The organism is Pseudomonas oryzae, from assembly GCF_900104805.1.
Lineage (GTDB): Bacteria > Pseudomonadota > Gammaproteobacteria > Pseudomonadales > Pseudomonadaceae > Geopseudomonas > Geopseudomonas oryzae.
The window spans coordinates 3,687,459-3,740,000 of record NZ_LT629751.1; the positions used below are offsets into that span (position 1 = coordinate 3,687,459).

Annotated in this window: 49 protein-coding genes and 2 rRNA genes (2 of these 51 running past the window's edge); 19 read left to right on the plus strand and 32 right to left on the minus strand. The window is 67.8% G+C overall.

Features of this window, described 5'->3' with window-relative positions; genetic code table 11:
• Nucleotides 1-331: the 3' portion of a LysE family translocator gene (locus BLT78_RS16730; protein ID WP_090350670.1), read on the plus strand. The gene continues 263 nt to the left of window position 1, outside the view; 331 of the gene's 594 nt are visible here — the last part of the coding sequence; its start codon lies beyond the left edge, outside the window; the stop codon is at nt 329-331.
• Here BLT78_RS16730 and BLT78_RS16735 read toward each other — a convergent pair.
• From BLT78_RS16735 to BLT78_RS16745, 3 genes are all read right to left on the minus strand, one after another.
• Nucleotides 321-1,136, minus strand: coding sequence for an AraC family transcriptional regulator (locus tag BLT78_RS16735; protein WP_090350673.1), 816 nt, complete (start codon nt 1,134-1,136; stop codon nt 321-323). The genes BLT78_RS16730 and BLT78_RS16735 overlap by 11 nt on opposite strands.
• Before the next feature lie 34 nt (nt 1,137-1,170).
• Complete coding sequence (locus tag BLT78_RS16740) at nt 1,171-1,551, minus strand: helicase (protein ID WP_090350678.1); 381 nt, start codon at nt 1,549-1,551, stop codon at nt 1,171-1,173.
• A 141-nt stretch (nt 1,552-1,692) separates the two neighbouring features.
• The gene (locus BLT78_RS16745; RefSeq protein WP_090350682.1) at nt 1,693-1,965 is read right to left on the minus strand and encodes an HU family DNA-binding protein; all 273 of its coding nucleotides are present in this window, start codon (nt 1,963-1,965) and stop codon (nt 1,693-1,695) included.
• 279 nt (nt 1,966-2,244) lie between these two features.
• Between BLT78_RS16745 and BLT78_RS16750 the strand changes: the two genes are divergently transcribed.
• Complete coding sequence (locus tag BLT78_RS16750; RefSeq protein ID WP_090350688.1) at nt 2,245-2,778, plus strand: chorismate--pyruvate lyase family protein; 534 nt, start codon at nt 2,245-2,247, stop codon at nt 2,776-2,778.
• Nucleotides 2,779-2,833: 55 nt separating this feature from the next.
• Nucleotides 2,834-3,724, plus strand: coding sequence for a 4-hydroxybenzoate octaprenyltransferase (ubiA, locus tag BLT78_RS16755; protein WP_090350692.1), 891 nt, complete (start codon nt 2,834-2,836; stop codon nt 3,722-3,724).
• Nucleotides 3,725-3,729: 5 nt separating this feature from the next.
• Here the strand turns inward: ubiA and BLT78_RS16760 are convergent, their stop codons facing one another.
• Nucleotides 3,730-4,149, minus strand: coding sequence for a COG4315 family predicted lipoprotein (locus tag BLT78_RS16760; RefSeq protein WP_090350696.1), 420 nt, complete (start codon nt 4,147-4,149; stop codon nt 3,730-3,732).
• Nucleotides 4,150-4,348: 199 nt separating this feature from the next.
• Here BLT78_RS16760 and phoB point away from each other — a divergent pair, with 199 nt between their 5' ends.
• From phoB to BLT78_RS16775, 3 genes are all read left to right on the plus strand, one after another.
• Nucleotides 4,349-5,038, plus strand: a complete 690-nt coding sequence (phoB, locus tag BLT78_RS16765) for a phosphate regulon transcriptional regulator PhoB (protein ID WP_090350703.1) — start codon at nt 4,349-4,351, stop codon at nt 5,036-5,038.
• Between the two features lie 71 nt (nt 5,039-5,109).
• The gene (gene phoR / locus BLT78_RS16770) at nt 5,110-6,408 is read left to right on the plus strand and encodes a phosphate regulon sensor histidine kinase PhoR (protein WP_090350707.1); all 1,299 of its coding nucleotides are present in this window, start codon (nt 5,110-5,112) and stop codon (nt 6,406-6,408) included.
• A 93-nt stretch (nt 6,409-6,501) separates the two neighbouring features.
• Nucleotides 6,502-7,836, plus strand: coding sequence for a hemolysin family protein (locus BLT78_RS16775; RefSeq protein ID WP_090350711.1), 1,335 nt, complete (start codon nt 6,502-6,504; stop codon nt 7,834-7,836).
• A 110-nt stretch (nt 7,837-7,946) separates the two neighbouring features.
• On the opposite strand, the gene BLT78_RS16780 is transcribed toward BLT78_RS16775, so the two are convergent.
• The 6 genes from BLT78_RS16780 to BLT78_RS16805 form a co-directional block, all read right to left on the minus strand.
• Nucleotides 7,947-8,882, minus strand: a complete 936-nt coding sequence (locus BLT78_RS16780; RefSeq protein ID WP_090352371.1) for a peptidoglycan DD-metalloendopeptidase family protein — start codon at nt 8,880-8,882, stop codon at nt 7,947-7,949.
• Nucleotides 8,883-9,031: 149 nt separating this feature from the next.
• Entirely contained in the window at nt 9,032-9,760 is a 729-nt protein-coding gene (gene phoU, locus BLT78_RS16785) for a phosphate signaling complex protein PhoU (RefSeq protein WP_090350716.1), read from the minus strand.
• Between the two features lie 82 nt (nt 9,761-9,842).
• Entirely contained in the window at nt 9,843-10,673 is an 831-nt protein-coding gene (gene pstB / locus BLT78_RS16790) for a phosphate ABC transporter ATP-binding protein PstB (protein WP_090350720.1), read from the minus strand.
• Nucleotides 10,674-10,749: 76 nt separating this feature from the next.
• Nucleotides 10,750-12,366, minus strand: a complete 1,617-nt coding sequence (gene pstA, locus BLT78_RS16795; RefSeq protein WP_408003115.1) for a phosphate ABC transporter permease PstA — start codon at nt 12,364-12,366, stop codon at nt 10,750-10,752.
• Nucleotides 12,367-12,448: 82 nt separating this feature from the next.
• Nucleotides 12,449-14,734, minus strand: a complete 2,286-nt coding sequence (locus BLT78_RS16800) for an ABC transporter permease subunit (protein ID WP_090350724.1) — start codon at nt 14,732-14,734, stop codon at nt 12,449-12,451.
• 140 nt (nt 14,735-14,874) lie between these two features.
• A complete protein-coding gene (locus tag BLT78_RS16805; RefSeq protein ID WP_090350728.1) occupies nt 14,875-15,840 on the minus strand; it encodes a PstS family phosphate ABC transporter substrate-binding protein in 966 nt (321 codons plus the stop codon).
• Between the two features lie 307 nt (nt 15,841-16,147).
• Between BLT78_RS16805 and BLT78_RS16810 the strand changes: the two genes are divergently transcribed.
• Complete coding sequence (locus BLT78_RS16810) at nt 16,148-16,549, plus strand: acyl-CoA thioesterase (protein WP_090350731.1); 402 nt, start codon at nt 16,148-16,150, stop codon at nt 16,547-16,549.
• Between the two features lie 72 nt (nt 16,550-16,621).
• Here the strand turns inward: BLT78_RS16810 and BLT78_RS16815 are convergent, their stop codons facing one another.
• Nucleotides 16,622-17,719, minus strand: a complete 1,098-nt coding sequence (locus tag BLT78_RS16815; protein WP_090350733.1) for a TRAP transporter substrate-binding protein — start codon at nt 17,717-17,719, stop codon at nt 16,622-16,624.
• 207 nt (nt 17,720-17,926) lie between these two features.
• On the opposite strand from BLT78_RS16815, the gene BLT78_RS16820 reads away from it, so the two are divergent.
• Both BLT78_RS16820 and BLT78_RS16825 read left to right on the plus strand, forming a co-directional pair.
• Nucleotides 17,927-18,469, plus strand: coding sequence for a TRAP transporter small permease subunit (locus BLT78_RS16820; RefSeq protein ID WP_090350735.1), 543 nt, complete (start codon nt 17,927-17,929; stop codon nt 18,467-18,469).
• Nucleotides 18,462-19,838, plus strand: coding sequence for a TRAP transporter large permease (locus BLT78_RS16825; protein ID WP_090350737.1), 1,377 nt, complete (start codon nt 18,462-18,464; stop codon nt 19,836-19,838). Before BLT78_RS16820 ends, BLT78_RS16825 begins: the two co-directional genes overlap by 8 nt.
• 156 nt (nt 19,839-19,994) lie before the next feature.
• On the opposite strand, the gene aguA is transcribed toward BLT78_RS16825, so the two are convergent.
• From aguA to BLT78_RS16850, 5 genes are all read right to left on the minus strand, one after another.
• Nucleotides 19,995-21,116 carry an agmatine deiminase gene (gene aguA / locus BLT78_RS16830; protein WP_090350739.1) on the minus strand — a complete coding sequence of 374 codons (1,122 nt, stop codon included), beginning with the start codon at nt 21,114-21,116 and terminating at the stop codon, nt 19,995-19,997.
• 83 nt (nt 21,117-21,199) lie between these two features.
• Nucleotides 21,200-22,081 carry an N-carbamoylputrescine amidase gene (gene aguB, locus BLT78_RS16835; RefSeq protein ID WP_090350741.1) on the minus strand — a complete coding sequence of 294 codons (882 nt, stop codon included), beginning with the start codon at nt 22,079-22,081 and terminating at the stop codon, nt 21,200-21,202.
• 225 nt (nt 22,082-22,306) lie between these two features.
• On the minus strand, nt 22,307-22,942 hold the full coding sequence (locus tag BLT78_RS16840; protein WP_090352374.1) for a TetR/AcrR family transcriptional regulator: 636 nt from the start codon (nt 22,940-22,942) through the stop codon (nt 22,307-22,309).
• A 55-nt stretch (nt 22,943-22,997) separates the two neighbouring features.
• Nucleotides 22,998-24,056, minus strand: coding sequence for an extracellular solute-binding protein (locus BLT78_RS16845; RefSeq protein ID WP_090350743.1), 1,059 nt, complete (start codon nt 24,054-24,056; stop codon nt 22,998-23,000).
• 181 nt (nt 24,057-24,237) lie between these two features.
• Entirely contained in the window at nt 24,238-25,614 is a 1,377-nt protein-coding gene (locus tag BLT78_RS16850; protein ID WP_090350744.1) for a glutamine synthetase family protein, read from the minus strand.
• A gap of 265 nt (nt 25,615-25,879) precedes the next feature.
• On the opposite strand from BLT78_RS16850, the gene BLT78_RS16855 reads away from it, so the two are divergent.
• The 8 genes from BLT78_RS16855 (at nt 25,880) to BLT78_RS16890 (ending at nt 34,927) form a co-directional block, all read left to right on the plus strand.
• The gene (locus BLT78_RS16855; RefSeq protein WP_090350745.1) at nt 25,880-26,632 is read left to right on the plus strand and encodes a gamma-glutamyl-gamma-aminobutyrate hydrolase family protein; all 753 of its coding nucleotides are present in this window, start codon (nt 25,880-25,882) and stop codon (nt 26,630-26,632) included.
• A gap of 47 nt (nt 26,633-26,679) precedes the next feature.
• Nucleotides 26,680-28,035 (plus strand): glutamine synthetase family protein, encoded by a 1,356-nt coding sequence (locus BLT78_RS16860; RefSeq protein ID WP_090350746.1) that lies wholly within the window; start codon nt 26,680-26,682, stop codon nt 28,033-28,035.
• 45 nt (nt 28,036-28,080) lie between these two features.
• A complete protein-coding gene (locus BLT78_RS16865) occupies nt 28,081-29,439 on the plus strand; it encodes an aspartate aminotransferase family protein (RefSeq protein ID WP_090350748.1) in 1,359 nt (452 codons plus the stop codon).
• A 120-nt stretch (nt 29,440-29,559) separates the two neighbouring features.
• Nucleotides 29,560-30,657, plus strand: coding sequence for a polyamine ABC transporter substrate-binding protein (locus tag BLT78_RS16870; RefSeq protein WP_090350750.1), 1,098 nt, complete (start codon nt 29,560-29,562; stop codon nt 30,655-30,657).
• 187 nt (nt 30,658-30,844) lie between these two features.
• Nucleotides 30,845-31,906 (plus strand): polyamine ABC transporter substrate-binding protein, encoded by a 1,062-nt coding sequence (locus BLT78_RS16875; RefSeq protein ID WP_090350752.1) that lies wholly within the window; start codon nt 30,845-30,847, stop codon nt 31,904-31,906.
• A 59-nt stretch (nt 31,907-31,965) separates the two neighbouring features.
• Nucleotides 31,966-33,117 (plus strand): polyamine ABC transporter ATP-binding protein, encoded by a 1,152-nt coding sequence (potA, locus tag BLT78_RS16880; protein WP_090350753.1) that lies wholly within the window; start codon nt 31,966-31,968, stop codon nt 33,115-33,117.
• Nucleotides 33,118-33,203: 86 nt separating this feature from the next.
• On the plus strand, nt 33,204-34,085 hold the full coding sequence (locus BLT78_RS16885; protein ID WP_172830832.1) for an ABC transporter permease subunit: 882 nt from the start codon (nt 33,204-33,206) through the stop codon (nt 34,083-34,085).
• Nucleotides 34,082-34,927: an ABC transporter permease subunit gene (locus tag BLT78_RS16890; RefSeq protein ID WP_090350757.1), complete on the plus strand. Its 846-nt coding sequence runs from the start codon at nt 34,082-34,084 to the stop codon at nt 34,925-34,927. Before BLT78_RS16885 ends, BLT78_RS16890 begins: the two co-directional genes overlap by 4 nt.
• 100 nt (nt 34,928-35,027) lie before the next feature.
• Here the strand turns inward: BLT78_RS16890 and BLT78_RS16895 are convergent, their stop codons facing one another.
• From BLT78_RS16895 to coxB, 9 genes are all read right to left on the minus strand, one after another.
• Complete coding sequence (locus BLT78_RS16895; RefSeq protein WP_090350759.1) at nt 35,028-35,660, minus strand: SCO family protein; 633 nt, start codon at nt 35,658-35,660, stop codon at nt 35,028-35,030.
• A complete protein-coding gene (gene cyoE, locus BLT78_RS16900; protein WP_090350762.1) occupies nt 35,657-36,562 on the minus strand; it encodes a heme o synthase in 906 nt (301 codons plus the stop codon). Before cyoE ends, BLT78_RS16895 begins: the two co-directional genes overlap by 4 nt.
• Before the next feature lie 20 nt (nt 36,563-36,582).
• Entirely contained in the window at nt 36,583-37,638 is a 1,056-nt protein-coding gene (locus BLT78_RS16905; RefSeq protein ID WP_090350765.1) for a COX15/CtaA family protein, read from the minus strand.
• Nucleotides 37,639-37,795: 157 nt separating this feature from the next.
• On the minus strand, nt 37,796-38,383 hold the full coding sequence (locus BLT78_RS16910) for a hypothetical protein (RefSeq protein WP_090350767.1): 588 nt from the start codon (nt 38,381-38,383) through the stop codon (nt 37,796-37,798).
• Entirely contained in the window at nt 38,361-39,119 is a 759-nt protein-coding gene (locus tag BLT78_RS16915) for an SURF1 family protein (RefSeq protein WP_090350769.1), read from the minus strand. The genes BLT78_RS16910 and BLT78_RS16915 overlap by 23 nt, the downstream gene beginning before the upstream one ends.
• A 10-nt stretch (nt 39,120-39,129) precedes the next feature.
• Complete coding sequence (locus tag BLT78_RS16920) at nt 39,130-40,017, minus strand: cytochrome c oxidase subunit 3 (protein ID WP_090350771.1); 888 nt, start codon at nt 40,015-40,017, stop codon at nt 39,130-39,132.
• A gap of 12 nt (nt 40,018-40,029) precedes the next feature.
• Nucleotides 40,030-40,575, minus strand: a complete 546-nt coding sequence (locus BLT78_RS16925; protein ID WP_090350774.1) for a cytochrome c oxidase assembly protein — start codon at nt 40,573-40,575, stop codon at nt 40,030-40,032.
• A 22-nt stretch (nt 40,576-40,597) separates the two neighbouring features.
• Nucleotides 40,598-42,205 carry a cytochrome c oxidase subunit I gene (gene ctaD, locus BLT78_RS16930; protein WP_090350776.1) on the minus strand — a complete coding sequence of 536 codons (1,608 nt, stop codon included), beginning with the start codon at nt 42,203-42,205 and terminating at the stop codon, nt 40,598-40,600.
• 12 nt (nt 42,206-42,217) lie between these two features.
• A complete protein-coding gene (coxB, locus tag BLT78_RS16935; protein ID WP_090350779.1) occupies nt 42,218-43,342 on the minus strand; it encodes a cytochrome c oxidase subunit II in 1,125 nt (374 codons plus the stop codon).
• A 306-nt stretch (nt 43,343-43,648) separates the two neighbouring features.
• On the opposite strand from coxB, the gene BLT78_RS16940 reads away from it, so the two are divergent.
• A complete protein-coding gene (locus tag BLT78_RS16940; protein ID WP_090350782.1) occupies nt 43,649-44,290 on the plus strand; it encodes a hypothetical protein in 642 nt (213 codons plus the stop codon).
• Between the two features lie 50 nt (nt 44,291-44,340).
• On the opposite strand, the gene BLT78_RS16945 is transcribed toward BLT78_RS16940, so the two are convergent.
• The 5 genes from BLT78_RS16945 to BLT78_RS16965 all read right to left on the minus strand — a co-directional run bounded on the left by BLT78_RS16945 (nt 44,341) and on the right by BLT78_RS16965 (nt 49,421).
• Nucleotides 44,341-45,042 carry a carbonic anhydrase gene (locus BLT78_RS16945; RefSeq protein WP_090350784.1) on the minus strand — a complete coding sequence of 234 codons (702 nt, stop codon included), beginning with the start codon at nt 45,040-45,042 and terminating at the stop codon, nt 44,341-44,343.
• A gap of 137 nt (nt 45,043-45,179) precedes the next feature.
• Nucleotides 45,180-46,376: an ABC transporter permease gene (locus tag BLT78_RS16950; protein WP_090350785.1), complete on the minus strand. Its 1,197-nt coding sequence runs from the start codon at nt 46,374-46,376 to the stop codon at nt 45,180-45,182.
• A complete protein-coding gene (locus BLT78_RS16955) occupies nt 46,376-47,587 on the minus strand; it encodes an ABC transporter permease (protein ID WP_090350787.1) in 1,212 nt (403 codons plus the stop codon). Before BLT78_RS16955 ends, BLT78_RS16950 begins: the two co-directional genes overlap by 1 nt.
• Entirely contained in the window at nt 47,587-48,273 is a 687-nt protein-coding gene (locus tag BLT78_RS16960) for an ABC transporter ATP-binding protein (protein ID WP_090350790.1), read from the minus strand. The genes BLT78_RS16955 and BLT78_RS16960 overlap by 1 nt, the downstream gene beginning before the upstream one ends.
• The gene (locus BLT78_RS16965; RefSeq protein WP_090350793.1) at nt 48,270-49,421 is read right to left on the minus strand and encodes an efflux RND transporter periplasmic adaptor subunit; all 1,152 of its coding nucleotides are present in this window, start codon (nt 49,419-49,421) and stop codon (nt 48,270-48,272) included. Before BLT78_RS16965 ends, BLT78_RS16960 begins: the two co-directional genes overlap by 4 nt.
• Nucleotides 49,422-49,527: 106 nt before the next feature.
• Here BLT78_RS16965 and BLT78_RS16970 point away from each other — a divergent pair, with 106 nt between their 5' ends.
• Nucleotides 49,528-50,430: a D-hexose-6-phosphate mutarotase gene (locus BLT78_RS16970; protein ID WP_231975646.1), complete on the plus strand. Its 903-nt coding sequence runs from the start codon at nt 49,528-49,530 to the stop codon at nt 50,428-50,430.
• Between the two features lie 197 nt (nt 50,431-50,627).
• On the opposite strand, the gene rrf is transcribed toward BLT78_RS16970, so the two are convergent.
• Together rrf and BLT78_RS16980 are read right to left on the minus strand one after the other, a co-directional pair.
• Nucleotides 50,628-50,743, minus strand: a 5S ribosomal RNA gene (rrf, locus tag BLT78_RS16975).
• A 126-nt stretch (nt 50,744-50,869) separates the two neighbouring features.
• Nucleotides 50,870-52,542: ribosomal RNA gene (locus BLT78_RS16980) — 23S ribosomal RNA — on the minus strand (it continues 1,219 nt past the right edge of the window).

A 52,542-nucleotide genomic window follows, 5' to 3' on the forward strand; every position in this document is an offset into this window, starting at 1 on the left:
GCAACTCGCACGCGCCGAGGGCGCGCTCGCCGCGCGCGAACAGGGCGACCCGCCGGGGTTCCTCGCGGGGGCGCTCATGCAATGGCTCAATCCCAAAGCCTGGCTGGCGTCCGCATCGGGCATCGGCGCCTACACCCGGGGTTCCGACCTGAACGAACTGGCCCTGTTTGCCGCGCTCTATGCGCCGATCTGCTGGGCATCGCTGTCATGCTGGGTGTATGCCGGCACCATCCTGCGCCGGCAAGTGGCCCACCCGGCGGTACTGCGCAACGTGAATCGCGGACTCGCCGCCTTGCTCGCCGGCAGTTGCGCCCTCCTGCTCATCGACTGATGCCTTGCCGGTACTGCCCGGGGGTGGTCGCCAGCAGGCGCTTGAACATGCGCTGGAAGTGCGGCTGATCGGCAAAGCCGCTCTCCAGCGCCGCCTCGGCAATCGGGCGGCCAAGCCGCAGCGCGTGCTGTCCGAGCTGGATGCGGCGGTTGATCACGTAGGCATGCGGCGTCATGCGGAAGTGTCGCTTGAAGCTGCGGATCAGATGGCCGGGACTGACCGCGGCCTGCCTGCACAGCAGGTCCAGCGACACCGCCTCGGCACAGTGCCGGTCCAGATAGTCGGCGAGCGCGCACAGCGATGCGGGGGCGGTCGGCACCTCTTCGCACACCGGAAGTCGCCGCAGCAGATCCGTCAGGAAGGCCACGAGATGAGCATTCTTGCCCGTGGCGGAATGCGCCGGATCGAGCAGGCATTGCGCAAGCGCGACGAAGGCATCGAAAACCTCGGGAAGGCGCAGCACGTCGGGCGCCAGATCCTGCCAGGCCTGGGTCGGCGCCAGGCCAAGGCGATGGCGCAGAGCGGAGAGCCACTGCGCATCGATGTACAGCATGAGATACGCCCACGGTCGCCCCTCGATCGGGTTGCAGGCATGCACCCGGTTCGGGTTGACGAAAACCAGCGCGCCAGTCGCGACACGGTATTGGCGCTGGCCGCAGACGAAGGTGCTCTCGCCCCGGGTGATCGCCCCCATTGACCACTCGGCATGGCTGTGCGGCGCGTAGCAAACGCTGCGGCCGTCCGCCACCCTGCGCAGCTCGACATGCGGCAGCGCGGGATCACGCCAGAAAATCGGAGCGCTCATCGGGGTGTCGAGGGCACGTTATGCCTGGCAAGGCTCATGCCGTCTGCTTCTGCCGCGCGCCGAGCTGACCGACCAGGCCCTGGAACCACAGCAGCAGCGCCGGGTTGCCCTGGATCTGGATGTCCTTGTTCTGGATCCCCTGCATGAACGCCAGTTGCCTGTTGCTCGCGGCAAGGACGCTGAAGCCGTAGGCGGCGTCGCGGAAGGCGATGCTGAAGTCCGGGTGCGCCACGCAGCCGGCGGCGCTGCGGATGCGCATGTCCTGCACGATGTAGTGGCGGGCGATGCGCCCGTCGCGGGTCTGCAGCTGGAACACCAGGTCGCGGTCGACCAGCTGTTCGCGGAACTCGGCATTGCTGCGACTGGCACCCGCCAGCAGGCGGCCGAGCAGCCAGAGGAGGAAACGGAATTTCACTGCGGCACCTCGCGAACCGGACCAGGGAGCCAGGATTCTAGCGCGTCGCCAGCCCGCCCACGACCGACGGGGCCACGCTTGCGGCAGACGGTTGCCGCGGCACCAGTACCCGGGGCCGCGGCCCCGGGTCGTCGACGGCACTCAGTTGATCGCTTCGCGCAGCGCCTTGCCCGGCTTGAACGATACGGTGTTGCTGGCGCGGATCTTGACCGGCTCGCCGGTCTGCGGGTTCTTGCCCATGCGCGCGCCGCGATGGCGTTGCAGGAAGGTGCCGAAACCGACCAGGGTGACGCTGTCCTGGCGATTCAGGGCATTGGTGATTTCCTCGAGAACCGCGTTCAGCACGCGGCTGGCCTGCTCTTTGCTGAGGTCGGCTTTCTCCGCCACTGCGGCAGCGAGTTCGGGTTTGCGCATAGTTGCCTCTGTCGAGATTGTTCTTGTTTTTGCCGCCGTTCCTGGCGAGCGCTCTGTCACCGCGCCGAACCTGCCTGCGAACGAGGTGGGAGCCCGCCGGCAGGCTCTGGCGCGCGGCTGACCGCAGAAGAATGGCACGCTGCCGCGGCGTTCGCCAGCCATCGGCACCGGCCAATGGTCGTAGATCGTTCGGCCGGACGAGCGGTGCGCCAGCCCTCGGTCGGCAGGCTGCCAGGGCCGTGCTAGACTCGCCGCTGGTTTTTGCCGCGACGCCCCGCCGTGCCCCAGACTACCTGCGCCCAGTGGCGCGCCCTCGACCAGCTGCACCCTGCCCCCAGCGCCCGCGAGTTCGCCTGGCTGAACGAGCAGGGCTCGCTGACCCGCCGCCTCACCGAACTCAGCGGCGGACGCTTCGCCGTCGAGCCGCTGGTCGAAGGCTGGCAGATCCTCCGCGCCGACGAGTGCGCCGCCCTCGGCGTCGCCACCGGCAGCGAGGGCTGGGTGCGCGAGGTCTATCTGCTCGGTGCCGGGCAACCCTGGGTGTTCGCCCGCAGCGTGGCCGCACGTGCGGCGCTCGAGGCGCAGCCGTTCGCCCTCGACCGCCTCGGCAGCACCTCGCTCGGTCACCTGCTGTTCCGCGACCCGGCGTTCAGCCGCCAGCCGATCGAGGCCTGCCGCTATCCGGCCGCGCTGCTGCCGGCGGCGGTGCGTGCGTCCGATCTGTGGGGGCGCCGCTCGCTGTTCTGTCGCGGCGCGCTGGGCGTGCTGGTCGCCGAGGTGTTCCTGCCGGCGCTGTGGCGGGCCGACGCCTGACCCCGCCGCGCCGTCAGGCCGTATAATCGGCGCTCCGCTCCCCCGGAGGCCCGCGATGTTCGCCCCCCTGCTCAAGCCTCTGGCGCGCCTGCACCCGCGCGCCCAGGACTTCATCGATCTGACCCGGCTGAACCGGCCGATCGGCATCTACCTGCTGCTGTGGCCGACGCTGACCGCGCTGTGGATCGCCGCCGAAGGCGTGCCGTCGCTGGCCAACCTGCTGATCTTCACCCTCGGCGTGATCCTCACCCGCTCGGCCGGCTGCGCGATCAACGACTTCGCCGACCGCAAGTTCGACGGCCACGTCGAGCGCACCCGCGAGCGCCCGCTGGCCAGCGGGCGGATCCGTGCGCGCGAGGCGCTGCTGACCTTCGCCGGCCTGATGGCGGTGGCCTTCGCCCTGGTGCTGCTGACCAACGCCGCCACCGTCTGGCTGTCGTTCGGCGCCGTGGCGCTGGCCGCGCTCTACCCGTTCATGAAGCGCTACACCTACTACCCGCAGGTGGTGCTCGGTGCGGCCTACTCGTGGGGCATCCTGATGACCTTCACCGCCAGTGGCGACAGCCTGCCGGCGGCGGCCTGGCTGCTCTATCTGGCCAACCTGCTGTGGACGGTGGCCTACGACACCTACTACGCGATGACCGACCGCGACGACGACCTGCGCATCGGCGTGAAGTCCACGGCCATCCTGTTCGGCGACGCCGACCGGCTGATCATCGCCATCCTCCAGGGCCTCAGCCTGCTCTGCCTGCTGCTGGCCGCGGCACGCTTCGAGCTGGGCGCCGCCTTCCACCTCGGCCTCGTGGTGGCGGCCGGCTGCTTCGCCTGGGAGTACTGGAGCACCCGCAGCGGCGAGCGCCAGGCCTGCTTCCGCGCCTTCCTGCACAACCACTGGGCCGGCCTGGCGATCCTCGCCGGCACCATCGCCGACTTCGCGCTGCGCTGAGCGCCCTAGCGGGGGATGTCCTCGCCCTCCGCGGCGCCGCCCTCGGCCAGCGGCCGGGCCACGTGCCAGACGCCCATGCGGCCGTCGCCGAGCGTGTCGCCGGGCTGCCGGTCCTGGACGAAGGTGTACAGCGGGCGGCCCTGGTAGGCCCACTGCCAGCTGCCGTCGGCGCGCTCGACCAGGGTCCAGTCGTCGCTCTCCACGCTGTCGCCACGGGCCGCCAGCGGCGGCCAGTTGCTCGCGCAGGCATCGTTGCACACCGACTGGCCCGTCGGATCCTTGGCGAAGGTGTACAGGGTCATGCCCCGGGCATCGACCAGCCGGCCGTCCTTGACCTGCGCCGGGTCGGCCGCCTGGGCATGGCCCAGCAGCGCCAGCAGGACGCCGCCGGTCAGGGCCAGCAGGGGCGAAGGGATTCTGAGCATCGCGGCTCTCCTCGGGTGGGATGGGGTGACCCGGCGACCGCGCAAGCGGGCGGACGACACACCGGGCAGCGGCTGCCGCGCGCATGCCGGCGGCCCCCTCCAGCATAGCCAAGCACCGCCGCCGGAGCGTCAGTGTCACATCGCTGCAATAATTCCGTTATGTAATGCCGGCATCGCCACGGAATACAGAGACAGTCCCATGGTTGGCAAATCCATCCTCATCGTTGACGACGAAGCGCCGATCCGCGAGATGATCGCCGTCGCCCTGGAAATGGCCGGCTACGAGTGCCTCGAAGCGGAGAACAGCCAGCAGGCCCACGCGCTGATCGTCGACCGCAAGCCCGACCTGATCCTCCTCGACTGGATGCTGCCCGGCACCTCCGGCATCGAGCTGGCGCGCCGCCTCAAGCGCGACGAGCTGACCGCCGGCACGCCGATCATCATGCTCACCGCCAAGGGCGAGGAGGACAACAAGATCCAGGGCCTGGAGGTCGGCGCCGACGACTACATCACCAAGCCGTTCTCGCCGCGCGAGCTGGTCGCCCGCCTCAAGGCGGTGCTGCGCCGCGCCGGCGCCAGCGACGGCGAGTCGCCGATCGAGGTCGGCCCGCTGGTCCTCGACCCGCTCAGCCACCGCGTCACCATCGACGGCAAGCCGGCCGAGATGGGGCCGACCGAGTACCGCCTGCTGCAGTTCTTCATGACCCACCAGGAGCGCGCCTACACGCGCAGCCAGCTGCTCGACCAGGTGTGGGGCGGCAACGTCTACGTCGAGGAGCGCACCGTCGACGTGCACATCCGTCGTCTGCGCAAGGCGCTCGGCGAGAGCTGCGAAAATCTGGTGCAGACCGTGCGCGGCACCGGCTATCGTTTCTCCACCAAGGCCTGACGCCCCTCCGCGGCGCCTGCCGGACCGCTTTCGCCGCCCCTCCGGGGCGGCCGCCTCACAAGGATCGCAAGGTGAATCAAGACTGGCGCGGCATCCTCATCCGCCGCCTGCTGCTGTTGGTCGGTGTCTGCCTGCTCGCCGGCCTGATCACCGGTCAGTATGCCTGGGCACTGCTGGCCGGCCTGTCCGCCTACCTGTACTGGAACCTGCGCCAGCTGCTGCGCCTGCACCACTGGCTGCGCACCGCCGACGCCGACGAGCTGCCGCCGGAAAGCTCCGGGGTGTGGGGCGAGGTGTTCGACCAGATCTACCACCTGCAGAAACGCAACCTGCGCGCCCGCGGCCGCCTGCAGGCGGTGATCGACCGCGTGCAGGAATCCACCGCCGCGCTGCGCGACGGGGTGATCATGCTCGACCGCCAGGGCAACCTGGAGTGGTGGAACCGCGCCGCCGGCCAGCTGCTCGGCCTCAAGCGCAAGCAGGACGGCGGCCAGCCGATCACCAATCTGGTCCGCCACCCGCGCTTCAAGGAGTACTTCGAGCGCGACCACCATCCCGAGCCGCTGGAGCTGCCCTCGCCGGTCAACGACCACATCCGCCTGCAGCTGCAGCTGACCCTCTACGGCAACGGCGAGCACCTGATGATCGTGCGCGACGTGACCCGCGTCCACCAGCTCGAGCAGATGCGCAAGGACTTCGTCGCCAACGTCTCCCACGAGCTGCGCACGCCGCTGACCGTGCTCACCGGCTACCTGGAGACCCTGCTGGACAACGTCGAGGAGATCCAGCCGCGCTGGCGCCGCGCCCTGCAGCAGATGCAGCAGCAGGGCGCGCGCATGCAGAACCTGCTCAACGACCTGCTGCTGCTGGCCCGCCTGGAGGCCACCGACTACCCGGCCGACAACAAGCCGGTGAGCGTCGACCTGCTGCTCGCCAGCATCCGCGCCGACGCCCAGGCGCTGTCCGGAGGTCGCCACGCGATCAGCCTGGAGGCCGACGCCAGGGTGCGCCTCAAGGGCAGCGAGGCGGAGCTGCGCAGCGCCTTCTCCAACCTGGTGTTCAACGCGGTCAAGTACAGCCCGGAGGGCGGCGAGATCCGCCTGCGCTGGTGGGGCGACGAAACCGGCGCGCACTTCAGCGTGCAGGACAGCGGCCTGGGCATCGAGGCCAAGCACATCCCGCGGCTCACCGAACGCTTCTACCGGGTCGACGCCAGCCGCTCGGCCAACACCGGCGGCACCGGCCTGGGCCTGGCCATCGTCAAGCACGTGCTGATCCGCCACCACGGCCAGCTGCAGATCGACAGCACGCCCGGCAAGGGCAGCACCTTCACCTGCCACTTCCCGCCGGCCCAGCAGGCGCGGCCCTGATCCGCCCCGGCCGGGGCGCTGCCCGCCGGCGCACTTGAAAGCCGGCGGATGACCTTCCATCCTATGGGTCTTTCCGTCAGCGACCGACCCTCCATGGACCCTTCCCCCGGTTACACCGCCGCCAGCTACTTCGCCGATTTCGGCCTCATCCTGTTCGCCCTGCTGCTCGTCCTGCTCAACGGCTTCTTCGTCGCCGCCGAGTTCGCCATGGTCAAGCTGCGCGCCACCCGCGTCGAGACCATCGCCGCCGCCGCCGGCTGGCGCGGGCGCATCCTGCGCACCGTGCACGGCCAGCTCGACGCCTACCTGTCGGCCTGCCAGCTGGGCATCACCCTCGCCTCGCTCGGCCTCGGCTGGGTCGGCGAGCCGGCCTTCGCCCACCTGCTCGAGCCGCTGCTCGGCTACTTCGGCATCGCCTCGCCGGCGCTGGTGCACGCCATCGCCTTCTTCACCGCGTTCTTCATCATCTCCTACCTGCACATCGTGGTCGGCGAGCTGGCGCCCAAGTCCTGGGCGATCCGCCGGCCCGAGCTGCTGTCGCTGTGGACCGCGGCGCCGCTGTACGCCTTCTACTGGCTGATGTACCCGGCGATCTGGCTGCTCAACGCCAGCGCCAACGCCATCCTGCGCATCGCCGGCCAGGGCGAGCCGGGGCCGCACCACGAGCATCACTACAGCCGCGAGGAGCTCAAGCTGATCCTCCACTCCAGCCGCGCCCGCGACCCCAGCGACCAGGACATGCGCGTGCTGGCCTCGGCGGTGGAGCTCGGCGAGCTGGAGGTGGTCGACTGGGCCAACTCGCGCGAGGACCTGGTGTGCCTGGAGGCCGACGCCAGCCTCGAGGAGATCCTCGCCGAGATCCGCCGCCACAAGTTCAGCCGCTACCCGGTGCTCGACGCCGAGCAGCAGTTCGTCGGCGTGCTGCACATCAAGGACCTGCTGCTGGCCCTGCCCGGCCCCGGACAGACCGCCGCCCTCGACCTGCACGCCCTCCTGCGGCCCATCGAGCGGGTGTCGCGGCACATGCCGCTGAGCCGCCTGCTCGAGCAGTTCCGCCAGGGCGGCGCGCACTTCGCCCTGGTCGAGGAGGCCGACGGCAAGGTGGTCGGCTTCCTGACCATGGAGGACGTGCTCGAGGTGCTGGTCGGCGACATCCAGGACGAGCACCGCAAGACCGAGCGCGGCCTGCTCGCCTACCAGCCGGGCAAGCTGCTGGTGCGCGGCGACACCCCGCTGTTCAAGATCGAGCGCCTGCTCGAGGTGGACCTCGACGACGTCGAGGCGGAGACCCTCGCCGGGCTGATCTACGACAGCCTCAAGCGCCTGCCCAGCGAGGACGAGACCCTGGAGACCCACGGCCTGCGCATCATCGTCAAGAAGATGAAGGGGCCGAAGATCGTCATGGCCAAGGTGCTCAGACTGAGCTGAGCGCACGGCCCGGTACGCCCAACGCCAAGGGCCACCCCGCGGGGTGGCCCTTGGCGTTGCTGAGCCCTGCAGCGCCGGCCCCGCCGGGGCGAACGAATGCGCCCCTGCGCTCAGTCCTCGCCGCCGACGGCGAAGCGCGGCAGGCTGTCGACCGGCTGGGCGAACTGGAAGGGAATCGACTCCACCGCCAGGCCGACGTTGCGCTGCACCACGAAGTGCAGGTGCGGGCCGGTGCTGCGCCCGGTGTTGCCGGAGCGCGCGATCGGCGTGCCGGCGCCGACCCGCTGGCCGACGGCGACCTGCACCGAGCCCTGCTGCAGGTGCAGGTAGACGCCCATGGTGCCGTCATCGTGGAGGATGCGCACGTGGTTGCCGCCGGGGTTGGGGGTGGCGCCGGGCTGGTCGTTGCGCGTGCTCACCACCACGCCGCCGCGCGCGGCGAGGATCGGCGTGCCGACCGGCATGGCGATGTCCACCGCATGACGGCCCTTGGGCGTGAAGTGGCTGAACAGGCCGTTGGCGCCCTGGCTCTGGCGGAACGGCCCGCCCTGCCAGGGAAGCGGGTAGCGATAGGGCTTGGGCAGCAGGCGCGGATCGCCGAGGGCGTGGCTGAGCCTGGGCGTGTAGCGCAGCGGCTGCGCCGGATCGCGCGGCGCCAGGGTCAGCAGGCGGATCTGGCTGCGCGGCGACAGGATCCAGCGCACCGGCTTGTCCGGCGCGCCGCTGGCGTTGGCGACATCGTCCAGGCGCAGCTCCAGCTCGACCGGAGCGAACAGTTCGTTGCGCACCCGCAGGGTGTCGCCGCCGGCGTGCTTGAGCACGTCCAGGCGGACCTGGCGGGCGAGATCGTCGGACAGCTGCGGCGGGCCGGCGGGGCGACGCAGCGCGCTGCCCGGCTCGGCGAACTGGAACACCCGCGCGCCCGGGCGGGCCTGGTCGCTGTAGGTGACCACGCCGTTGGCGTCGACGTGCTTGTAGACGGTCAGCGCGCTGGCCGGGGCGGCCAGGCCCAGCAGGAGGGGCAGCAGGAGCAGGCGGGCGGACATCATGGGCATGGCTGTCGGTAGTCGGAACTACCGGCAAGACTAGCAGTCCGCCACTACCCGGGCGAGTCGCCGGCCACGGGGTTGTGACCGGCCTCGCGGCGCCGTGCCGGCAGCCGACGACCGGGCACCCGGACGCCGGCGAATGCGCCTCAGGCCTGGCTGTCGCCGCCCTTGGCCGGCCCCTGCTTGGCCAGGCCGGTGTGGCGCACGTCGGTGCCGCGCACCAGGTAGATCACCAGTTCGGCGATGTTGCGCGCGTGGTCGCCGATGCGCTCCAGCGAGCGCAGCGCCCAGATCACGCTGAGCACGCGGGAGATCGAGCGCGGGTCCTCCATCATGTAGGTGACCAGCTCGCGCAGCGCGCTCTTGTACTCGCGGTCGACGTTCTTGTCGTACTGCGCCACCGACAGGGCGAGGTCGGCGTCGAAGCGGGCGAAGGCGTCCAGCGCCTCCTGGACCATCTTGCGCACCTGCTCGCCGATATGGCGGATCTCCACGTAGCCACGCGGCGCCTCGCCGTCCTCGCACAGCTCGATGGCGCGCTTGGCGATCTTGGTCGCCTCGTCGCCGATGCGCTCGAGGTCGATCACCGACTTGGAGATGCTGATGATCAGGCGCAGGTCGGAGGCGGCCGGCTGGCGGCGGGCGAGGATGCGCACGCACTCCTCGTCGATGTCGCGCTCCATCTGGTTGATCTGCGCGTCGACCTCTCGCACCTGCTGGGCCAGGCCCGAGTCGGCCTCGACCAGCGCGTTGACCGCGTCGTTGACCTGCTTCTCGACCAGGCCGCCCATGGCCAGCAGGTGACTGCGGACGTCCTCCAGTTCGGCGTTGAACTGCGCGGATATGTGATGGGTGATACCGTCTTTGTTGATCATGGATTGGCTCCGCAAAAGCTGACTGTAGGGTGCGCATGGCGCACCGGGAAGCGGTGCGCCATGCGCACCCTACGCATTCGGGCTAGCCGTAACGACCGGTGATGTAGTCCTCGGTCTGCTTCTTCGCCGGGTTGGTGAACAGGGTATCGGTGTCGCCGTATTCGATCAGCTTGCCCATGTACATGAACGCGGTGTAGTCGGAGACGCGGGCCGCCTGCTGCATGTTGTGGGTGACGATGACGATGGTGTACTGGCCCTTGAGCTCGTTGATCAGCTCCTCGACCTTGAGGGTGGAGATCGGGTCGAGCGCCGAGCAGGGCTCGTCGAGCAGCAGCACTTCCGGCTGCACCGCCACGGTGCGGGCGATCACCAGACGCTGCTGCTGGCCGCCGGAGAGGCCCAGCGCCGAGTCGTGCAGGCGGTCCTTGACCTCGTCCCACAGCGCCGCGCTCTTCAGCGCCCACTCGACGGTCTCGTCGAGCACGCGCTTCTGGTTGATGCCCTGGATGCGCAGGCCGTAGACCACGTTCTCGTAGATGCTCTTGGGGAACGGGTTGGGCTTCTGGAACACCATACCGACGCGGCGGCGCAGCTCGGCGACGTCGACGCCCTTGGCGTAGATGTCCTGGCCGTCGAGGCGGATCTCGCCGTCGACGCGGCAGCCGTCGACCAGATCGTTCATCCGGTTGAAGGTGCGCAGCAGGGTCGACTTGCCGCAGCCGCTCGGGCCGATGAACGCGGTGACGCGGTTCTTCGGGATGTTCATCTGCACGTCATACAGCGCCTGCTTGTCGCCGTAGAACAGGTTGAGGCCGGGCACCTCGAGGGCTACCGGCTCGCTGGCCAGGTCGAGGGTCTGCTTCTTGCGGCCCAGGCTGTCGAGGTTGATGCCGTGGCTATGTTGTTGCGACATGGGGAACTCCCTACGCTCACAGTTCGGTTGCGCAGCGCGGGCCGCCGTGCGGCCCGCCGGCTGCGGCGGAAATCGGTCAGTGGTCCAGCGCCTTGTACTTCTCGCGCAGGTGGTTGCGGATGTACACCGCGCTCAGGTTGAGCAGGGCGATCACCAGCACCAGCAGCAGCGCGGTGGCGTACACCAGCGGGCGGGCGGCCTCGACGTTGGGGCTCTGGAAGCCGACGTCGTAGATGTGGAAGCCCAGGTGCATGATCTTCTGGTCGAGGTGCAGGTACGGGTAGTTGCCGTCCACCGGCAGGCTCGGTGCCAGCTTGACCACGCCGACCAGCATCAGCGGCGCCACTTCGCCGGCGGCGCGCGCCACGGCGAGGATCATGCCGGTCATCATCGCCGGGCTGGCCATCGGCAGCACCACCTTCCACAGCGTCTCGGCCTTGGTCGCACCGAGCGCCAACGAACCCTCGCGCAGGGCGCGCGGAATGCGCGCCAGGCCTTCCTCGGTGGCGACGATCACCACCGGCACGGCGAGGATCGCCAGGGTCAGCGACGCCCAGAGCAAGCCCGGGGTGCCGAAGGTCGGCGCCGGCAGCGCTTCGGCGAAGAACAGCTGGTCGATCGAGCCGCCCAGCACGTAGACGAAGAAGCCCAGGCCGAACACGCCGTAGACGATCGCCGGCACGCCGGCCAGGTTGTTCACCGCGATGCGGATGATGCGGGTCAGGGTGCCCTGCCTGGCGTACTCGCGCAGGTAGATGGCCGCCAGCACGCCGAACGGGGTGACGATCACCGCCATGATCAGGGTCATCATCACGGTACCGAAGATCGCCGGGAAGATGCCGCCCTCGGTGTTGGCCTCGCGCGGATCGTCGCTGACGAACTCCCACAGCTTGGCGAAGTAGAAGCCCAGCTTGGCGAAGGTGCCCATGGCGTTGGGCTGGAAGGCACGCACCACCTTGCCCAGGCTGAACTCCTGCTCGCGACCATCGACGGTGCGAACCACCACGTTGTCGCGGTTGAACTGCTCCTGCAAGCCGATCAGCTGCGCCTCCAGCACCTTGTAACGAGCGTCCAGTTCGGCGCGCTCGGCGTCCAGGTCGGCCTGCGCGGCGGCGTCCAGCCGGCCTTCCAGCTCAAGGCGGCGGGTCTGCAGACGCAGGCGCTCGAGACCGGCGTTGATGCGGCCGATCTCCTTCTTCTCCAGGCGGTCGATATGCTTGTGCAGCTGGTCGACGCGCTCGATGCGCGCCTGCAGCTCGGCCCAGGCCGCGTCGCCTTCGGCGACCAGCCGGTCGCCCTCCTTGACCGCCAGCAGGTAGCCGTAGAAGTTGCCCCACTCGCGGCGCTCGAGGACCACCAGGTTCTCCGGAGTGCGGGTCTCGCCCAGCCACTCGCCGACCACCCAGTTGAAGTCGGCGCCATAGACCTCGCGGTTGCCGACCTTGAGCAGCTCGCGGGTCATGAACTCGCCGCCCTTGACGTCCACCGGCAGACCGCTGGCGGCCAGGCGCGCGCGTGGCACTTCCTCGGCCTGCACCAGCTCGCCGGCAATCAGTTTGGCTTCCTGGCCGGGCACCCGGTACTCGGCTTCCAGCACGTCGGCCGGCCAGAAGTGGCCGAGGCCGCGCACGGCGATCACCGCCAGCAGGCCGATGGTCATGATCACCGCGATCGACACCGCGCCGCCGGTCATCCACACCCAGGGCGTGCCGCTCTTGAACCAGGTTTTCAGGTTTTGCTGTTTCACGTTCACGGACGTCTACCTTTCCAGAGCCTCAGAGCGACGCGTACTTCTTGCGCAGGCGGGTGCGGATCAGCTCCGCCAGGGTGTTCATCACGAAGGTGAAGGCCAAGAGCACCAGCGCGGCGAGGAACAGCACGCGGTAGTGGGTACTGCCCACCTCGGATTCCGGCATCTCCACCGCCACGTTGGCGGCCAGGGTGCGCAGGCCCTCGAAGATGTTGATGTCCATGATCGGCGTGTTGCCGGTGGCCATCAGCACGATCATGGTCTCGCCCACCGCGCGGCCCATGCCGATCATCAGCGCCGAGAAGATGCCCGGGCTGGCGGTGAGGATCACCACGCGGGTCAGGGTCTGCCAGGGCGTGGCGCCGAGCGCCAGGGAGCCGAAGGTCAGGCTCTTCGGCACGCTGAACACGGCGTCCTCGGCGATCGAGAAGATGTTGGGGATCACCGCGAAGCCCATCGCCAGACCTACCACCAGGGCGTTGCGCTGGTCGAACGGAATGCCCAGGTCGTTGGACAGCCACAGGCGCATGTCGCCGCCGAACAGCCAGTTCTCCAGGTGGCCGCTGATGCCCAGGGCGAAGGCGGCGACGCCGACCACCACCGGGATCAGCAGGGCGGCTTCCCAGCCGTCCGGCACGCACAGGCGCACGCGCTCCGGCAGGCGGCTCCAGATCCAGGCGGCGAGGACGATGCCGACCGGGGTCAGCAGCAGCAGGCTGAAGATGCCCGGCAGGTGGCCCTCGACGTAGGGGGCGAGGAACAGGCCGGCGAAGAAGCCGAGGATCACCGTCGGCAGTGCCTCCATCAGCTCGATCACCGGCTTGACCTTGCGGCGCATCGCCGGGGCCATGAAGTAGGCGGTGTAGATCGCCGCGCAGATCGCCAGCGGGGCGGCCAGCAGCATGGCGTAGAAGGCCGCCTTGAGGGTGCCGAAGGCCAGCGGCGCCAGGCTCAGCTTGGGCTCGAAGTCGGTGTTGGCCGAGGTCGACTGCCAGACGTACTTGGGCTCCTCATAGCTCTCGTACCAGACCTTGCCCCACAGCGCGCTCCACGACACCTCCGGGTGCGGGTTGTCGACGATGAAGCGCTGCAACTGGCCGTCGCTCTCCACCAGCAGACGGTTGGCGCGCGGCGACAGCGCGGCCACGGCGGCGCCGTCGGCGACCTGCTCGGTGAGCAGCGTGCGATGCGCGGTGCTGTGGAAGATACCCACGGTGCCCTTGGCGTCGAGGACGACGAAACCCTTGCGGCGCTCCTCGGGGACGATCTGGGTCACCGGGCTGTCGTCCAGCTGGAAGTCGCGAATGCGGGTCAGGGTGGCCTTGCCGTTCTGATCGCGAACCATGAACCACTGGGCGATGCCACCCTTGGAGTCGCCGACCATCAGCGAGATGCCGCCGAGCAACGGGCTGGCGGTGGTGATTTCGGTGTCGCCGTCGCGAGCCAGGTTGTAGCGACCGTTCAGGCTGTTGTCGCGCAGGTTGAACACGTCGGCGGTGGAACGGCCATTGAACACGAACAGCCACTGGTGGCGCGGATCGATGTCCAGGGCACGGATCGGGTCGGCGATCTGCGGCAGGGCGATGCGCCGCTCGCTCTGGCTGATCTCGCCGGTGAACATGTTCTCCTCGCGCTCGAGGCTGAGCACGTGCAGCTCGGCGCCGGTGGAGGCGGCCAGCAGCAGGGTCGAATCGTTGAGGCTGATACCCACGGTGTCCAGCGCGCGGCCCTGCGGATCGAGGGCGATGGGCGCCTCGCCGAACGGGTACTCGACCACCGGGACGATGGTCTTCACGTTGTCCGGGTAGGACACCTTGTAGGTGTGCTGCAGCACCAGCACCTGGCCGTTGGACAGGCCCAGCGCCACGCGGTGGCTACCCGGCTGATCCTCGGCGACCGAGACGATGCGGCTGCCTTCGGGCAGTGCCAGGCGGCTGCTGCTCAGCGCCTCGCCGTTCTTGAGCGCGAAGAACTGCACCAGGCCGCTGCGGTCCAGGCGCATGGCCACCTGGTTCTGTTCCTCGATGGCCAGCAGCAGCGGCTGCTCCTGCTGCGCCAGCCAGGCCGGCTGCTGGGCCTTGCGCGCCGTCAGCTCGGCGCCACCGAAGATCGGCAGGACCACGTAGACCAGATAGAAGAAGATCAGGGTGATGGCAGCCAGCACGGCCAGGCCGCCGATGGACACGTACCAGCCGGCCAGGCGGTCCTTGAGCGCACGCAGTCGACGCTTGCGCTGGAGCGCCGGCGTGTCGAAATCCAGACGTTGCGATTTTGTGGAGGAAGTCATGGTTTCATGGGCCAAGTCATTCATGCGCACACCCTAGCGTGGGTTTATGACACAAAGATTACAGGGTGGTGACGTGGCGACGCCCGCCACTCCCAGGGGAGTGGCGGGCGTCGCACTGGCTCAGGCTCGCGCCTGCGGCATCCGTGCCGTTGCCGGCTGCGGCCTTACAGGCCGAGCTCCTTGAGGGTCTTCTCGGCGACCTTGGCGGGCACCGGGATGTAACCGTCCTTGACCACCACTTCCTGGCCCTGCTTGGACAGCACCAGCTTGACGAACTCGGCCTCCAGCGGAGCCAGCGGCTTGTTCGGCGCCTTGTTCACGTAGACGTACAGGAAGCGGCTCAGCGGGTACTTGCCGGCCAGGGCGTTGGCCTCGTTGGCCTCTTCGGCGTTGCCCTGCTTGTCGACCAGCGGCACGGCGCGCACGCTGGCAGTCTTGTAGCCGATGCCCGAGTAGCCAATGGCGTTCACGGTGCTGGAGATCGACTGCACCACCGAGGCGGAGCCCGGCTGCTCGTTGACGTTGGGCTTGAAGTCGCCCTTGCACAGGGCTTCTTCCTTGAAGTAGCCGTAGGTGCCGGACACCGAGTTGCGGCCGAACATCTGCACCGGCTTCTCGGCCCACTCGCCGGTCAGGCCGAGGTCGCCCCAGGTCTTCACGTTCGAGCCACCGCACAGGCGGGTGCTGGAGAAGATGCCGTCGACCTGCTGCATGGTCAGGCTCTGGATCGGGTTGTCCTTGTGCACGAACACGGCCAGGGCATCGACGGCGACCGGGATGGCGGTCGGCTTGTAGCCATGCTTTTCCTCGAAGGCCTGCAGCTCGTTGTCCTTCATCTTGCGGCTCATCGGGCCGAGGTTGGAGGTGCCCTCGGTCAGCGCCGGCGGCGCGGTGGAGGAACCGGCGGCCTGGATCTGGATGTTGACGTTCGGGTAGAGCTTCTTGTAGCTCTCGGCCCACAGGGTCATCAGGTTGGCCAGGGTGTCGGAGCCAACGCTGGACAGGTTGCCGGAAACGCCGGTGCTCTTCTCGTAGGTCGGCAGAGCCGGGTCGACGGCGGCAACCGCACTGGCGGCGGCAACGCCGGCGGCGACGAAGGTCATGGCCGCCATCAAACGCTTCAATTTCATGCCTTGCTCCTAACGGATGGAGATGGTTTGGATCGGGGGCCAGTATCGAGAGGCCGCATGAACACTCTATGAAGCGAATATGACAATTGCGTGACGAGCCACCGGATCCGGCAACCCGCCCGGCGGTTATTCGTCGCAGGTGCTGTCGCGACTCATTAGACCTTGGCACAATTGCTGCTTGGAGCGGATGAACAACCCCGCAAGCAACGGTTCCGGGCTACCCGTTATATAGTGGGAGGGCGCGCGGACCGACCGGGTCTAGCCGCTGCCGGCACAACAACAAATCTCGCCCGAGCCTCTCCCCCCGATGAACGAATTCGAACAGGAAGACCCCATCCCGCAAGGCGACCTGGCCCTGCAGATCACCGCGCTGCCGCGCGACGCCAACGGTTTCGGCGACATCTACGGCGGCTGGCTGGTGGCGCAGATGGACCTGGCCGGCACCGCCATGGCCAGCCGCATCGCCGGCGGCCGGGTGGCCACCGTGGCGATCGACCGCATGGCCTTCCTGGTGCCGGTGCCGATGGGCGCCCAGCTGTCCTTCTATACCCAGACGGTGGACGTCGGCCGCAGCTCGGTGCGCCTGCTGATCGAGGTGTGGAGCGACGACCCGCGCACCAGCGAGTGGCGCAAGGTCACCGAGGCGGTGTTCGTGTTCGTCGCCATCGACGCCGACGGCCGCACCCGGCAGTTGCCCGCCCGCGGCTGAGCCCGCACGCCAGACGGCGCAACGCCAGCCCGGAGGCTGGCGCTGGCGGTGTCGCACGGCCGCGGCGGCGGATCAGCTGCGGATGTTGTAGATGATCTTCTCGCTGTCCTCGGCGTAGTCGCGCAGGCGCTTGAGGTAGGCCTTCTGCTGCGCCCACACCTTGCTCGCGGCCGGATCGGCGGCGGCGCTGGCCTCGACCACCTCGGCGGCCACCTCGCGCAGGCGGGCGATCACCGCGTCCGGCAGGCGGCGCACCTCCACCCCCTCGGCCCTGAGCTTCTCCAGCGCCTCCATGTTGCGCGCGTTGTACTCGTCGAGCATGTCGCCGTTGACGTCGCGGGCGGCGCTGCGCACGATCGCCTTGAGGTCGGCCGGCAGCTTGTCCCAGGCCGCCTGGTTGACGGTCAGCTCGAAGGTCACGTTGGGCTCCTGCCAGCCCGGGGTGTAGTAGTACTTGGCCGCCTTGTGCAGGCCGAGGGCCAGGTCGTTGTACGGGCCGATCCACTCGGTGGCGTCGATGGCGCCGGTCTGCAGGGCAGTGAAGATCTCGCCGGCCGGCAGGTTGACCACGGTGCCGCCCATCCTGGTCAGCACCTCGCCGCCGAGGCCCGGGGTACGCATCTTCAGGCCCTTGAAGTCGTCGACCGTGTTGATCTCCTTGTTGAACCAGCCGGCGGTCTGCACGCCGGTGGCGCCGCAGGCGAAGGGCACCACGTTGAACGGCTTGTAGACCTCCTCCCACAGCTGCATGCCGCCGCCGTAGTGCAGCCAGGCGTTCATCTCCTGGGCGTTGGGGCCGAACGGCAGGGCGCAGAAGAACTGCGCGGCCGGCACCTTGCCCTTCCAGTAGTAGGGTGCGCCGTGGCCCATCTCGGCGGTGCCGCGCGATACCGCATCGAACACCTCGAGGGCGGGGACCAGCTCGCCGGCGGCGTAGACCTTGACCTGCAGGCGGCCGCCACTCATCTCGTTGACCAGCTTGGCGAAGCGCTCGGCGCCGACGCCGACGCCGGGGAAGTTCTTCGGCCAAGAGGTGACCATCTTCCAGGTGAAGGTTTCCGCCGGCGCGGCGGCGCCGCCCTGGGTGCCCTCGTTCTGCTTCTGGCAGCCGGCCAGCGCGGTGGCGGCCAGACCGACACCGGCGGCGGCAAGAATGTCGCGACGTTTCATGCAGGACTCCTTGTTGTAGTTATCGGGCAGCGTCGACCGCGTCGGCGCTCCTCGACACTGGATAACACGGCTGGCGGTTTTGTTTCCAGCATAGCCGCAGCGGCTAGACTGACTCGCAGAAACGTCACTATTGCACCGATTGCCCTTTGCCGGCCGCTGTTGCGAGAATCGGCGGCCAGACCAATTAACAACCAGAAGGACCGCCCCATGTCCGACTCACCCCCCCTGCTCAAGCTGGCGCGCGCCATCCAGGCGCTCAACGCCCGCTTCGGCCAGGCCTGCGCCTGGCTGACCCTGTTCCTCGTCCTCGGCACTGCGGTGGTGGTGGTGCTGCGCTACGGCTTCGGCATCGGCGCCATCGCCCTGCAGGAAGGGGTGATGTACGCCCACGCCCTGGTGTTCATGGGTGCCGCCGCCTGGACCCTGCAGCGCGGCGGCCACGTGCGGGTGGACATCTTCTACCAGAAGTTCAGCCAGCCGCGGCAGGCGCTGGTCGACCTGCTCGGCCACCTGTTCCTGCTGCTGCCGGTGTGCCTGTTCCTGGCCTGGAACAGCTGGGACTACGTCGCCTCGTCCTGGTCGACCCGCGAGGTGTCCAGCGAGGCCGGCGGCCTGGCCTTCGTCTACCTGCAGAAGAGCATCATCCTGCTCATGCTGGTCAGCCTGGTGCTGCAGGCGCTGGCCGACGTCATCGTCTTCGCCTACCGCCTGGCCGGCCGCGAGCCCTACCCGGAGGTGCAGCATGGCTGAGTTGATGGCGATCCTGCTGTTCGTCAGCATCTGCCTGTTCCTGATGTCCGGCTACCCGGTGGCCATCACCCTGGGCGGCGTGTCGCTGCTGTTCGCCGGCATCGGCATCGTCACCGGCACCTTCGACGGCAGCTACCTGCACGCCCTGCCCAACCGCCTGTTCGGCATCATGAACAACCAGACCATGCTGGCGGTGCCGCTGTTCGTGTTCATGGGCGTGATGCTGGAGAAGTCGCGGGTGGCCGAGGACCTGCTGGAGTCGATGTCGCGGCTATTCGGCACCCTGCGCGGCGGCCTGGCGATCTCGGTGTGCGTGGTCGGCACCCTGCTCGCCGCCTCCACCGGTATCGTCGGCGCCACCGTGGTGACCATGGGCCTGCTGGCCCTGCCGACCATGCTGCGCCGCGGCTACGACCCGGCGGTGGCCACCGGCACCCTGGCCGCCACCGGCACCCTCGGGCAGATCATCCCGCCGTCGATCATCCTCGTGCTGCTCGGTGACGTGATGTCCAGCGCCTACCAGCAGGCCCAGCTGAAGATGGGCATCTTCTCGCCGAAGACGGTGTCGGTGGGCGACCTGTTCGTCGGCGCGATCATCCCCGGCCTGCTGCTGGTCGGCCTGTACATCGCCTACCTGGTGTTCGTCGCCATCACCCAGCCGAAGAAGCTGCCGGCGCTGCCGCAGGAGGAACTCGGCCCGATCGAGTGGGGCAAGCTGTTCGCCGCGCTGATCCCGCCACTGGTGCTGATCGCCGCGGTGCTCGGCTCGATCCTCGCCGGCTACGCCACGCCCACCGAGGCGGCGGCGCTCGGCGCGGTGGGCGCCATCCTGCTGGCGCTGGCCAAGCGCAAGCTGAGCTTCACCCAGCTCCGGGAAGTGGCCTACGGCACCACCGAGATCAGCTCGATGGTGTTCCTGATCCTGATCGGCGCCTCGCTGTTCTCCTTGGTGTTCCGCGGCTTCGGCGGCGAGGTGCTGATCGAGGACGCCTTCGCCCAGCTGCCCGGCGGCGTGCTCGGCGCCTTCTTCGTGGTCATGCTGGTGATCTTCCTGCTCGGCTTCATCCTCGATTTCATCGAGATCACCTTCGTGGTGGTGCCGATCGTCGGTCCGGTGCTGCTGGCCATGGGTCTCGACCCGATCTGGCTGGGGGTGATGATCGCCCTCAACCTGCAGACCTCGTTCCTCACCCCGCCGTTCGGCTTCTCGCTGTTCTACCTGCGCGGGGTGACGCCGCGTTCGGTGCCGACCAGCACCATCTACCGCGGAGTGGTGCCGTTCATCATCATCCAGATCCTGATGCTGGCGATCGCCTACATCTGGCCAGAGCTGATCACCTGGCTGCCGGGTGTGGTGTACGGCAAGTGATGTTGCCGGGCGGATGACGAAAGGGCCGGCCCCACCAGGGGCCGGCCCTTTTCGTTGGTGCCGGCTCGGCGCCGCAGGGTGGAAAACGACCGCAGGTCTTTTCCACCGTCAGTCCCGCTGCGTGACTCGGCGGTAGAAAACCGCGGCGCGGGTTTTCTACCCTACATTTGCCGGTGGCGCGCACGGCGCCGGCTGCTGCTGGGTGATGCAGTGGATGTTGCCGCCGCCGAGGAGGATCTCCCGCCCCGGCACCATCACCACCTCGCGCTCGGGGAACAGGCGCTGCAGGATCGCCTGCGCCTCGGCATCGCGGGGGTCGTCGAAACTCGGCGCGACTATGCCGCCGTTGACGATCAGGAAGTTGACGTAGGAGCCGGCCAGGCGGATCGCCGGATCGCGCGGCTGGCTGCCGGGCACCAGGTCGACCCCGGCGCACTCCTCGGCCGTGGCGTACAGCGGGCCGGGAATCGGCATGCGGTGCACGGTCAGCGCGCGGCCGCGGGCGTCGCGGCTCTGCTCGAGCACCGCCAGCGCGGCGCGGCAGCGCGACCAGTTGGGGTCGCGCTCGTCGTCGGTCCAGGCCAGCAGCACCTCGCCGGGACGCACGAAGCAGCAGAAGTTGTCGACATGGCCATCGGTCTCGTCGTTGAACAGGCCGTGCGGCAGCCAGATCACCTTGTCCACCGCCAGGTGGGCGTGCAGCACCGCCTCGATCTCGCCGCGGGTCAGCTGCGGATTGCGGTTGGCGTTGAGCAGGCACTCTTCGGTGGTCAGCAGGGTGCCCTCGCCGTCGACGTGGATGGCGCCGCCTTCCAGCACGAAGCCGTCGGTGCGGTAGCGCGCGCAGCGTTCGATCTCGAGGATCTTGCCGGCCACCTGGTCGTCGCGGTTCCACGGCGCGTACAGGCCGCCGTCGAAGCCGCCCCAGGCGTTGAAGGTCCAGTCCACGCCGCGCACCTCGCCGGCGTCATCGACCACGAAGGTCGGCCCGGTGTCGCGCACCCAGGCGTCGTCGCTGCTCAGCTCCAGCACGCGGATGTCGCCGTGGGCCAGGCGTGCGCGGGCGTTCTCATACTGGCCGGCGCTGACGCCCACGCTCACCGGTTCGAAGCGGGCGATGGCGCGCGCCACCGCGGCGAAGGCCGCCTGCGCCGGCTTGCCGCCCAGGCGCCAGTTGTCCGGGCGCTCCGGCCAGAGCATCCAGGTCTGCGCGTGCGGCGCCCATTCCGCCGGCATGCGGAAACCGTCGGCGCGCGGGGTGGTGTTGAGGGTGGTCATTGCGGATACCTTTGACGTTGAGCGTGCCCGCGCCGCAGCGCGGGCAACCTGGCGCGGGACGCCCGGCGTCCCGCTCGCGGGGATCATTCGCAGCGCTGCGCGCCGTCCAGGGTAGCCAGCGCGCCGTACAGGTTCGGCCGGCGGTCGCGGAACACGCCCCAGGCGCTGCGCACGTGCTCGAGGCGGTCGAGGTCGAAGCTCTGCACCAGGATGCCCTCCTCGTGCTCGCCCAGTTCGGCCAGCTTGGCGCCGAACTGGTCGGCGATGAACGATGAGCCGTAGAAGGTGATGTGGTAGTCGTCCTGATCCTCGCGGCCGATGCGGTTGCTGGCGATCAGCGGCATCAGGTTGGCGCCGGCGTGGCCCTGCTGCACGCGCTGCCAGTGCTCACGGGAGGTGATGGTCGGATCGTGCGGCTCGCTGCCGATGGCGGTCGGGTAGAACAGCAGTTCGGCGCCCATCAGCGCCATGGCCCGCGCGCACTCGGGGAACCACTGGTCCCAGCAGATGCCGACGCCGATCCGCGCGTAGCGGGTGTTCCACACCTTGAAGCCGCTGTCGCCGGGATTGAAGTAGTACTTCTCGTGGTAGCCGGGGCCGTCGGGGATGTGGCTCTTGCGGTAGACGCCGAGCAGGCTGCCGTCGGCGTCAATGATCGCGATGCTGTTGAAGCGCGCGCGGCCGGCACGCTCGAAGAAGCTGATCGGCAGCACCACCTCCAGCTCGCGGGCCACCTTGCGGAAGTGGGCGATGGCCTCGTTGGTGTCGACCGAGGTGGCCAGTTGCAGGTAGTCGGGGTTGGGCTTCTGGCAGAAGTAGGGGGTCTCGAACAGTTCCTGCAGCAGGATGATCTGCGCACCCTGCGCCGCCGCGCGGCGCACCAGCTTCTCGGCGTTGGCGATATTGGCCTGGCGATCCCAGGAGCAGGCCATCTGGGTGGCGGCGACGGTGACGTTGCGAGTCATGAAGCACCTCGTGAGCGGACGCGGATGGGTCTACTGACCATAGCAGAGCCCGGTGGCGAAACTGCCTGGAGGCGGAGGCGCTCCAGCGCAGGACTGGAACGATTTATATCCGATATTTATCCGACTTGGAAGCATTATTACGCACTAGGCTCGTATACCAATGGAAATTAATCGATATATATCTGTATTTATGGTTGCGACCGCGCCCCGTCTCCGGCCTGGCACCTAGCCCGGCCGTAGCGGCAGGCAGGGCGGCAGGTAGAGGCCCAGGTAGGCGTCGAACACGCGCATGCCCTCCTCGGCCAGGCGCGGCTCGATGCGGCCGTGGCGCTGCACCGACAGGGCGTAGACGCGGTCGCTCAGCTCCATGGCCAGACTGAACACCTCGATGTCGTCGGGCAGCGGCGGCAGCTGGAAATGCCGGTCGAACAGGACGCGCATGGCGTGGCCCAGCTGCACGTCGTGCTGGCGGTCGGCAAGGGTCAGCTCGGTGAGGCCGTGGCTGGCGAGGATCAGCTGGCGCGCGGCGGCGTCGCCGGCGTAGACCGCCAGCATGCGCTCCTCGACGATGCGCGACAGGTCGCGCCACTGGCGCAGCGCGGTGTGCTCCACCGGGGCTTCCAGGCAGGCGCGGAAGGCGGCGTGGACCTCGGCGGTCAACGCCTGCAGCAGCGCCGGCACGCTGGGGAAGAAGTGGTAGACCGAGGACGGCGGCATCTCGGCGCGCTCCGCCACGGTATAGATCGACAGCCCGGCGGGGCCGCCTTCGGCGAGCAGGGCGCGGGCGGCGGCGAGGATGGCGGTGATGCGCGCCTGACTGCTGGCACGCGGCTTGCGGGGAGTGCTGGTGGCGGATGGCATGACGATCTCCGGGAGCGAGCCGCTATTGGAAGCCAGCTCGCCCCGCAGCGGCAAGTCAGTCGCCGGGGCGCTGCTGCGCCCAGACCTCCCTGAGCGCCTGTGCGGCCTTCTCCGGCGCCGGCTGCATGGCGAACAGGCGGCGCTTGGTCGCCTGATCCGGGTAGAAACCGGGCTGGCTGCGCAGCTCCGGGGCGAGCAGCGCGGCGGCGGCGACATTGCCGCTGGGGTAGAGGGTGGCGCTGGTGATCCGCGCGGCAACCTGCGGCTGCAGCAGGTAGTCGATGAAGCGCCGGGCCAGATCGGGGCTCCGGGCGCTGGCGGGGATCACCAGACTGTCGATGAACAGCACCGAGCCCTCCTCCGGAACCAGGAAACGCACCGGCTGGCCCGCGCTGGCGGCGCGCAGGGCGTCGCCGACCCAGGCCATCGCCACGCACAGCCGGCCGGCGTTGAGGTCCTCGATGTAGCGCTGGCTGTCGATGTAGCGCAACTGCGGGCGCAACGCCGCCAGCTGTTCTCCGGCGCGGCGGACCTGGGTGACCGTGCTGAGGGCGAGGCTGCGGCCCTGGTAGTTGAGCAGCACGGCAAAGGTCTCGTCGGGCGCATCCAGCAGGCTCAGGCCGCAGGACTGCAGGCGCTGGCTGTACTGCGGGTCGAACAGCAGGCCCCAGCTCGCCGGCAGCGGGCCGCCGAGCGCCTGCTCGGCCTGCGGCTGGTTCACCGCCAGGCCGACCGCGCCCCACAGGTAGGGCACGGCATAGCGATTGCCGGGGTCGACCGCCACCAGCTTGCTCAGCAGCTGCGGATCGAGGTGGCGGCGATTGGGCAGGCGCTCGGCGTCCAGCGGCTGCAGCAGCCGCTCGCCGATCAGCTGCGCCAGATGGTTGTGCGAGGGAACCGCGACATCGATGGCTGCGCCAGCGCGCAGCGCCTGGTTCAGCTCCTCGGCCGTGGAGAAGGTGTGGTACTCGACGCGAATGCCGGTGTCCCTCTCGAAGTCGCCGAGCACCTCGGGGGCGATGTAGTCGTTCCAGTTGTAGACGCGGATCACCTCGTCGGCCTGGACGAGCAGCGGGCAGAGCAGCAGCAACAGTGAAGCGAACAGGCGTGGCATTGGCATTCTCCATGTATGTCAAGGCACAGCAGGACGCGGCCGCGGCCGCTCGAGTTCGGGCGCAGCGGGGTTGAGGCAAGACCGGGAACCGGCGGGAATCCGCCGGGCAGACGAGGGGCAGGTCGCGCTCCGTCGCGAGCAGGCAAGAAAGCGCCGGCACGGGGCCGGCGCTCGCCATGCATCAGACGGTATGCAGGTACCAGTTGTACTCGAGGTCGGAGATGGTGGTCTCGAACTCTTCCAGCTCGGCTTCCTTGCAGGCGACGAAGATGTCGATGTAGTCCGGGCTGATGTACTGGTTCAGCACCTCGCTGTCGTCCAGCGTGCGCAGGGCGTCGCGCAGGTTGTTGGGCAGGCTCTGCTCGAGCTGCTCGTAGGAGTTGCCCTCGATCGGCTCGCCCGGCTCGATCTGGTGGGTCAGGCCGTGGTGCACGCCGGCTAGCAGCGAGGCCATCAGCAGGTAGGGGTTGGCGTCGGCGCCGGCCACGCGCTGCTCGATGCGCAGCGCATCGGGGTTGCCGGTCGGTACGCGCAGGGCCACGGTGCGGTTGTCCAGGCCCCAGGACGGCGCGTTGGGCACGTAGAACTGCGAGCCGAAGCGACGGTAGGAGTTGACGTTGGGGCAGAGGAAGGCCATCGACGCCGGCAGGGTCTGCAGCACGCCGCCGATGGCGTGGCGCAGGGCGTCGTTGTCGAGCGGATTCTCGGCGGCGAAGATGTTGTTGCCGTCCTTGTCGAGCAGCGAGATGTGCACGTGCAGCCCGTTGCCGGCCTGGCCCGGATAGGGCTTGGCCATGAAGGTGGTGTCCATCTCGTGGTCGTAGGCGGTGTTCTTGATCAGGCGCTTGAGCAGCACGGCGTAGTCGCAGGCCTTGATCGGATCGGCGACGTGGTTGAGGTTGACCTCGAACTGCGCCGGGGCGCTCTCCTTGACGATGGCGTCGGCGGGGATGCCCTGGATGTGGGCGCCGTCGATGATGTCGCGCAGGCAGTCGGCGTACTCGTCGAGATCGTCGATGGAATAGACCTGCACCGCCTGCGGGCGCTTGCCGGAGATCGGCGAGCGCGGCGGCTGCGGCCGGCCGTTCACGTTCTCCTGGTCGATCAGGTAGAACTCCAGCTCGAAGGCCGCGCACACGGTCAGGCCCATGTCGGTGAAACGCTGCACCACCCGGCGCAGCACCTCGCGCGGATCGGCGAAGAACGGCTCGCCTTCCATCTCATGCATGGTCATCAGCAGCTGGGCGGTCGGCCGGCGCTGCCAGGGCTCCATGCTCAGGGTGCCGGGAATCGGCTTGCAGACGCGATCGGCGTCGCCGATGTCGAGGCCCAGACCGGTGCTTTCCACGGTCGAGCCGGTGATGTCGAGGGCGAACAGTGAAGCCGGAAGGTTGATCCCCTTTTCGTATACCTTGAGCAGACTGCCACGGTCGATGCGCTTGCCGCGCACCACTCCGTTCATGTCCGAAATGAGCAGGTCCACGAACTGGACCTCCGGATGTTCCGCAAGGAACTCGTTCGCTTCGTTGAGCAGAACGGCACTCGTAGCGGGAGACATGGTGGGACACCTTTATATTGTTAAAAATTTCAATCAGGTACCTGTACGAGTCTGAGTCAATCCCAATGGCTTTGCTTTGTCAACAGCCCCACTCGTCGCCCCCTGTTAGGGCATGGTGACCTTATATAGGGCCTCCATGGGCACACCTGATTCATTGCGCTGGTGCAATCTGCGGGAGGCGTTCAGGCAATTACCCAACTATTGTTAAATAAATCGAACGTGACTACCCTCGAATCAACCCCATCACTGCGATGCCCGGTGTTCCATGTCTCGCCAGCCCCTGATCGGCGTCACCGCCTGCAGCAAAGAGATCGGCCTGCATCCCTTCCATATCGTCGGTGACAAGTACGTCCGCGCCATCGCCGTCGCCGCCGGTGGCCTGCCCCTGGTGATCCCGGCCATGCCCGAGCTGCTCGACCAGGCCAGCCTACTCGAGCGCCTCGACGGCCTGCTGCTCACCGGCTCGCCGTCCAACGTCGAACCGCATCATTACCAGGGCCCGGGCAGCGCGCCCGGCACCCATCACGACCCGGCCCGCGACGGCCTGACCCTGCCGCTGATCCGCGCCGCGGTGGCCGCCGGGGTGCCGCTGCTCGGCATCTGCCGCGGCTTCCAGGAAATGAACGTGGCCTTCGGCGGCAGCCTGCATCAGCGCGTGCACGAGGCCGGGCCGTTCATGGACCACCGCGAGGACCACGCGGCGCCGCTGGAGGTGCAGTACGGCCTGCGCCACCCGCTGCTGGTGCAGCCCGGCGGCCTGCTCGACCAGCTCGGCCTGGCCCCGCAGTTCGAGGTCAACTCGGTGCACGGCCAGGGCGTCGAGCGCCTGGGCGAGGGACTGCGCGTCGAGGGGCTGGCGCCGGACGGCCTGATCGAGGCGTTCTCCGTGGCGGAGGCGAAGAGCTTCGCCCTCGGCGTGCAGTGGCACCCGGAATGGAAGGTCGGCGAGCACCCGGCCTACCTGGCGATCTTCCGCGCCTTCGGCGACGCCTGCCGCGAGCGGGCGGCGCGGCACTGAGCCATCCTGTCAGGAACCCACCGACGGGCAACCCAACCGAGGTCGTTATGGCTACCAAGCTGGACCGGCTGAGCAACTGGCTCAAGGAACGCAAGATCATCGAGGTGGAGTGCCTGGTCACCGACCTCAACGGCATCGCCCGCGGCAAGATCGCTCCGACCAGCAAGTTCCTCGCCGAGCGTGGCATGCGCCTGCCCGAGAGCGTGCTGCTGCAGAGCGTCACCGGCGACTATGTCGAGGACGAGATCTACTACGAGCTGCTCGACCCGGCCGACATCGACATGTTCTGCCGCCCCGACGAGAACGCGGTGTTCCCGGTGCCGTGGGCGGCCGAGCCGACCGCCATGGTCATCCACGACAGCTACGACAAGGTCGGCAATCCCACCGACCTGTCGCCGCGCAACGTGCTCAAGCACGTGCTGGGGCTGTACGCCGAGCGCGGCTGGAAGCCGATAGTCGCGCCGGAGATGGAGTTCTACCTGACCCAGCGCTGCGACGACCCCGACTACCCGCTGCTGCCGCCGGTGGGCCGCTCCGGGCGCCAGGAAACCGGCCGGCAGTCGTTCTCGATCGACGCCGCCAACGAGTTCGACCCGCTGTTCGAGGACATGTACGCCTGGTGCGAGGCGCAGGGCCTGGATCTGGACACCCTGATCCACGAGGAAGGCACCGCGCAGATGGAGATCAACTTCCGCCACGGCGACGCCCTGCAGCTGGCCGACCAGATCTTCGTGTTCAAGCGCACCCTGCGCGAGGCGGCGTTCAAGCACGGCGTCACCGCCACCTTCATGGCCAAGCCGATGACCGGCGAGCCGGGCAGCGCCATGCACGTGCACCAGAGCGTGGTCGACGGCAACGGCCGCAACGTGTTCTCCAGCGAGGACGGCAGCATGAGCGAGCTGTTCCTCAACCACATCGCCGGCCTGCAGAAGCTGATTCCCGAGGCGCTGCCGCTGTTCGCGCCCAACGTCAACTCGTTCCGCCGCTTCCTGCCCGACACCTCGGCGCCGGTCAACGTCGAGTGGGGCGAGGAGAACCGCACCGTCGGCCTGCGCGTGCCGGACGCCAACCCGCAGAACCGCCGGGTGGAAAACCGCCTGCCGGGCGCCGACGCCAACCCCTACCTGGCCATCGCCGCCAGCCTGCTGTGCGGCTACGTCGGCATGGTCGAGGGCCTGCACCCGTCGCCGCCGGTCAAGGGCCGCGCCTACCAGCGGCGCAACCTGCGCCTGCCGCTGAATCTCGAGGCGGCGCTGGAGGCCATGGAACAGTCGAAGACCCTCGAGCGCTATCTGGGCCGACGCTTCTGCCGCGGCTACGTGGCGGTCAAGCGGGTCGAGAACGAAAACTTCAAGCGGGTGATCAGCTCCTGGGAGCGTGAATTCCTGCTGCTCTCGGTGTAAATACCGTCACCCAGCCACCGCCTCCGACAGGGGAGAACTCCAAGAATGTCCCAGCAACGCACCACCGCCCAATGGCAAGCGCTCAGCCGCGAGCACCTGCTCGCCCCGTTCAGCGACTACAAGCAGCTCGCGGCCAAGGGCGCCCGCATCGTCACCAAGGCCGACGGCATCTATCTGTGGGATAGCGAGGGCAACAAGATCCTCGACGGCATGGCCGGCCTGTGGTGCGTCAACGTCGGCTACGGCCGTCGCGAGCTGGCCGATGCCGCCCAGCGGCAGATGCTCGAGCTGCCCTACTACAACCTGTTCTTCCAGACCGCTCACCCGCCGGCGATCGAGCTGGCCAAGGCGATCGCCGAGATCGCCCCGCAAGGCATGAACCACGTGTTCTTCACCGGCTCGGGCTCGGAGTCCAACGACACCGTGCTGCGCCTGGTGCGCCACTACTGGGCGATCAAGGGGATGCCTGCGAAGAAGGTGATCATCGGCCGCATCAACGGCTATCACGGCTCCACCGTGGCCGGCGCCAGCCTCGGCGGCATGAAGGCCATGCACGAGCAGGGCGACCTGCCGATCCCCGGCATCACCCATATCGCCCAGCCCTACTGGTACGGCGAGAGCGGCGCGATGGGCCAGGAGGAGTTCGGCGAGTGGGCCGCCAACGAACTGGAGAAGAAGATCCTCGAGGTCGGCGAGGACAACGTCGCCGCCTTCATCGCCGAGCCGATCCAGGGCGCCGGCGGGGTGATCATCCCGCCCGCGAGCTACTGGCCGCGGGTGCGCAGGATCCTCGCCAAGTACGACATCCTGTTCATCGCCGACGAGGTGATCTGCGGCTTCGGCCGTACCGGCGAGTGGTTCGGCAGCCACTACTACGACCTCGCTCCGGACCTGATGCCGATCGCCAAGGGCCTGACCAGCGGCTACCTGCCGATGGGCGGGGTGATCGTGCGCGACGAGGTGGCGCAGACCCTGGCCGAGGGCGGCGAGTTCTACCACGGCTACACCTACTCCGGGCATCCGGTGGCGGCCGCCGTGGCCCTGGAGAACATCCGTATCCTGCGCGAGGAACGGATCGTCGAACGGGTCAAGCAGGAAACGGCACCCTATTTGCAGAAACGCTGGCAGGAGCTGGCCGACCATCCGCTGGTGGGCGAAGCCCGCGGCCTGGGCATGCTCGGCGCGCTGGAGCTGGTCAAGAACAAGAAGACCCGCGCCCGTTTCGAGGGCGGCATCGGCATGCGCTGCCGCGAGCACTGCTTCCGCAACGGCCTGATCATGCGCGCGGTGGGCGACACCATGATCATCTCGCCGCCGCTGGTGATCACCCCGGAACAGATCGACGAGCTGATCACCCTGGCACGAAAGTGCCTGGATGCGACCGCTGCCGAAGTTCTTGGCTAAGTCGGGCGTTGAGCGCCGCCGCAGTCCTTGCCAGACTTGGCAGCACGTTGCCCAGGCCAGCGGTGCGGAAGGCGACGGCGCTCCAGGAACCCAACAGCAATCATCAGGAAGCACAACTTCATGAAAGCATTCGCCAAGACCCTCCTCGCGGCCGCCCTGGCCGCCACCGCAGTCGGCGCGGCCCAGGCCGACGACAAGGTGCTGCACGTCTACAACTGGTCGGACTACATCGCCGCCGACACCGTGGCCAAGTTCGAGAAGGAATCGGGCATCAAGGTCGTCTACGACGTCTACGACAGCAACGAGACCCTGGAAGCCAAGCTGCTGGCCGGCAATTCGGGCTACGACATCGTGGTGCCGTCGAACAACTTCCTCGCCAAGCAGATCAAGGCCAAGGTCTACCAGCCGCTGGACAAGGCCAAGCTGACCAACTGGGACAACCTCAACCAGAGCCTGCTGAAGGCCGTGTCGGTCAGCGACCCGGGCAACCAGTACGCCATCCCCTACATGTGGGGTTCGATCGGCATCGGCTACAACCCGGAGAAGGTCAAGGCCGCCCTCGGCGACAACGCCCCGGTCAACTCCTGGGACCTGCTGTTCAAGCCGGAGAACATCGAGAAGCTCAAGGGCTGCGGCGTCAGCTTCCTCGACTCGCCGACCGAGATCCTGCCGATCGCCCTGCACTACCTCGGCTACCCGACCGACAGCCAGGACTCCAAGCAGCTGAAGGAAGCCGAGGCGCTGTTCCTCAAGATCCGCCCCTACGTGACCTACTTCCACTCCTCGAAGTACATCTCCGACCTGGCCAACGGCAACATCTGCGTGGCCGTGGGCTACTCCGGTGACGTCTACCAGGCCAAGTCGCGCGCCGAGGAGGCCGGCGGCAAGGTCCAGGTGGCGTACAACATTCCGAAGGAAGGCGCCGGCACCTTCTTCGACATGGTGGCCATCCCCGCCGACGCCAAGAACCCGGCCGGCGCCCATGCCTTCATCAACTTCCTGATGAAGCCGGAGATCATGGCCGAGATCACCAACGAGGTGCAGTTCCCCAACGGCAACGCCGCCGCCACCCCGCTGGTGAACGAGGAGATCCGCACCGACCCGGGCGTCTACCCGAGCGACGAGACCATGGCCAAGCTCTACGCCATCGCCGACCTGCCGGCCAAGGTGCAGCGCGAGATGACCCGCAGCTGGACCAAGATCAAGTCCGGCCAGTAACACCGAGCGTCACCCCGACCGCTGGCCCAGCCAGCGGTCGGCTCCCCGGCGGCCAGATCCCCGGAAGGATTCCGCGATACCCGGCAGTCATCGCCACTGCCACCCGCAACACCTGCGCAGCTGGCCACACAAGAACAACTATGAGGACTCCGCGATGCAGACCCCATTGCTTTGCTCTCTGGCCGGCATGCTCCTGGGCATGCTGATCGGCACCTCGGCGGTGGCCGCGCCACAGCTGCACATCTACAACTGGTCGGACTACATCGGCGAGGACACCCTCGCGGAGTTCGCCGAGCAGACCGGCATCGTCCCGCAGTACGACGTGTTCGACTCCAACGAGACCCTGGAAGGCAAGCTGCTCGCCGGCAACAGCGGCTACGACCTGGTGGTGCCGTCCAACCACTTCCTCGGCCGGCAGATCCGCGCCGGGGTGTTCCAGAAGCTCGATCGCAGCCGGCTGCCCAACTGGAAGAACCTCGACCCGCAGCTGCTCAGGCAGCTCGAGCGCAACGATCCCGGCAACCAGTACGCGGTGCCCTACCTGTGGGGCACCAACGGCATCGGCTACAACGTCGACAAGGTCAAGGCGGTGCTCGGCATCGAGCGCATCGACTCCTGGGCGGTGCTGTTCGAGCCGGAGAACATCAGGAAGCTGTCCGCCTGCGGGGTGGCCTTCCTCGACTCGGCCGACGAGATGATCCCGGCCATGCTCAACTACCTGGGCCTCGACCCCAACAGCCAGAATCCCGACGACTACGCCAGGGCCGAGGCGAAGCTGCTGGCCATCCGCCCCTACGTGACCTACTTCCACTCCTCCAAGTACATCGCCGACCTGGCCAACGGCGACATCTGCGTGGCCGCCGGCTACTCCGGCGACGTGCTGCAGGCGGCCGACCGTGCCGAGGAGGCCGGCAAGGACGTCGAAATCGCCTACAGCATTCCCCGCGAGGGAGCCAACCTGTGGTTCGACATGCTGGCCATTCCCGCCGACGCGAAGAACGTGGCCGAGGCGCACCGTTTCATCAATTACCTGCTGGAGCCGGCGGTGATCGCCAGCGTCAGCGACTACGTCGGCTACGCCAACCCCAATCCCAAGGCAGACGCCCTGATGGATCCGGAAGTGCGCGGCAACAGTTCGGTCTATCCGCCGCAAGAAGTTCTCGATCGCCTCTTCGTTTCTGCCGAGTTGCCCGCTAATGTGCAGCGCCTCATGACCCGTAGCTGGACGCGCATCAAGTCCGGCCAATGACAGATACCCACTAAACCGACCCGGCCTCCGGCCGGAACAACCAGATCAGGGAGCAGTAAATGGCAATAACCTCCAGTGCCTACAAGAAAGCCCTGACCGGCGTCCAGCAAGCCAAGGAAGTCCTGGTCAAGATCGACAGGGTGACCAAGAAGTTTGACGAGACGGTGGCAGTCGACGACGTCTCGCTGACCATCCACAAGGGCGAGATCTTCGCCCTGCTGGGCGGCTCCGGTTCGGGCAAATCCACCCTGCTGCGCATGCTCGCCGGTTTCGAGCGGCCCACCGAGGGGCGCATCTACGTGGATGGCCAGGACATCACCGACCTGCCGCCCTACGAGCGGCCGATCAACATGATGTTCCAGTCCTACGCGCTGTTCCCGCACATGAGCGTGGAGCAGAACATCGCCTTCGGCCTCAAGCAGGACGGCCTGGCCAAGGCGGAGATCGACGCGCGGGTGGCCGAGATGCTCAAGCTCGTGCACATGACCCAGTACGCCAAGCGCAAGCCGCACCAGCTCTCCGGCGGCCAGCGCCAGCGCGTGGCCCTGGCCCGCTCGCTGGCCAAGCGCCCCAAGCTGCTGCTGCTCGACGAGCCGATGGGCGCGCTGGACAAGAAGCTGCGCTCGCAGATGCAGCTGGAGCTGGTGGAGATCATCGAGCGGGTCGGCGTGACCTGCGTGATGGTCACCCACGACCAGGAAGAGGCGATGACCATGGCCCAGCGCATCGCCATCATGAACCTCGGCTGGATCGCCCAGGTCGGCTCGCCGACCGACATCTACGAGACCCCGGCCAGCCGCCTGGTCTGCGAGTTCATCGGCAGCGTCAACCTGTTCGACGGCGAACTGGTGGAAGACCTGCCCGATCGCGCGGTGATCGCCTGCCCGCAGCTGGAGCGGCCGATCTACGTCGGCCACGGCATCTCCACCCGCGCCGAGGACAAGCGCATCACCTACGCCCTGCGTCCGGAGAAGGTGCTGCTCAGCACGCAGAAGCCGGAGGTCGAGCACGAGGACTTCAACTGGTCGGTCGGCAAGGTGCAGGACATCGCCTACCTCGGCGGCCATTCGGTGTACCACGTCGAACTGCCTTCGGGGATGATCGTGCAGGCGTTCATGGCCAACTCCGAGCGCCACGTGAAGCGCCCGAGCTGGGACGATCAGGTCTACCTGCACTGGGTCGACGACAGCGGCGTGGTGCTGCAGTCATGAATGCATCCGTCTCCGAAGCTAGCTTCCAGACCCCCACTAGTCGACCGCAGGGTGGTGCGGCCATCATGAAACCTCTCAAGCGACTGCTGCCTTCCGGCCGGCAGCTGGTCATCGGCGTGCCGTTCTTCTGGCTGCTGCTGTTCTTCCTGCTGCCCTTCGCCATCGTGGTGAAGATCAGCTTCGCCGAAGTCGACGTGGCCATCCCGCCGTACACCGAGATCGTCACCTGGGCGGACAACCAGCTCAGCGTGCTGCTCAACCTCGGCAACTACGTGTTCCTCAGCGAGGACGAGCTGTACCTGTCCGCCTACCTCGGCTCGCTGAAGATCGCCACCATCAGCACCCTGCTGTGCCTGCTGATCGGCTACCCGATGGCCTACGCCATCAGCCGCGCCAGCAAGGAGATGCAGACCGTCTGGCTGCTGCTGGTGATGATGCCGACCTGGACCGCGATCCTCATCCGCGTCTACGCCTGGATGGGCATCCTCAGCAACAACGGCCTGCTCAACAGCGTGCTGCTGGGGCTCGGCCTGATCGACGCGCCGCTGCAGATCCTCAACACCGACCTCGCGGTGTACATCGGCATCGTCTACGCCTACCTGCCGTTCATGGTGCTGCCGCTGTACGCCAACCTGGTCAAGCACGACCCCACCCTGCTGGAGGCCGCCGCCGACCTCGGCTGCCGGCACCTGTCCAGCTTCTGGAAGATCACCGTGCCGCTGTCGAAGAACGGCATCATCGCCGGCTGCATGCTGGTGTTCATCCCGGTGGTCGGCGAGTTCGTCATCCCCGAGCTGCTCGGCGGTCCGGAGACCCTGATGATCGGCAAGGTGCTGTGGCAGGAGTTCTTCAACAACCGCGACTGGCCGGTGGCCGCGGCGCTGGCGGTGGTGATGCTGGCGATCCTGCTGGTGCCGATCATCCTGTTCAACAAGAACCAGGCGAAGGAACTGGAGGGCAAGCTATGAAGCGCTTCAGCTTTTCCAACTTCATGCTGATCGCCGGCATGGCGTTCATCTACCTGCCGATGCTGATCCTGGTGATCTACTCGTTCAACGCCTCGCGGCTGGTGACGGTATGGGGCGGCTGGTCGCTGCACTGGTATCTCGGCCTGCTCGACAACGCGCAGCTGATGAGCTCGGTGGGCCGCTCGCTGGAGATCGCCTTCTACACCGCGATCGCCGCCACCGCGCTGGGCACGCTGGCCGCCTTCGTGCTCACCCGCATCCCGCGTTTCCGCGGCCGCACCCTGTTCGGCGGCATGGTCACCGCGCCGCTGGTGATGCCCGAGGTGATCACCGGTCTGTCGCTGCTGCTGCTGTTCGTGGCCATGGCCCAGCTGATCGGCTGGCCGGCCGAACGCGGCCTGCTGACCATCTGGATCGCCCACACCACCTTCTGCACCGCCTACGTGGCGATCGTGGTGTCGGCGCGCCTGCGCGAGCTGGACCTGTCGATCGAGGAAGCGGCCATGGACCTCGGCGCGCGGCCGTGGAAGGTGTTCTTCCTGATCACCATCCCGATGATCGCGCCGTCGCTGGCGGCCGGCGCCATGATGTCCTTCGCCCTGTCGCTGGACGACCTGGTGCTGGCCAGCTTCGTCGCCGGTCCCGGCGCCACCACCCTGCCGATGGAGATCTTCTCCGCGGTGCGCCTGGGGGTGAAGCCGGAGATCAACGCGGTGGCCAGCCTGATCCTGCTGGTGGTGTCGCTGTTCACCTTCTGCGCCTGGTACTTCAGCCGCCGCGCCGAGGAGCACCGCAAGCGCGCCATGCTCCAGGCCATGGAGGAAACCGCCAAGGGCGCCTGACGCGACCTGCGCCGTCGGTAATGCACAAGGGCCACCCCGCGGGGTGGCCCTTGTCGTTTGCAGGGTGTGCATGGCGCACCCTGCCGGGATCGGCGCCGCGTCACTCCTGCTTGAGCACCCGCGGCAGCTGCGCCGCCAGCTTGGCCGGGTTGAGCGGGGCGCGGATGAAGCCGCGCTGGCGGCCGTCCGGACCGATCAGTGCCAGGTTGCCGCTGTGGTCGACGGTGTAGTGCTCCTTGCTGGTGTCGCCGGGGATGAAGGGAATGCTCACCGCGCTGGCCAGCGCCTGGATGTCCGCCAGCTCGCCGGTCAGTCCGGTGTAGCCGGCCTTGTAATAGCCGAGGTACTGCTTGAGCTGCGCCGGGGTGTCGCGCGCCGGATCGATGCTGACCATGGTCACCCGCAGGCGCGCCAGCGCCTCCGGCGGCAGCTGCTGCTGCACCTGGCGCAGCTCGGCGAGGGTGGTCGGGCAGATGTCCGGGCAGAAGGTGTAGCCGAAGAACAGCAGGGTCCAGTGGCCCTTGAGCTGATCGAGCGCCTGCGCCGCGCCGTTCTCGTCGGTCAGGCTCAGCGCCGGCAGGGCGCGGCTCTGCGGCAGGAGGATGATGCCGGCGTCGGCCAGCGCCAGCGGGTCGGCCTGCTGCGGCGCATTGAGCACCTTGCTGACGGTGAGGCCGAGCACCAGGGCGATGGCGGCGACGAGGAACAGGACGGTCTTGTGGATGCGGGTCATGGACTCAGGTTCAGGACGAGGTAGTGATCGGCGAGCAGGGCGATGAACAGGGCGAACAGGTAGGTAATAGAGTACTTGAAGGTGTTCAGCGCGGCCTGCGGTCGGCTGTCACGGTACAACGCCCAGGCCCAGTCGAGGAAGCGCGCGCCGAGCAGCACGGCGCCGGCCAGGTACAGCGGCCCGCTCATGTGGATGACGAAGGGCAGCAGGCTGACGGCGAACAGGATCAGGGTGTAGAGCAGGATGTGCAGCTTGGTGTAGCGCTCGCCGTGGGTCACCGGCAGCATGGGGATCTCCGCCTTGGCGTAGTCGTCCTTGCGGTGGATGGCCAGCGCCCAGAAGTGCGGCGGCGTCCAGGCGAAGATGATCAGCACCAGCAGCAGCGCCTCGGCGTCCAGCTGGCCGGTCACCGCGGTCCAGCCGAGCATCGGCGGCGCCGCCCCGGCGATGCCGCCGATGACGATGTTCTGCGGTGTGGCGCGCTTGAGGAAGCCGGTGTAGATCACCGCGTAGCCGACCAGCGAGGCCAGGGTCAGCCAGGCCGTCAGCGGGTTGGTGAAGGCCAGCAGCAACAGCTGGCCGGCCAGCGCCAGGGCGCCGGCGAACAGCAGCGCCGCCCGCGGCGAGACGCGCCCGGCCACCAGCGGGCGCAGGCGGGTGCGCGCCATGATGGCGTCGATGCGGCGGTCGACCACGTGGTTGACCGCCGCCGCCGCGCCGGCGCACAGGGCGATGCCGAGGTTGCCGGCCAGCAGCACGGACAACGGCACCCAGCCGTCGCTGGCCAGCAGCATGCCGACCAGCGAGGTGATCAGCATCAGCACCACCACCTTGGGTTTGGTCAGCTCCAGATAGTCGTGCCAGACGGCTTGGGTCTGGCGCTCGTGTACCAGTGTGGTCATGGCCTTCTCCCCTCTTGTTGTCATGGTTCCCCGGCGGCCCGCAGGCGGGACAGCGCCTGGCTGTCGCGCAGCGGCAGACGCACCGCGCGCGGCGCCGCACGCAGGCGGTAGTTGACCAGCACCAGCACCAGCAGCAGCGCCGCCCCGCCCAGGTTATGCGCCACCGCCACGGCCAGCGGCAGGTGCAGCAGCACGTTGGAAATCCCCAGGCCGAGCTGCACACCGAGCGCCAGCAGCAGCAGGCCGGCCAGACGCGACAGGCCGGCGCGCCACAGCTGCCCGGCCAGGGTCAGCAGCAGCAGGCTGACCAGCAGGGCGCCGAGGCGATGGCTCATGTGGATGGCAGTGCGCGCTTCGCTGTCGAGCTGGCCGCCGAGGTAGTTGGGACCGATGTGCTGGGAGAGGTGGAAGCCGTTGGCGAAGTCCATCGCCGGCCACCACTGGCCATGGCAGGTCGGCAGATCGACGCAGGCCACCGCCGCGTAGTTGCTGCTCACCCAGCCGCCTAGGGCGATCTGCCCGACCACCGCGAGCAGCGCCAGCGCGGCGAGGGCGCGCAGCCGCGCCGGCACGGCCAGCGGCGGCAGCGCGGCGGACAGGCGCAGGGTCAGCAGGAACAGCAGGCCGAGGGTGGCGAAGCCGCCGAGCAGGTGGGCGGTGACCACCTGCGGCCACAGCTTGAGGGTCACCGTCCACATGCCGAAAGCCGCCTGCAGCAACACCAGCGCCAGCAGGGCCAGCGGCAGCCGGAGCGGCTGGCCGGCGTGCTGGCGCCAGCGCAGCGCGCGGATGGCGAGGGCCAGGATCAGCAGGCCGAGGCTGCCGGCGAAGTAGCGGTGGACCATCTCGTTCCAGCCCTTCTCCGCTTCCACCGGGGCCTCCGGGAAGTGCCGTTCGGCATGGGCGAGCTGTTCGGCGCTCTGCGGTACGCCGATGAAGCCGTAGCAACCCGGCCAGTCGGGGCAGCCGAGCCCGGCATGGGTCAGACGGGTATAGGCACCGAGCATCACCACCAGCAGCGCCAGCAGGGTGGCGGCCAGTGCCAGGCGGAAGCCCGGTCGTGCTGAGAAAGCCATGGCAGTATCTCCCCCGGGATTGCTGCACAGCCGGTGATGGCGGCCGCGACTGGCCACCCACTGCGGTACCGACCCGGCGCTCCCCCGCCCGGCCTGTCCCTGTCTTGACTCTAGCAGGCGCGGGCCGAGCTGCCCGCCGCGTTGCGCGCGACCCTGCTCAACCGATCTGCGAGATCTTCAGCAGGTGACGCAGATCCTCGAGGATCTGCTTGCCGTCGCTGCCGGGACCGTAGCGCAGCACCAGGTTGCCGTGCGGGTCGACGATCCACAGCTGCGCGCCCGTCTCCGGGTAGCGCTCGGCCTCCAGCGCCAGACGGCGCAACTGCGGATAGCCGGCGCGCAGCTCACCGGCGTAGTCGGCCGGCAGCGGCGCGCCATGGGCCAGCGCATGGCCGGCACGGCCCGCCTCGCGATTGAGGCCGATGTGGATCTGCCGCGCCAGGTAGACCAGCTGGCGACACTCCGCCGCACAGGCATCGGCGCTGGTCACCAGCAGCTGCCAGTGCGCCGGCTCGTCGCCGCCGGCCGCCCCCCAGTGACCGGCCACGCCGAGGTCGGCGGGGGTCTGTCCGGTGGCGATCAGCTCGCCGTGGTAGCTGCGCCCCTGCGGCACCCAGAACTGCCAGCGGTACATGGCGCTGGCCAGCAGCATCGGCCCGAGCACCACGGCGAGCAGGCCGAGCAGCTGCCAGCGGCCCCGACCGCGCCGCTGCGCCGGCCGTTCAAGCGTCAGAGCGGAACCCATCGCGCACCTCCCGTGCCTGCTTCAGACCCAACCACAGATACAGACCGAGCAAGGTCGCCGCCAGGGCGAACCACTGCACGGCATAGCCCAGATGCTTCTCGGGGCCCATGTTCACCGCCGGCCAGTCGCCGACGTAGCTGACCGGCCCCGGTTGCAGGCGGAGTTCGTCGCCCAGGCCATCGCGGCGCAGCTCGCGCCACAACGCCGGCGCGTCCACCGCGTTGACCAGCCGCGGCCAGCCCGCCGTGCTCCCGGCCTCGCCGAGCAGAAAGGCGGCGCCCGGCGGCCGGTACACCGTGGCCAGCAGGCTCAGCTCGCCCGCCGGGGTATCGAACGCCGGCGGCACGCGCCGGTCTGGCCAGGGCAGCCAGCCACGGTTGACCAGCACCCAGCGCCCGCTGGGCCGGTCGAGGAACGGCTGCAGCAGCTCGACGCCGACCCGCCCGCCGCGCTGGCGATTGTCCAGCAGCAGGCTGTGCGCGGCGTCGAACGCGCCGACCAGGCGCACGCGGCGGAAGGCCGGATCGCCCATCTCCAGCTCGCGCAGGTCCAGCGCCGGCGCCTGGCTGCGCGCCGCCTGCTCGGCCAGCAGCAGGCGCTTCTCCACGGCGCGCTGCACTTGCCAGCTGCCGAGGCCGATCAGCAGCGGCAGCAGCGCCAGCACCAGCAGGCTCGGCAGCAGCCCCGGGCGGAAGCGCGGCGCCCGGGCTGTGCGCGTGCCGGCAAGGCTGGTCATCCGCGCCCCGCTAGAGCACGTAGACGAAGATGAACAGGCCGACCCACACCACGTCGACGAAGTGCCAGTACCAGCTGGCCGCCTCGAAGCCGAAGTGCTGCTCCGGGGCGAAGTGGCCGCGCAGGATGCGGATCAGCATCACCGTCAGCATCAGCGCGCCGATGGTGACGTGGGCGCCGTGGAAGCCGGTGAGCATGAAGAAGGTGGCGCCGTAGACGCCGGAGGCTAGGGTCAGGTCGAGTTCGGTGTAGGCGTGCACGTACTCCTCGGCCTGCAGCACCAGGAAGGCCACGCCGAGCAGCACGGTCAGCGCCAGCCAGGCCTTGAGCGCGCCGCGCCTGGCGTGGCGCAGGGCGTGGTGGGCGAAGGTGAGGGTGAAGCTGGAGGACACCAGCAGCACGGTGTTGATCAGCGGCAGGTGCCAGGGGTCGATGATCCCCTGCGGCGCCGGGTAGGCCTTGGGATCGGGGTTGTCGAGCAGCGGCCAGCTGAACTGGAAGTCCGGCCACAGCATGGCGCTGACGCCCTTGTCGCCCTCGCCGTCCAGCCACGGTCCGGCGAACACCCGCAGGTAGAACAGCGCGCCGAAGAAGGCGGCGAAGAACATCACCTCGGAGAAGATGAACCAGCGCATGCCCCAGCGGAACGAGCGGTCCATCTGCGCGCTGTACAGGCCGCTGCGGCTCTCGTGGATGACGTTACCGAACCAGCCGAACAGCATCCAGGCCAGCAGCAGCGCGCCGACGAAGAAGATCAGCGGGCCGCTGGAGTCGGCGCGCGCCGCCTTGAGGTCGTTGAACCAGGTGCCCAGGCCGACCACCGTGACCAGCAGGCCGAGGGTGGCGATGATCGGCCACTTGCTCTGCTCGGGAACGTAGTACTGCTCGTGCGTAGCCATGTGTCGTTCTCCTTAGCCGCCGTTGCGGGCCACGGGCTGGCGGGCGGTGATGTCGAACAGCGTGTAGCCCAGGGTCAGGTGCTGCACGTCGGCCGGCAGGTCGCGGTCGACGATGAAGCGCACCGGCATCTCGATGCGCTCGCCGGGCTGCAGCACCTGCTGGGTGAAGCAGAAGCACTCGGTCTTGTGGAAGTAGGCCGCCGCCTTGCTCGGCGCCACGCTGGGGATGGCCTGGGCGGTCATCGCTCGGTCGGTCGGGTTGTGAGCGACGAACAGCATCTGGTTGACCGCGCCGGGATGCACCACCAGCTCATCCTCCTGCGGGGCGAACTGCCAGGTCATCCCGGCGGCGTTGGTGGCGAGGAACTGCACGCGCACCGTGCGCGCCGCGTCCACCTGCTGGCTGCCGCTCCAGGCGCCGGCGGTCTTGCCGTTGATACCGAAGGCCTGGCACATCACGTCGTACAGCGGCACCAGGGCGAAGCCGAAACCGAACATCGCCACCACCACCAGCAGCAGGCGGCGGACCAGACGGCGGGTATCGAGGCTGTCGCTCATCGCAAGCTCCTCGCGTGACGGCTCAGTGCAGGCGGCTGCGCTCGTCGACTTCCGGCGGGGTCTGGAAGGTGTGGTAGGGCGCCGGCGAAGGCACCGTCCACTCCAGGCCGTGGGCGCCGTCCCACGGCTTGTCGGCCGCCTGCGGCCCGCCGCGCACGCACTTGATGACGATGAACAGGAACAGCAGCTGGGTGGCGCCGAACAGGAAGGCGCCGACGCTGGAGACCATGTTGAAGTTGGCGAACATCAGGTTGTAGTCGGGGATGCGCCGCGGCATGCCGGCCAGGCCGACGAAGTGCATGGGGAAGAAGGCCAGGTTCATGCCGACGAAGGACAGCCAGAAGTGCAGCCTGGCCAGGGTCTCGTCGTACATGTGCCCGGTCCACTTCGGCAGCCAGTAGTAGGTCGAGGCGAAGATGCCGAAGATCGCTCCCGGCACCAGTACGTAGTGGAAGTGCGCCACCACGAAGTAGGTGTCGTGGTACTGGAAGTCCGCCGGAGCGATGGCCAGCATCAGTCCGGAGAAGCCGCCGATGGTGAACAGGATGACGAAGGCCACGGCGAACAGCATCGGCGCCTCGAAGCTCAGCGAGCCGCGCCACATGGTGCTGACCCAGTTGAACACCTTCACCCCGGTGGGCACGGCGATCAGCATGGTGGCGTACATGAAGAACAGCTCGCCGGTCAGCGGAATGCCGACGGTGAACATGTGGTGCGCCCAGACGATGAACGACAGGAAGGCGATCGCGCCGGTGGCGTAGACCATCGAGGTGTAGCCGAACAGCTGCTTGCGACTGAAGGTGGGGATGATCGCGCTGACCGCGCCGAACGCGGGCAGGATCATGATGTACACCTCGGGGTGGCCGAAGAACCAGAACACGTGCTGGAACAGCACCGGGTCGCCGCCGCCGGCGGCGCTGAAGAAGCTGGTGCCGAAGTGGATGTCCATCAGCATCATCGTCACCACCCCGGCCAGCACCGGCATCACCGCGATCAGCAGGAAGGCGGTGATCAGCCAGGTCCAGACGAACAGCGGCATCTGCATCAGGGTCATGCCCGGCGCGCGCAGGTTGAGCACGGTGGCGATCACGTTGATCGCGCCCATGATCGAGCTGATGCCCATCAGGTGCACGGCGAAGATGAAGAAGGTGACGCTCTCCGGCGCGTAGGTGGTGGATAGCGGCGCATAGAAGGTCCAGCCGAAGTTGGGGCCGCCACCCTCCATGAACAGGGTGCTGGCGAGCAGGCCGAAGGCCGCCGGCAGCAGCCAGAAGCTGAAGTTGTTCATCCGCGGCAGGGCCATGTCCGGCGCGCCGATCATCAGCGGGATCATCCAGTTGGCCAGGCCGACGAAGGCCGGCATCACCGCGCCGAACACCATGATCAGCCCGTGCATGGTGGTCATCTGGTTGAAGAATTCCGGCTGGACGATCTGCAGGCCGGGCTGGAACAGTTCGGCGCGGATGACCATGGCCATGCTGCCGCCGAACAGAAACATGGCGAAGCTGAACACCAGGTACATCGTGCCGATGTCCTTGTGGTTGGTGGTCAGCACCCAACGCATCAGGCCCTTGGCCGGGCCGTGGGCGGCGTGGCCGTGCTCCGGATGGGAGTCGATCGCTGCGCTCATCGCGGCCTCTCCTTACTTGGCGGAATTCTTGAACGCCGCGATCTCCTGCGGCGTGACCATGTCCCCGGTCTTGTTGCCCCAGGCGTTGCGCTCGTAGGTGATGATCGCGGCCAGATCGACCTCGGACAGCTGCTTGCCGAAGGCGGCCATGGCGGTGCCCGGCTTGCCGTCGACCACGATGCCCATGTGCCCCTCTTTCGGCCCGGTGGCGATCGCAGAGCCCTTGAGCGCCGGGAACACCGGCGGCATGCCTTCGCCCGAGGGCTGGTGACAGGCCGCGCAGCTGGTCTGGTAGGCCTTTTCGCCGCGCGCCATCAGCTCGTCGAAGCTCCACTCCTTGCCGGTCAGCTCCCTGGCCTCGAGCGCCTCGGCCTTGCGCTCGGCCAGCCAGGCGGCATAGTCCTCGGCGCTCTTGGCCTCGACGACGATGGGCATGAAGCCGTGGTCCTTGCCGCACAGCTCGGTGCACTGGCCGCGGTACAGGCCGGGCTGGTCGATGCGCGTCCAGGCCTCGTTGACGAAACCGGGAATGGCGTCCTTCTTCACCGCCAGCGCCGGCACCCACCAGGAGTGGATCACGTCGGCGGCGGTGACCAGGAAGCGCACCTTGGCGCCGACCGGCACCACCAGCGGGTTGTCCACTTCCAGCAGGTAGTGCTGGTCCTTGGGCGCCAGGTTGTCGATCTGCGCGCGCGGCGTGGCGAGGTTGCTGAAGAACTCGACGTCCTGGCCCAGGTACTTGTAGTGCCACTTCCACTGGTAGGCGGTGACCTGCACGTCGAGGTCGGGCTCGCTGTTGTCGTAGATGGCGATCAGCGTGCGGGTGGCCGGCACCGCCATCAGCACGAGGATGACGAAGGGCACGATGGTCCAGAGGATCTCCACCCAGGTGTGCTCGTGGAACTGCGCCGGCTGCTGGCCCTGGCTACGTCGATGCATGAGCATCGACCAGAACATCGCGCCGAACACCACCACGCCGATGACCACGCAGATCCAGAAGATGGTCATGTGCAGGTCGAACACCGAGCGGCTGACCTCGGTGGCGCCGGCCCCCATGTTGATGGTCCAGTCGGCGCGGGCCGTCAGTGCGGTCGACGTCAGCGTGGCTCCCAGCCAGAATTGCGGCAGTCGCAACATCCCGGGTCCCCTTCTTCTCGTTCTTGTCGTTCCGGTCGGCTGTCCGCGCCCAAGGCTGTGCGACCGGCTGCAGCCGCACGCGTCTCCCCCAGTCGCTGGAGTGCCGCCGGGTTCCTTCTGTGCACACCAGACGAGCTGAGTATAGACAGGCGCGGCGCAGCGGCAATTTCACCGCCATAGCGTGAAGTGCGTCACGCCGGAAGAGATCGAACGCCTGCCGGGACTTGCCGCAGGTCAAGTGGCGCCAGTGGCTATTTGCAACTATGTTGCACCTTGTTCTCAACAACCACCGGAGATCCATCGCCCATGAACATCGCCGCCCTGCGCGAGCGCATCGATCTGGCTCTGCAACACGAAACCGACAACGGAACCCTGGCTGCCGGGCTCGCCGAACGCGTGGGGGGGCTGCACCGGGCCATCCGGCTGCCCGACAGTGATGCGCCGCAGGCCCTGCTGCGTTTCGTGCAGGCCTATGTCGACGAGGTTCCGGCGCTGGTGGAGGCAGCCGCCAGCGTGGCCGCCGAGGCCGGCATCGATGCGCAGATCAAGCCGGTGCTGCGACTGGCCGAAGAGTTCTTCCTGCATCCGCCGCAGCTGCTGGAGCAGCAGGAGGGGCTGGAAGCGCTGCTGGACGAGGCCTATCTGGCCCATCGCCTGGTGGAGGAGGTCAATGACCGCTACATCGCCCATTTCGGGCAGCCGCTGATTCCGCTGGATACCACGGTGGCCAATCTGGTGGCCCACCAGCTGATCGGCGAGAACTTCGCCAATCAGCTGGACGCCGCCGTGCACCATGCCAGCGAGGCCCTGCTCGACCCAGGGATCTTCACCGCCGAGTCGGCCGAGACCTATCGGGCGAAGCTGGCCAATCCGAAGCTGCTCGCCGCCTGGCGACAGTGGCCCTGTCTGTCGCGCCGGCTGGGCATCGATCTGCAACTGAACAACTGACGAACCACGCTCGTGGGACAAGCCGCAGCCGGATGCTGCGGCCCTGTCGTTCAGCCGTTGTAGCGCGAGCGCGGGGTGGCCATCGGCACCACCTCGCCATCGAGGGGGAGGAAGCGGCCGCTTGCCGCGTCGTAGGCGATGATCTCGCTGGTCTCGATGTTGTACACCCAGCCATGGATGAACACCTGGCCACTGGCGACCCGCGCCGCCACCGAGGGGTGGGTCAGCAGGTGGTTGAGCTGGGCCACCACGTTCTCCTCGGTGAGCAGCTCCAGGTGCTCCTGGCCGCAGTCGCAGCGCGCGAAGTTCTGTTCGACCACGGTGCGCGCCACTTCGGCGTGACGCAGCCAGCCCTTCACCGTCGGCATGCTTTCCAGCGATTGCGGGTTGAGCACCGCCTTCATCGCGCCACAGTCGGAGTGACCGCAGACGATGATGTGGCGCACGCCGAGCGCCACCACCGCGTACTCGATGGCGGTGGACACGCCGCCGTTCATCTGTCCGTAGGGCGGCACCACGTTGCCGACGTTGCGGGTGACGAACAGGTCGCCCGGTGAGCTCTGGGTGATCAGTTCGGGGACGATGCGCGAGTCGGCGCAGGTGATGAACATGGCGCGCGGGTTCTGCGCCGTGGCGAGCTTCTTGAACAGCTCTTCCTGAGCGGGAAACACCTCGCTGCGAAAACGCTTGAAGCCATCGACGATACTGCCCAGCGCCTCATCGGCAGTCGACGGATTGTTCTTCTCTGGCATGGGTTCACTCACTATCAGCTCTCAGAATCTTGGCGCGGCCGCCGGCTTGCAGCCGTGGACGCTTGACGACTGTTGTAACCGACAACGCCGGCGCGGACAAAGTCACACTTCGCCACTCAGGCTCTGTAGCGGGGCGGTCACTCGCTGCGCAGCGCATCCACCGGATGCAGGCGCGCAGCGCGCAGCGCCGGGGCGACGCCGGCGAGGATGCCGACCAGCCCCGCGAGCAGCAGCGCGAGGAGAAGGAACAGCGGTTGCGGGCGCAGCGGCAGTCCCGGCATGGCCAGGTGCAGGGTGCCGAGCAGACCGCCGAGCAGCAACAGGCCGAGCAGGCCACCGGCCAGCGACAGCAGCACGGCCTCGGCGAGGAACAGCCCGAGCACCTGCCGCGGCGGCGCGCCGAGCGCGCGCAGCAGGCCGATCTCGGCGCTGCGCTCGCCGACCGTGGTGGTCATGATGGTGAGGATGCCCACCGCACCGACCAGCAGGGAGATGCCACCGAGGCCGGCCACCGCCGCGCTGAGGATGGCGAGGATGCGGTCGAGGCTGGCGAGCATGTCGTCCTGGGTGGTCAGACTGAAGTCCTCGGCGCCGTGGCGCTCGATCAGGACGGCACGGATGCGCTCGGCCAGCACCGCCGAGCCGGTCGAGGCGCGGTACATCACGTTGATCTCCATCAGCCCCTCGCGATTGAACAGGTTTTCCGCCCAGTCCACCGGGATGTAGGCCACGTCGTCGAGATCGAAGCCGAGCATCTGGCCTTTCTCGGCCATCACGCCGACCACCCGGAAGCGCGTGCCACCGATGCGCACCAGCTCGCCGAGCGGGTTGGTGTTGCCGAACAGCTCGCGGCGCACCTTGTGACCGAGCACCGCCTGCGGCGGCGAGCGGCCGTCGCGCGGCTCGGGCAGGAAGCGGCCGAGGGCCAGACGAAAGCGCCAGGCCTCGGCCAACTGGTGACCGGCGCCGAGGATGTCGCTGCTGCGGCTACGCTGGCCGAAGCGGATCGCCCCACTGCCCTGGATGATCGGCACCACCGTCTCGACGTGGGCAAGGCGGCGCAGGGCGTCGGCGTCGGCCAGGGTCAGCGGCCGCGCACTGGCCAGCAAACCGCCGATGCCACCGGTCTGCGTGCGCCCGGGATGGATGGCGACGATGCGGGTGCCGAATTGCGAGAAGGTGTCCAGCACATAGAAGCGCAGCCCCTCGCCGATGGCGGTGAGCAGTGTCACCGCGGCAATGCCGATGGCCACGCCGAGCAGGGTCAGCAGGGTACGCAGCGGCCGGCCGAGCAGGGCGCCGGCGGTCAGCCGCAGACCATCGCCCAGGCGCATCAGCGCGCTCCCGCCGGGCGCAGCGCCGTCACCGGTTCCAGCCGCGCCGCGCGTTCGGCCGGCAGCCAGGCGAACGCCAGCGCGGTACCGAGCGCCAGGGCCAGTGCACCGCCTCGCGCCCACCAGGGCGCCAGCAGCGGCAGGTCCCACAACAGGCGGGCCAGCCAGAGCAGCAGCTCGCCACAAGCCAGACCGGCCAGCGCTCCGACCACGGCCAGCAGGGCCGCCTCGCCGACGAACAGCAGGCGCACCTGTGCCGGGGTGGCGCCAAGCGCCTTGAGCAGACCGATCTCGGCGGTGCGTTGGCTGACCGCGATCCAGGTGACGTTCATGATCAGCACACCGGCGACCAGCAGGCTGATGGCGGCGATACCGGCCAGCGCCAGGCCGAGGGTGGCGAGGATGTCGTCGAAGGCGGCGAGCATGGAGTCCTGGCTGATCAGGGTGACGTCCTCCTCGCCCTCGTGGCGCTCGGTGAGCAGGGTGCGGATCTGTCGCTTGCCGGACTCCAGCACTGCCGGGCTGCGCACCTCGGCGAACAGGCGGAACAAGCCCTCGCGGTCGAACAGCGCCTGGGCGCTCGCCACCGGGATCACCAGCAGCTCGGCGAAGTCCATGCCCAGCGACTCGCCGCGGGTCTCCAGCACCCCGATCACCCGGAAGCGCCGGCCGCCGACACGCAGCCACTCGCCCAGCACCGGACGGCTGCCGAACAGCTCGCGGCGCAGGCTCGGTCCGATCACGCAGACCGCTGCGGGCTGCTCGAGGGCCAGCTCCGGCAGTAACTGGCCCTGGCTGACCGCGAGCTGGCGCAAGGCGAAGAAGCTGCGGCTGGTGCCGAGCACGAAGGCCTCGCGGCTGCGCCCGCCGGCCGTCACCTCGAGCAGGCCGGCCTGCAACGGTGCGACCCGGCGCACCGCCGGCAGACGCGCCACCGCCTCGGCATCCTGCAGGGTCAGGTCGCGCGGAGCGAGACCGGTGAGCGGCGGAACTCCGCCGGTGGTTTCCTTGCGGCCGGGCAGGACGATCAGGGTATTGCGCCCGAGCAGCGAGAACTCATCGAGCACGAAGGTCCGCGCCCCCTCGGCAAGGCCGGTGAGCAGGATCACCGCCAGCACGCCGATGCCGATCGCCAGCAGCAGCATCAGGCTGCGCGAGCGGTGGCCGCGCAGCGCACCCAGCCACAGCTCGACGGCGTCGGTGACGCGCATCAGCCCGCACCTGCGGAAGCGCTGTCGGCAACGATGCGTCCGTCGCGCATGCGCAGTCTGCGCCGGGCGCGGACGCCGAGCGCGGCGTCGTGGGTCACCACCAGCAGGGTCAGCCCCTCGGCGTTGAGCTCCTCGAGCAGCTCCACCACCTCGGCGCCGGAATGGCTGTCGAGGTTGCCGGTCGGCTCGTCGGCCAGCAGCAGCGTCGGCTGCATGACCATGGCGCGGGCTATGGCCACGCGCTGACGCTGGCCACCGGACAGCTCGCCAGGCCGGTGCGCCAGGCGGTCGCCGAGGCTCAGGCGCTCGGCCAAGCGGCCGCTGCGCTGGCGCCGCTCGACCGGCGGTATGCCGGCCAGCAGCATCGGCAGCTCGATGTTCTCCTGTGCGGTGAGACGCGCAATCAGGTGGTAGGACTGGAACACGAAGCCGATGTGACGGCTGCGCAGAGCGGCGCGGCGCTCCTCGTCGAGGGCTGCGGTGGGCTCGCCATTGAGCCAGTATTCGCCGGCATCCGGCGCATCCAGCAGGCCGAGCACGTTGAGCAGGGTCGACTTGCCCGAACCGGAGGGGCCCATCACCGACAGGTACTCGCCGGCGTCGACCTCGAGGTCGACCGCATCCAGGCCCATCACCCGCTGCTCGCCGAGCCGGAAACAGCGGGTCACCCCGCGCAGGCGGATCATCGTGTCGGCTCCGCACCGTCCAGCGGCGTCACCGCCGCGCCGTCGCCGAGGCCTTCCTGTTCCAGGCTGGGCAGGATCCGCTCGCCGGCGGCGAGGCCGGCGCGCACCTCGGTCCAGCGCCAGTTGGCCAGCCCGGTGTCCACGCTCACGGCGCGCAGCACGCCACGCTCGGCGTCGTAACGCAGCACCTGATGGCCGTCCAGCAGACTCTCGCTGGGCACCCGCAGCACGTCCGCACGCTGCTCGATGAGGATCTCCACGTCGGCGCTGTAGCCGGTGAGCAGGGCAACGTCGGCGGGCGGCTCGCTGAATCGTGCCTCGATGTCGACGGTGCGAGCCTGCTTTTCCAGTTCGCGAACGAAGGGCGCGATGCGCGTCACCGTACCGGCGAAGATCCGACCACGAAAGGCGTCCAGGCTGATGTGCACCGGCAGGCCGAGGCGCACGCGCGCGGCATCCACCTCGTCGATCGGCGCCTCGACGTACAGGCAGCCGTCGTCGATCAGGTCCACTGCCGGCGGGGTGGGGATACCCGGCGGCGAGGGGGTAACGAACTCGCCGACTTCGCCATTGATCTCGGCGACTATGCCGGAGAAGGGCGCGCGCAGGGTCTTCTGGTCGAGCAGTGCGCGCTGCAGGGCCAGGGCCGCCTCGGCTTCGGCGATCCGCGCGCTGGCCGCCTCGCACTCCAGGAGGGACAGCCGCGCCCGGGTCTGGGCGCGGTCGAGCAGATCGGCCGCCGCCAGGCGGCGCTCGGCGAGGCCGCGCAGGCGCGCCACCTCGCGACCATCCAGGTCGGCCTGGGCACACTGACGTTGCCGCGCGTTGTCCTGCAGGAGCAGACGCGCCTCGGCCTCGGCCACCCGCGCCTGCTGATCGTCCTGGCGCAGACGCATCAGCACCTGACCGGGCGCCACCCGATCGCCTTCGGCGACCAGCCGTTCGCTGACCGGCGCGCCCAGATTGAACGACAACTGCGAACGACGGCAGGCCTTGAGCGTGCCTGCACGGCTATTGGCAACCAGCGACTCCACCGGCCCGCGACTCACGGTCAGCAATGTCACCGGTAGCGGTTGCGGACGTTGCCACCACCAGACCACCACTGCAGCTGCCAGCAGCACGAGCGCTGCAACCACCCACTTGCGCATGCCTCACTCCCCGGTCGGCATCCCGTGTTCAGGGTAGACGGCCGGCATGGTGTCAGTCGGTCGTACGGGGAATAATGCACTCCTCTCCAACCACAAGGATGCTCCTGTGACCCAGATTCACCGCGAACTCTTTGGCGAGCTGCCCTGCTGGCGGGTGCTCACCGCCGACGCCGAGCTGCTGGTTGCCGAGCAAGGTGCCCAGATCCTCAGCTACCAGCGCCGTGGCGAGCCACCGCTGATCTGGCTCAGCGAGCAGGCACGCGGTATCCGCGGCCAATCAGTACGCGGCGGGATACCGGTGTGCTGGCCGTGGTTCGGTGATCTGGCGCGCAATCCGGCCGTCGTGCTCGCCCAGTACCGGGGCGGGGCGGCCCCCTTTCATGGCCTGGTGCGCAACCTGGCCTGGGAATGCCAGGTACAGGAAGAGAGCGGTGACGAAGTACGTCTGCTGTTCACCTGCCCGCAGCCACCAGAAGGGCTGCCGGACTGGCCACAGGCGGTCGACATCGAGCTGGAGATCCGCCTCGGCGAACGCCTGCAGCTCGAGCTGCGCAGCCACAACCGTGGCCAGCGCCCGGTATGGATCAGCCAGGCACTGCACAGCTACTTCGCGGTCAGCGACATTCGCGATGTGGAAGTGCGGGGAGTGGAAGACTGCCGTTATATCGAGACGCTCGAAGGCTGGTGCGAGCGTAAGCAGGACGGCGCTCTGCACTTCTGCGCCGAGACCGACCGCATCTACCTCGACCTGCCAGCACGCCTGGCGCTGCACGACCGCGGCTGGCAGCGCCGGTTGCTCATCGAGAGCCGCAGCTCCCGCACGGCGGTGCTGTGGAATCCGTGGATCGACAAGGCTCAGCGGCTGACGCAGTTCGCCGAAGACGCCTGGCAACGCATGCTGTGCATCGAAACCGCCAACGTGTGGGACGATTGTCTGGAACTCGCACCGGGAGCCCGCCACAGCCTGGGCCTGTGTCTATGGAGCGAGGCACTCGGCAGCAGCACGTGACAGGGACTGGCTCCCCTGCCTGTTGATTGCCGTCAGGCTTGCCTGACGGCGATGGCGCGTGACCATCGCGGACCAGCGCCGCAGCTCCGGCCCTAAAGGCTTCTCCCGCCGGCGCGATAGGCCACCCGAGGCAAGCTTTTCGGCCCGAAAAGACGAAACCCCGACCAGCATGAGCTGATCGGGGTCTCTGTATAGGTGCTTGACGATGACCTACTCTCACATGGGGAAGCCCCACACTACCATCGGCGATGCGTCGTTTCACTGCTGAGTTCGGGATGGGATCAGGTGGTTCCAACGCTCTATGGTCGTCAAGCAATTCGGTTGGGGCATCGCCGTGGCGCTACCCCGAATCGGGTACGTGATAGTCGTATTCGGTAATTTGCGGTTCTGCAAGCTTTCGGCCTGTCTCACGCAAACAATCAGATTGTTTGGGTGTTATATGGTCAAGCCTCACGGGCAATTAGTACTGGTTAGCTCAACGCCTCACAACGCTTACACACCCAGCCTATCAACGTCGTAGTCTTCGACGGCCCTTCAGGGAGCTCGAGGCTCCAGTGAGATCTCATCTTGAGGCAAGTTTCCCGCTTAGATGCTTTCAGCGGTTATCTTTTCCGAACATAGCTACCCGGCAATGCCACTGGCGTGACAACCGGAACACCAGAGGTTCGTCCAACCCGGTCCTCTCGTACTAAGGTCAGCCCCTCTCAAATCTCAAACGTCCACGGCAGATAGGGACCGAACTGTCTCACGACGTTCTAAACCCAGCTCGCGTACCACTTTAAATGGCGAACAGCCATACCCTTGGGACCGGCTTCAGCCCCAGGATGTGATGAGCCGACATCGAGGTGCCAAACACCGCCGTCGATATGAACTCTTGGGCGGTATCAGCCTGTTATCCCCGGAGTACCTTTTATCCGTTGAGCGATGGCCCTTCCATACAGAACCACCGGATCACTAAGACCTACTTTCGTACCTGCTCGACGTGTCTGTCTCGCAGTCAAGCGCGCTTTTGCCTTTATACTCTGCGACCGATTTCCGACCGGTCTGAGCGCACCTTCGTACTCCTCCGTTACTCTTTGGGAGGAGACCGCCCCAGTCAAACTACCCACCATACACTGTCCTCGATCCGGATAACGGACCAGAGTTAGAACCTCAAGATTGCCAGGGTGGTATTTCAAGGATGGCTCCACGCGAACTGGCGTCCACGCTTCAAAGCCTCCCACCTATCCTACACAAGCAAGCTCAAAGTCCAGTGCAAAGCTATAGTAAAGGTTCACGGGGTCTTTCCGTCTAGCCGCGGATACACTGCATCTTCACAGCGATTTCAATTTCACTGAGTCTCGGGTGGAGACAGCGCCGCCATCGTTACGCCATTCGTGCAGGTCGGAACTTACCCGACAAGGAATTTCGCTACCTTAGGACCGTTATAGTTACGGCCGCCGTTTACCGGGGCTTCGATCAAGAGCTTCGCTTGCGCTAACCCCATCAATTAACCTTCCGGCACCGGGCAGGCGTCACACCCTATACGTCCACTTTCGTGTTTGCAGAGTGCTGTGTTTTTAATAAACAGTCGCAGCGGCCTGGTATCTTCGACCGGCATGGGCTTACGTAGTAAATACTTCACCCTCACCGGCGCACCTTCTCCCGAAGTTACGGTGCCATTTTGCCTAGTTCCTTCACCCGAGTTCTCTCAAGCGCCTTGGTATTCTCTACCCGACCACCTGTGTCGGTTTGGGGTACGGTTCCTAGTTACCTGAAGCTTAGAGGCTTTTCCTGGAAGCATGGCATCAACCACTTCGCATTCTAAAAGAACGCTCGTCATCAGCTCTCGGCCTAGATTTCCCGGATTTGCCTAAGAAATCAGCCTACCACCTTAAACTTGGACAACCAACGCCAAGCTGGCCTAGCCTTCTCCGTCCCCCCATCGCAGTAACTAGAAGTACAGGAATATTAACCTGTTTCCCATCGACTACGCTCTTCAGCCTCGCCTTAGGGACCGACTAACCCTGCGTCGATTAACGTTGCGCAGGAACCCTTGGTCTTTCGGCGTGGGAGTTTTTCACTCCCATTGTCGTTACTCATGTCAGCATTCGCACTTCTGATACCTCCAGC

What these genes read in the sequence shown, in the direction of transcription:
- BLT78_RS16865 (WP_090350748.1), top strand. Translation starts at nt 28,081, where the DNA reads ATGTCCCAGCAACGCACCACCGCCCAATGGCAAGCGCTCAGCCGCGAG.
- BLT78_RS16800 (WP_090350724.1), bottom strand. Translation starts at nt 14,734, where the DNA reads ATGAATGACTTGGCCCATGAAACCATGACTTCCTCCACAAAATCGCAA.
- cyoE (WP_090350762.1), bottom strand. Translation starts at nt 36,562, where the DNA reads ATGACCACACTGGTACACGAGCGCCAGACCCAAGCCGTCTGGCACGAC.
- BLT78_RS16945 (WP_090350784.1), bottom strand. Translation starts at nt 45,042, where the DNA reads ATGCCAGAGAAGAACAATCCGTCGACTGCCGATGAGGCGCTGGGCAGT.
- BLT78_RS16825 (WP_090350737.1), top strand. Translation starts at nt 18,462, where the DNA reads ATGGCTGAGTTGATGGCGATCCTGCTGTTCGTCAGCATCTGCCTGTTC.
- BLT78_RS16840 (WP_090352374.1), bottom strand. Translation starts at nt 22,942, where the DNA reads ATGCCATCCGCCACCAGCACTCCCCGCAAGCCGCGTGCCAGCAGTCAG.
- BLT78_RS16820 (WP_090350735.1), top strand. Translation starts at nt 17,927, where the DNA reads ATGTCCGACTCACCCCCCCTGCTCAAGCTGGCGCGCGCCATCCAGGCG.
- BLT78_RS16760 (WP_090350696.1), bottom strand. Translation starts at nt 4,149, where the DNA reads ATGCTCAGAATCCCTTCGCCCCTGCTGGCCCTGACCGGCGGCGTCCTG.
- phoB (WP_090350703.1), top strand. Translation starts at nt 4,349, where the DNA reads ATGGTTGGCAAATCCATCCTCATCGTTGACGACGAAGCGCCGATCCGC.
- BLT78_RS16875 (WP_090350752.1), top strand. Translation starts at nt 30,845, where the DNA reads ATGCTCCTGGGCATGCTGATCGGCACCTCGGCGGTGGCCGCGCCACAG.
- BLT78_RS16860 (WP_090350746.1), top strand. Translation starts at nt 26,680, where the DNA reads ATGGCTACCAAGCTGGACCGGCTGAGCAACTGGCTCAAGGAACGCAAG.
- phoU (WP_090350716.1), bottom strand. Translation starts at nt 9,760, where the DNA reads ATGATCAACAAAGACGGTATCACCCATCACATATCCGCGCAGTTCAAC.
- BLT78_RS16810 (WP_090350731.1), top strand. Translation starts at nt 16,148, where the DNA reads ATGAACGAATTCGAACAGGAAGACCCCATCCCGCAAGGCGACCTGGCC.
- BLT78_RS16960 (WP_090350790.1), bottom strand. Translation starts at nt 48,273, where the DNA reads ATGATCCGCCTGCGCGGGGTGACCCGCTGTTTCCGGCTCGGCGAGCAG.
- BLT78_RS16965 (WP_090350793.1), bottom strand. Translation starts at nt 49,421, where the DNA reads ATGCGCAAGTGGGTGGTTGCAGCGCTCGTGCTGCTGGCAGCTGCAGTG.
- BLT78_RS16735 (WP_090350673.1), bottom strand. Translation starts at nt 1,136, where the DNA reads ATGAGCGCTCCGATTTTCTGGCGTGATCCCGCGCTGCCGCATGTCGAG.
- pstB (WP_090350720.1), bottom strand. Translation starts at nt 10,673, where the DNA reads ATGTCGCAACAACATAGCCACGGCATCAACCTCGACAGCCTGGGCCGC.
- BLT78_RS16915 (WP_090350769.1), bottom strand. Translation starts at nt 39,119, where the DNA reads ATGACCAGCCTTGCCGGCACGCGCACAGCCCGGGCGCCGCGCTTCCGC.
- BLT78_RS16805 (WP_090350728.1), bottom strand. Translation starts at nt 15,840, where the DNA reads ATGAAATTGAAGCGTTTGATGGCGGCCATGACCTTCGTCGCCGCCGGC.
- BLT78_RS16890 (WP_090350757.1), top strand. Translation starts at nt 34,082, where the DNA reads ATGAAGCGCTTCAGCTTTTCCAACTTCATGCTGATCGCCGGCATGGCG.
- aguA (WP_090350739.1), bottom strand. Translation starts at nt 21,116, where the DNA reads ATGACCACCCTCAACACCACCCCGCGCGCCGACGGTTTCCGCATGCCG.
- BLT78_RS16920 (WP_090350771.1), bottom strand. Translation starts at nt 40,017, where the DNA reads ATGGCTACGCACGAGCAGTACTACGTTCCCGAGCAGAGCAAGTGGCCG.
- BLT78_RS16815 (WP_090350733.1), bottom strand. Translation starts at nt 17,719, where the DNA reads ATGAAACGTCGCGACATTCTTGCCGCCGCCGGTGTCGGTCTGGCCGCC.
- aguB (WP_090350741.1), bottom strand. Translation starts at nt 22,081, where the DNA reads ATGACTCGCAACGTCACCGTCGCCGCCACCCAGATGGCCTGCTCCTGG.
- pstA (WP_408003115.1), bottom strand. Translation starts at nt 12,366, where the DNA reads ATGACCGGCGGCGCGGTGTCGATCGCGGTGATCATGACCATCGGCCTG.
- potA (WP_090350753.1), top strand. Translation starts at nt 31,966, where the DNA reads ATGGCAATAACCTCCAGTGCCTACAAGAAAGCCCTGACCGGCGTCCAG.
- BLT78_RS16745 (WP_090350682.1), bottom strand. Translation starts at nt 1,965, where the DNA reads ATGCGCAAACCCGAACTCGCTGCCGCAGTGGCGGAGAAAGCCGACCTC.
- BLT78_RS16925 (WP_090350774.1), bottom strand. Translation starts at nt 40,575, where the DNA reads ATGAGCGACAGCCTCGATACCCGCCGTCTGGTCCGCCGCCTGCTGCTG.
- BLT78_RS16895 (WP_090350759.1), bottom strand. Translation starts at nt 35,660, where the DNA reads ATGACCCGCATCCACAAGACCGTCCTGTTCCTCGTCGCCGCCATCGCC.
- ubiA (WP_090350692.1), top strand. Translation starts at nt 2,834, where the DNA reads ATGTTCGCCCCCCTGCTCAAGCCTCTGGCGCGCCTGCACCCGCGCGCC.
- BLT78_RS16850 (WP_090350744.1), bottom strand. Translation starts at nt 25,614, where the DNA reads ATGTCTCCCGCTACGAGTGCCGTTCTGCTCAACGAAGCGAACGAGTTC.
- BLT78_RS16845 (WP_090350743.1), bottom strand. Translation starts at nt 24,056, where the DNA reads ATGCCACGCCTGTTCGCTTCACTGTTGCTGCTGCTCTGCCCGCTGCTC.
- BLT78_RS16905 (WP_090350765.1), bottom strand. Translation starts at nt 37,638, where the DNA reads ATGGCTTTCTCAGCACGACCGGGCTTCCGCCTGGCACTGGCCGCCACC.
- BLT78_RS16780 (WP_090352371.1), bottom strand. Translation starts at nt 8,882, where the DNA reads ATGTCCGCCCGCCTGCTCCTGCTGCCCCTCCTGCTGGGCCTGGCCGCC.
- BLT78_RS16950 (WP_090350785.1), bottom strand. Translation starts at nt 46,376, where the DNA reads ATGCGCCTGGGCGATGGTCTGCGGCTGACCGCCGGCGCCCTGCTCGGC.
- BLT78_RS16775 (WP_090350711.1), top strand. Translation starts at nt 6,502, where the DNA reads ATGGACCCTTCCCCCGGTTACACCGCCGCCAGCTACTTCGCCGATTTC.
- BLT78_RS16955 (WP_090350787.1), bottom strand. Translation starts at nt 47,587, where the DNA reads ATGCGCGTCACCGACGCCGTCGAGCTGTGGCTGGGTGCGCTGCGCGGC.
- BLT78_RS16940 (WP_090350782.1), top strand. Translation starts at nt 43,649, where the DNA reads ATGAACATCGCCGCCCTGCGCGAGCGCATCGATCTGGCTCTGCAACAC.
- BLT78_RS16870 (WP_090350750.1), top strand. Translation starts at nt 29,560, where the DNA reads ATGAAAGCATTCGCCAAGACCCTCCTCGCGGCCGCCCTGGCCGCCACC.
- BLT78_RS16910 (WP_090350767.1), bottom strand. Translation starts at nt 38,383, where the DNA reads ATGGGTTCCGCTCTGACGCTTGAACGGCCGGCGCAGCGGCGCGGTCGG.
- ctaD (WP_090350776.1), bottom strand. Translation starts at nt 42,205, where the DNA reads ATGAGCGCAGCGATCGACTCCCATCCGGAGCACGGCCACGCCGCCCAC.
- BLT78_RS16855 (WP_090350745.1), top strand. Translation starts at nt 25,880, where the DNA reads ATGTCTCGCCAGCCCCTGATCGGCGTCACCGCCTGCAGCAAAGAGATC.
- coxB (WP_090350779.1), bottom strand. Translation starts at nt 43,342, where the DNA reads ATGTTGCGACTGCCGCAATTCTGGCTGGGAGCCACGCTGACGTCGACC.